This window comes from Amycolatopsis sp. PS_44_ISF1 (genome assembly GCF_032335455.1).
Taxonomy (GTDB): Bacteria; Actinomycetota; Actinomycetes; order Mycobacteriales; family Pseudonocardiaceae; genus Amycolatopsis.
Genome location: NZ_JANUXO010000005.1, coordinates 115,343 through 171,721, shown reverse-complemented (window position 1 = coordinate 171,721; position 56,379 = coordinate 115,343). Strand labels below are relative to the sequence as shown.

Here is a 56,379-nt window from a genome sequence, read left to right as displayed (position 1 = left end):
GGGCACCCACGCCCTGAAGGTCAACGCGACCGGCACCCAGACCGGTCAGGCCTCGCAGACCGTGACGCTGCAGCCGAACCACTCGTACACGCTGAAAGGCTGGCTGCAGGGCAACTTCGCGTACCTGTCGGTGAGCGGCGGGGCGAGCGCGAGCACGTGGACGTCCTCCAGCGGCTGGACCCAGCAGACGGTGCCCTTCACCACCGGCGCGTCCGGCACGGTGACCGTGTCGGTCCACGGCTGGTACTCCCAGGGCGCGGTGTACGCGGACGACCTGACCATCTCCTGACCTCGCGATCGACGCGGCCCCGCCGGCGGAGTTCGTCCGCCGGCGGGGCCGCGCCCGGGTCAGAGGTACCGGGCCGAGTTCTTCACCAGCTCGGTCAGCCCCGGGTTCTCCGGCTGCGGCTTGACGAACTGCGCCGTCCCGCCGATCCCGGAGTCGATCGCGGCCGTGATGATCCGGTTCCGCTCGTACGAGGAGAGGTCCCCGGCGTCGAGCAGTTCCCGGGTGACCGCGCTGACGTAGCTGACGAACTGGCTGTTCGACGCGTACTGCGACTCGTCGTCGATGGTGTCGTTGATCGTGCAGCCGTCACCGAGGTCGCGGTTCTCGACCTGGCTGTCGGCCGAGCCGAGCACCACCGTTTCGCGGACGTCGGAGTCCGGGCACAGGTCCGGGCCCGCCGGCGCCTCGGCGATGATGAACGAGCCGCCCTTCTCCGCGGCGACGTTGCCGGCCTTGTCCGAAGCCCGGTACCAGACCGAGTGCCGGCCGATGCCGGTCACCTTCACCGGCGCCGGGTACGTCGTCCACGCGCCACTGTCGAGTTTGTACTCGATCTTGTCCACTCCGGACCCGCCCTCGTTGTCCTCGGCGGTCAGGGTGACGGTCGCGTCCTCGATGTACTGCCAGTCGGCGTCGAGGTTCCCACTGACCACAATGGACGTGGACGGCGACACCGTGTCGCCGCCCGCGACGATCGTGAACGTCGAAGTGCCCTCGGCCGAGACGTTGCCCGCCTGGTCCGAGGCCCGGTAGGTCACCGTGTGCGCGCCGGCCGCGCTGACCGCGACGGGTGCGCTGTAGGCCAGCCAGGAACCTCCATCCACTTTGTACTCGACCTTGCCCACTCCGGACCCGGAATCGGTGGCGGCCAGGGTCACCGTCGCCTTGCCGACGTAGTTGCCGTCCGCGTCCTTGGTGCCCGCGACCGAAGCGGTCACGACCGGTGCGGTGGTGTCACTGCTGACCACCGTGAAGTGGGCCATGCCCTCGGCCGACTGGTTGCCCGCCTTGTCCGAGGCCCGGTAGTGGACCATCCGCATGCCCGGCGTGCTCACCGCGACCGGTGCGGTGTAGACGGTCCACGCGCCGTCGTCGAGCCGGTACTCGACCTTGTCCAGCCCGGAACCGCCCGCTTCGTCGGACGCGGTCAGCTTCACCGTGGCCGTGTCCAGGTAGTTGCCGGAGGCATCCTGGTTCCCGGTCACCTCCGCCGACACCGTCGGTGGCGTCTTGTCCCCCGGCTTCGGTTCGACCACGGTGAACGACGCCATGGCCTCGGGGGAGACGTTCCCGGCCGTGTCGGTCGCCTTGTAGTGCAGCATGTGCGAGCCGAGGGCGGTGACCACCACCGGCGCGGTGTACGCGGTCCAGGCGCCGCCGTCGAGCTGGTACTCGACCTCGGCCACCTCGGACTGGGTGTCGGTGGCGGTGAGGTTCACCGTCGCCGAGCCGACGTAGTTCCCGCCGGTGTCGCGATTTCCGGTGACGTTCGCGGTCACCGACGGCGGGGTCGTGTCCACCGGCGAGCCGCCGGTGACGACCAGCTCGCCCACCATCTTCTCGTGCCCCTGCACCACGCAGTGGAACCGGTACTTGCCCGGGGTGAGGGTGATGGTGGCCTGGTGCTCGCCGTTCTGGTCGTCGTAGGGGTTGGCGGTGATGTTCAGGTCGACGTCGTGGTTGTAGCCCGGCGTCGTCGTGTCGAAGGTCAGGGTGTGGGTCATGGTCGAGCCGAGCGCCTCGGTGTTCTTGAACAGCACCAGGGTCTCACCGGCCACGGCCGTGGCCGGGGCGCTGAGGTAGTGGTCGGTGCTGTTGCCCGCGGTCCAGGTCAGGGTCTGGACCGGGGCGGCGGCGACCGGGCGGGCCGTGGCCGGCCCGGTCAGCCCCAGCAGGGCGAGCGCCGTGGCCAGCACGGCCACCACGAGTTTTCTTGCCGACATCGCGGGAGAACCTTCCTCACAGGCAGGCGGTGCGGGCGCGCGGGATGCCGCGCGCCCGCACCGTCCGCGCTCTACAGCTGCCGCACCCGGATGTTGCGGAACTCCATCAGGTCGTTGTCGCTGTGGTTCTGCAGGCCGATGAACCCGCTGACGAACTGCCGGAAGTCGGTCGAGGGATCACCCGCCCGGGACGAGACCTGGCCGGGGGTGTTGTCGAACTCGTTGATCACCGCTCCGTCACGGATGATCGTGTAGTGCTGTCCGACGACCTTGACCTCGTACTCGCCCCAGGTGCCCTTCGGCTTCACTCCGGCCTGGTCGAGCGGGCGTGGGTCGAAGTTGTAGATCGACCCGGTCTTCTGCGGCTCACCGGTCGCCCCGTCGTAGAGCTGGACCTCGTGGCCGCAGAAGATCGCGACCCAGGCCGGCGAGGTCCGCGCCGCGCCGACGGTGCCGCAGCTTCCCGGCGGCCGTTGCTCCAGCGGCGTGCGCGGATCCGGGAACCGGACGAACACCCCGCTGTTGGCGCTGCCGGTCGGGGCCACGTCCTTGAACTGGAGCTTCACCGAGAAGTTCCCGTACTGCCGCGCCGAGTACCACAGCATGCCCAGACCGCCGGAGGGCTTCAGCGAGCCGTCCGGCTGCATCGTGAACTCCCCCGAAGGGGCCTGCGTCCAGTTGCGGAACGATTCGGCCGTGCCGTCGTAGATCGCGTCGTACCCGGTCACGCCCTTGTTCCCGATCGGTGACGCGGCGGCGGCGGCGTTGAGCTTCTCCGCCTCGGCCTCGTTCACCACGCCCCGGTCGGCCAGCCCGTCCACGGCCTGGCGGACGTGGTTGACGAAACCGGCGTGGCTGGTCCAGGTGCTCTCGTCGTCGATCAGGTCGTCGGCCGTGCAGCCCCCGCCCGCGTTGCGGTTGGGCACCGCGGTGTCGGTGTCCCCGATGGTCACCGTGGGGCTCGGGTCGGCCACGAAGCACCCGACGTCGACCGGGGTCTTCGTGGTCACCGTCTCACCGTCGGCGTAGGTGGTGGTCAGCTTGGCCGTGAACAGGCCGGTGCCCGGGTAGGTGTGCCGCGGGTCGGCCTGCGTCGACACCGCGCCGTCGCCGAACTCCCACTTGTAGGAGACCCCGCCCGACTTCGACCCGGTGAAGGCGGCCGTGAGCGGCTTGTTCTGCACCATGGTCGAGGACGCGGTCGCGGCCGGGGTCGGCCCGCCGCCGGTGTAGCTGACCTTCAGCAGCTTCTGGTTGCCGTCCAGGGTGAAGAAGCCGCTGCCGTAGTCGAGCAGGTACAGCGCCCCGTCCGGACCGAACTTGGCGTCCATCCAGGTCTGGAGCTTCTGGTCGCCGCCCCCCGAAGGCAGGATCTGGCGCAGGGTTTCGGCGAACAGCGGCGGGTCCTGCTGGGGCACCCCGGCCGGGTCGACGGTGACCGCGATCCGGTTCTGCCCGTTGCTCTCGTCGCCGATGAACCACTTGTCGTTCCAGTACGCCGGCCAGGCCGCACCGCTGGCCGGGTTGACCAGGTCGCGGTGGTAGGTCGGCCCGTCCATCACGGCCTGGCCGCCGCCCTTGAGGTAGGGCTCGGTGTAGGTCGCGTCGGCCGCGTTGTACGTCGGGACGGAGCTGTTCGGCCGGTTCGGGAACACCGGGCCGCCGCCGTCGGGCGAGTACCAGATCATGTTCTTGCTGATCGGCGGCAGGTTCACCAGGCCGGTGTTGCGGGGCGAGGTGTTGACCGGGTTGTCGCAGTCGTACCAGCCGGTCAGCTCCGCGGCGTTGGTGCTGCTGCGGTCGCGGTAGGGCTGCTTGTTGCCCATGCAGTACGGCCAGCCCTGGTTGCCGGCCCGGGAGATCACCGTGGCGGTCTCGTACTTGGCCGGGCCGAGCTCCGGGCTCGGCGAGGACGCGTCCGGGCCGACCCACGCCGCGTGCAGCAGGTTGGTCTTCCGGTCGATGTGCAGCCGGGAGATGTTCCGGACGCCCATCACGTAGATCTCCGGGCGGGTCTTGTCCGCCGGGTACTTGCCCACCGGGAACAGGTTGTCCGCCGGGATGGTGTAGGTGCCGTCGGCCTCCGGGTGGATCCGCAGGATCTTGCCGGCCAGGTTGTTGGTGTTGCCGGCGGTGCGGCGGGCGTCCTGGAACGAGATGCCCTGGTACTCCTCGGTCCAGTTGTTGCCCGAGTAGCCGTTCGAACCCTGCGACGAGTTGTTGTCACCGGAGCCGATGTAGAGGTTGCCGCCGGAGTCGAAGTCCATGCCCCCGCCGGCGTGGCAGCAGCTGTGGATCTGCACCTCCCAGGACAACAGGTCCTTGCGGGTGGACTGGTCCAGGGTCTGGTTCTTCAGGTCGTAGGTGAACCGGGAGACCGTGCGCTTGCCGACCTGCTTGACGCGGTCGATCGAGTCGTGCGGCATCCAGTACGCGTACATCCAGCCGTTCTCGCCGAACTTCGGGTCCAGCGTGAGCCCGAGCAGGCCCTCTTCGTTCTTGACCAGCTCGTCCCCGGCGCCGCGGTTGCCCATCACCTTCAACGTGGTCAGCAGCTTGGGCTTCTTGGACACCGGGTCCCACTGGTGGATCGTGCCGCAGCCGAGGCCGACGTTCGGGTCGTCCCAGCTGACCACCGGACCGGTCGGGCAGGCGGCGCGGCCGATGTAGAACACCTTGCCGTCGGGGGCGATGGTGAGCCCGTGCGGCTCGCCGATCTGGTCGAGCTGGCCGGGCTGGTTCTTCGCGGTCAGGCGCTCGACCTTGTAGTTCGCCGCGATGCCGGCCTTGCAGTCGCCGCGGACCATGCCGGTGGTCCACTTCAGCGCGCCGAGCAGGTGGCGGCGGAAGTCGGACTCGCCGTAACTGGCCTCGGTCCGGCCCATGCCGGTGTAGAAGGAGCGGCCGCCGTCGTAGTCACGGCACCAGGAGATCGGGTGGAACGCGCCGTTCGCGCCCGGGCCCGGGGTGTAGCCGGCCTCCTCGACCTGGGCCACCGTGTGCACGGTGCCCACCGGGTTGACCTCCCAGTTGGGCCAGCGGTCGGTGCGGCTCCACTTCTTCGGCAGCCCGGCGGTCGCCGGGTTCGCCTGGTCCAGCACGTCGACGGTGGCCTTGGCCGGAGCGGCCTCCGGGGGCGGCGGGGCGTTCGGGTCGGTGGCCAGGGTGAAGTCGGCGAGCTGGACCAGCGGCTCGCCGCCGTTCGCCGTGATGGTGAGCCGGTAGTGGGTGTAGGCCGTGGTGTTGGTGAAGCTGAAGGTCCGGCGCTGGCCCCGATCGGCGAACTTCTCGTTCGTCCGGGTGTCCAGGTCGGTCCAGGTGGTCCCGTCCTGGGAGCCCTGGAAGGTCCAGTTCTTCGGGTCGCGGCCCTCGTAGTCGTTGGCCGAGACCAGTTCGTAGCTGCTGATCGCGGCCGGGGCGGCCAGCCGGTAGGCCACCCAGCCGGTCGGGGTGAAGGCCAGCCACTTGGTGGACGGGTCGTTGTCGGCCAGCTTCTCCTTGGACTCCCCCGGCGGGTTCTCCGCGCTGGCGGTGATCGCCACCGGGGTCGGGCGCGCGCCCACCGGGCGGGCGCCGATCAGTCCGGAGAACCACTGCGAGCCGTCCTGCGCACGGGCCGCATCGGACAGGCCGAGGAAGCCGCCGCCGGCCTTCATGTAGTTCTGCAGCGAGGTCTCCTGGTCACGGCTGAGCGTGACCCCCTGCGCGGACAGGAAGACCACGCCGCGGTACTTGGCCAGCCCGGCCGGGCTGAACACCGCCGGGTCCGAAGCGGCGGTGACGGTGATCCCGTTGGCCTGCCCCAGGCTGGTGATCGCGTCGGTGGCGCGCAGCACCGGGTCCTTCTGGTCCGCGGCGGGGCCGTGGAAGACCAGGACGTCGATCGGGACGTTCGCCGCGGCCTGGGCCACGGGGGTGATCGCCAGCGGCAGACCGGCGGCGACCACCGCCCCGACCGCCAAGGCGGCCAACGGCCGTCGGCGCAACCAGCGTTGCGAGACGTTTCGTCTCATTCTCTCGCTCCTTTCGTGATGGTCGGGGAACTAGTGGTGGTGCCCGCTCATGTCCATCGCGCTCAGGTCCATTCCGGACAGGTCCATTCCGGACATGTCCATCCCCGGCGTCTCGGCCATGGGCTTCGCCGTCCGGGCCGAGGCGTCGGTGGCCACGGTGGGCGGCGCGGGGGTGGCCGGTTCGGCCTTCGCGGACCCGTGGTGGTGCTGCTTGAACCGGTCGAGCGCGTCCTGCGCCCCGGCGGGCATCCCGCCGTCGGCGTTCCGGACCAGGAACACCCCGGACATGCCGTCGTCGGAGTGCTGCTGGACGTGGCAGTGGTACATCCACGCGCCCGGCCCGACCACGTCGCCCGCGATCACCTGGAAGCCGAACGAGTTGCCCGGGTCCAGGGTCTTGTTGTCGATCACCGGCGCGTTGTCGGTGGCGCTGGTCAGCATGCCGGTGCGGGTGTCGGCCCAGCGGTGGGCGTGCAGGTGGAAGGTGTGCATCAGGTTGCCGTAGCCGACGCAGAGGAACTCCACCCGCTGCCCGAGGTTGGCCTCGAAGATCGGGGTGTCCGGCGCCATCTGGTGGTTGATCCACATCTCGTTGAACACCACGGTGAACGTCTTGGCCGGCAGCAGGTCGCCGCGCTTGCGCACGATCAGCCCGCCGTAGAGCCCCTTCAGCAGGCCCACCGTGCCGTGGTCGCCGCCGAAGGCGTGGTCGTGGTAGTGCCAGTAGCCGGCGCTGCCGGGCATCCACAGCCCGTTCGCCGCCTGGTAGGCCGCGCGGCTGCGCCAGACGTAGGTCTTGGTCTCCCCCGGGTCGTTGAACGAGGCGTTGAACGGCGAGCCGTCGGAACCGGTGTCGTAGAGCACGCCGTGCGGGTGGATGGACAGCCGCTGGTCGGTGTTGTTGACCAGCTCGATCTCGAAGGTGTCCCCCTCGTACATCTCCAGCAGCGGCCCGGGGATGGTCGGCTGGCCCGGCTTCACCCCGTAGCCGACCCGGGTGCTGCCGGGCAGGTAGTCGGCGTAGAGGGTGACCTGCCGGGTCAGCCCGGCCGCGGCGGCCAGTGAGGAGCCGGCCGCGCTGGCGACGGCGACCGGCGCCACCACCCCGGCCGCGGCCCCGGCCAGCACCGACCGGCGGGACAGCCCGCGCTTGATTCTTTCGTCCATGGTGGATTCCCCCGTCAGAAGCGGACGTGGTGGAGGTAGCTGAAGCCGTTCTGCGCGGTGGTCAGCGCGTCGGCCGGGTTGTCGTGCTCGACGATGTACTCGGCCAGGTTGGCCGTGGTGGCCCGGAAGATGCGCGGGAAGTCGATCACCCCCTGGCCGGGGTCGACCATCCGGCCGTCGGCCGTGCGGTCCTTCACGTGGTACTGCGTGGTCCGCGGGAAGTTCTTGCGGTACAGCGTGATCGGGTCGGCCCCGCCCTCGACCGCCCAGAACAGGTCGATCTCCAGGTGCACGAGCCACGGGTTGGTGTTCGCCCGCAGCACGTCGTAGGGCAGCACGCCCTCGATCGGGGCGAACTCGTGCGCGTGGTTGTGGTAGCCGAGCGCGATGCCCGACCGGCGGAACGCCCGTGCGGCCGCGTCCATCCGGCCGGCGAACTCCTTCCAGCCCGCGATGGTGTCGAAGGCCGCGAACGGCACGTTGGCCCGGGTGTTGCCGAGCACCCGGGCGTCGGCGATGGTCCGGTCGAGGTCGCCGTCGATGCCGACGTGGGTGGAGGAGGCCCGGAGGTGGTTGCGGTCCAGCAGCCCGCGGAACTCCTCGGCCGTGCGGCCGTAGGTGCCGGCCAGCTCGACCTTGCGGTAGCCGATGTCGGCCAGCGCGGACAGCGTGCCGGGCAGGTCGGCCTCCAGCGCGGTCCGCAGGGAGTAGAGCTGGATGCTGATCTTCTCCACCGGGACCCGGCCGCGCCGGTGGTTCAGCCCGTCGGGCTCCGCGCCGCCCGCCGCGCTCGCGATACCGGGCAACGCCACCGCCGCGCCGGCCGCGGCGACCGCCGCCGTGGCCGCGCCGCGCAGGACCGAACGCCGGGAGTGGAACTTCTCCGCTTCTTCACCGCACATGGGGACCGTCCTCTCACTTCTGGTTGCTGAAAGCCGCGTCGAAGGCCGCCGACGGCTGGTCGAACAAGAGATTCCGCAGGTGGGTCACGGCTTCCGCCGCGCCCCGCAGCCGGTCCATGCCGGCGTCCTCCCACTCCACCGAGACCGGTCCGGCGTAGCCGATCGAGTTCAGCGCGCGGAAGCAGTCCTCCCACGGCACGTCGCCGTGGCCGGTCGAGACGAAGTCCCAGCCCCGGCGCGGGTCGCCCCAGGGCAGGTGCGAACCGAGCCGCCCGTTGCGGCCGTCGAACCGCTTGCGGGTGTCCTTGCAGTCCACGTGGTAGATCCGGTCGGCGAAGTCGAGGATGAACCCGACCGGGTCGAGGTCCTGCCAGACGAAGTGCGAGGGGTCCCAGTTCAGCCCGAAGGCCGGCCGGTGCCCGACCGCCTCGAGCGCCCGCCGGGTGGTCCAGTAGTCGTAGGCGATCTCCGACGGGTGCACCTCGTGCGCGAACCGGACACCGACCTCGTCGAACACGTCGAGGACCGGGTTCCACCGGTCGGCGAAGTCCTGGTAGCCCTCGTCGATCACCGACTGCGCGACCGGCGGGAACATCGCCACGTACTTCCAGGTCTTCGAGCCGGTGAAGCCGATCACCGTGTCCACCCCGAGTTTCGCCGCCGCCCGCGCGGTGTCGGCCATCTCCGCGGCCGCCCGCCCGCGCACGCCTTCGGGCTCGCCGTCGCCCCACACCCGCGACGGGAGGATGGCCCGGTGGCGCTCGTCGATCGGGTCGTCGCAGACCGCCTGCCCGACCAGGTGGTTGGAGATGGCCCAGACCTTGAGCCCGTGCTCGGCCAGCAGGCGCAGCCGCCCCGGTACGTAGTCCGGTTCGGCCAGGGCCCGGTCGACCTCGAAGTGGTCGCCGGAGCAGGCGATCTCGAGGCCGTCGTAGCCCCACTCGCCGGCCAGCCGGCACACCTCGGTGAACGGCAGGTCCGCCCACTGGCCGGTGAACAGGGTGATCGGACGGCTCATGTGCGCTCCTCGAAGGTGATGGCGTCCAGGTCGAACAGCCCGCCGGGATCGGTCCCGCGGAAGACCAGGAACAGGGACCCGGTGCCGCCGGGGTCGGTGACCGCGCTCGGCGCCAGTTCGGCGTAGCTGTCCCAGCCGCCGGTGTTCGCCACCGGCGCGGTCTGCACCAGCAGGCCGTCCGGCGCGCCCGCGTGCACCTCGATCGTGCCGCCGGCCCCGCCGGAGCTGACGCGGTAGCCGATGCCGCCGAGGCCGGCCAGGTTCACCGGGTCGAACTCGATCCAGTCGCCGGACTCGATGTGCCCGACGCGCTTTCCGCCGCTGGCGCCCTCGTGCGCGACGACCTCGATCCCGCTGGACCGGGTGTAGAACTCCGCCTGCTTCAGCTTGGGCTGCAGCAGGGATTCCGCGTCACCGGTCAGCGCCGGGACGCCGTTGCCGCCCTCGTCGGTGTAGCTCGCGTTGATGACCCCGAACACGTTCGCGTCCAGGCCGTGGCCCTCGTCGGCCGGGGTGGCGATGGTCCCCCGGCACCCGGTGGCCCGGCTCAGCGGATGGCCGTGGCCCTCGTGGCCGAGGATGTACTCCACCGTCACCTTGGCGCAATCGATCGGGTGGTCCTCGGCGTCGGTCACCTCGACCTCGAAGGGCACCGTGTCGCCGAAGCTGAACACGCTGCCGTCGACCGGGGTCTTGAGCGTGACCACCGGCGCGGTGTTGCCGACGGTGACCACCAGGCTGGCCGCCCCGGTCAGCCCGGTGGCGTCGGTGACCGAGAGCTTCGCGGTGTACTGGCCGTTGGCGGGGTAGGTGTGCGAGAGCGGGTTCGGCTCGGTCGAATCGGTGGTCCCGTCCCCGTCGAAGTCCCAGGCGTAGGTCAGCGCGTCCTGGTCCGGGTCGTGGGTGCCGGCCGGGTCGAACCGCACGGTCAACGGGCCCTGGCCCGAGGTCCGGTCCGCGGCCACCTTGACCTCCGGGGTCCGGCGGCCCTTGGTGTAGTCGATGCGGTAGACCGCCGATTCCGCGGAACCGCCGAAATAGCCGGAGCCGTAGTCGAGCACGTAGAGCGCTCCGTCCGGGCCGAATTCGAGGTTCATCGGGCGGGTCAGGGTCATCGAGTCGAAGAACGGCTTGATCGCCCCGCGCTCCCCGTCGGCCCCGACCGCGATCTCCTTGATCCAGCCGCGCTCCCACTCGTAGGCGAAGGTCTTGGCGTCGTAGTACGCGGGGAACTTGGTCGGCGACGGGTTGGCCGCGTCGTAGTGGTAGACCGGGCCGCCCATCGGGGATTCCGAACCGGTGCCGAACTCCGGCACCGAGCCGCCGTCGTAGGGGATCCAGGCCCTCTCCACCGGCGGCAGGTCGGTCAGCCCGGTGTTGTGCGGGCTGGTGTTCTTCGGGGCGGCGCAGTCGAAGGCCGCGCTGGACTGCCCGGTGGCGAAGTCGTGGTCGACGAACGGCTGGTTGTCGCCGATGCAGTAGGGCCAGCCGAAGTTGCCCGGTTTCTTGATCAGGTTGTACTCGACCGTGCCGCCCGGGCCGCGGGCCGGGTCGGCCGCACCGGCGTCGGGACCGTAGTCGCCGAGGTGCAGCCAGCCGGTCTCGCGGTCGACGGCGAACCGGAACGGGTTGCGAAAGCCCATCGCGTAGATCTCGGGCCGGGTCTTGTCCGTGCCCTCGGCGAACAGGTTGCCCGCGGGCACGGTGTAACCGCCGTCCTCGCCGACCTTGATCCGCAGCACCTTGCCCCGCAGGTCGTTGGTGTTGCCGGCGCTGCGCTGGGCGTCGAACACCGGGTTGCGGCCGGGCCGCTCGTCGATCGGGGTGAAGCCGTCGGAGGCGAACGGGTTGGAGTCGTCCCCGGTGGACAGGTACAGGTTGCCCTGGGCGTCGAAGTCGATCTCGCCGCCGGCGTGGCAGCAGATCCCGCGCTCGGCCGGCACCTGCAGCACCTTCTGCTCGGTGGCCAGGTCCAGGGTGTGGTCCTCGGTCAGCTTGAACCGGGAGAGCTGGTTGTACCCCTGGAACGGGGCGAAGTCCGCCGCGGTGCCGGTCTCCGGCGCGTCCCCGGCCGGGGTGCTCAGCTGCGGGGCGTAGTACAGGTAGACCCAGTGGTTGTTCGCGAAGTCCGGGTCGATGGCGACGCCCTGCAGGCCGTCCTCGTCGTGGTTGTAGACCGGGATCCGCGCGGCCGGCTTGGTGGTCGCGCCGGAGGTGGTGTACCAGACCCGGCCGTCGCGCGAGGTGTGCAGCACGTCGCGGTTGGGCAGCACGGACAGCGCGATCGGCTCGCCGAGGCTTTCCGCGCCCTGGGCCAGGGTGATCTGGTCGAAGTCGGCGTCCACCGGGTCGGCCTCGGCCGGTGGGTCACAGCGGTCCGCACTGAGCCGGGCCGAGTAGCGGATGCCGCCCGCGAGGTGGGCGCGGAAGGCCGGATCGGCGTAGGACTCCTTGGTGTGGCCGCCCCCGGTGTACCAGGACCGGCCGCCGGAGCTCTCGTGGCACCAGGCGATCGGGTGGTCGCCCATCGCGCCGTCACCGGGCTGGTAGCTGTGTTCGTCCAGGGCGGCCAGCACGTGCACCCGGCTGCGCGGGTTGTCGCGGTAGTTGTACCACTCGTCGGTGCGCAGCCAGGTCTGCGGAAGATCCTTTGTGGACTCGTGCGTCCGGTCCTCGACCTCGACCTCGGCCGGCTGGACGCTCGGGTGGGACTTGAAGTACGCGCCGACCAGCTCGCCGTACCAGGGCCAGTCGTACTCGGTGTCGGAGGCGGCGTGCACGCCGACGTACCCGCCGCCGCCGGCGATGTACCGCTCGAACGCGGCCTGCTGGTCCGCGTCCAGCACGTCACCGGTGGTGGAGAGCCAGACCACCGCGCCGAACCGCTGGAGGTTGGCGTCGGTGAACGCGGCCGAATCCTCGGTCGCTTCCACCTCGAAGTGGTTCTGCGCGCCCAGTTCCCGGATGGCCTGGATCCCGTCGGGAATCGAATCGTGGCGGAATCCCGCGGTTTTGGAGAAGACGAGCACCTTCGCCTCTTCGTGGTCCGGCTCGGCCTCCACCGGTGACGCGAGGCCGGTCAGCGCCGTGACCATCGACGCGAGGAGCACGCCTAGTCGTCGTTTCAGAGACATAGCTGTAGCGATCCTTCCGATGAGCGGCAGCGATCAAAGAACCGGACGCGGTGGAGCTTCTTTCTCCTACTTCAGTCCTTGCAGGGACAACAACAGCGGGTGCACCCCGGTCGCGCCGATGCGGCCGGCGGGCTGGAAGGCGGGGTCGGAGCAGAGCAGCAGCGGGCCGTCCTCGGCCGAATCCGGGAGCCGCCCGTGGGAACCGCGGACCCAGCGCGGATCGGTCGGCACCACGTCCATCGCGTAGCGCAGGCCGGCGAACTTCTTGGCCAGGTTGAGCCCGGCCCGCGCCTTGGCGAACCGGTCCTCGGGGTCGAAGAACAGCTCGGCCGGGTCGTACCCGGGTTTGCGGTGGATCTCGACGCCGCGGGCGAAATCGGGTTTGCGGTCGTCTTCGAGCCAGTAGTGGTAGGTGAACCAGGAGTCCGGCTCGGCCACCGCGACCAGCTCTCCGGACCGTTCGTGGTCGATCCCGTAGCGGGCCTGCGCCGGCCGGTCGAGCACCTCGTCGACCCCGGCCAGCCCGCCGGCGACCGACCGCACCCGCTCCACATCGGACTCGTTGCGGACGTAGACGTGCGCCACCTGGTGGTCGGCCACGGCGAACGCCCGTGAGGCCCACGGGTCGAGGTATTCCATCCCGGCCTGGGTGTAGACCTCCAGCAGCCCCTCACGGCGCAGCGCGCGGTTGACCTCGACCGGCCGGCTCACGTTCGTGATGCCGTACTCGCTCAACGCGACCACGGTCGCCCCGGCGTCGCGGGCGTCGTCGAGCAGCGGGGCGAGCGCGCGGTCGGTGTCCCGCGCGGCCTGCGCCGCCTGCGGCCCGTCGGGGCCGAAGCGCTGGAGGTCGTAGTCCAGGTGCGGCACGTAGGCCAGGAGCAGGTCCGGCCGCCGCTCGCGCAGGATCTGCCGCGACGCGCCGATCACCCACTGGCTCGACTTGAGCGAAGCCGTCGGGCCCCAGTACTGGAACAGCGGGAATTCGCCCAGCTCGCCGGTGAGCCGGTCGTGCAGCTCGGGCGGGCGCACGTAGGCGTCCGGCGACTTGCGGCCGTCGGCGTGGTAGATCGGCCGCGGGGTCACCGTGACGTCGGTGGACATCCCCATGGCGTACCACCAGCAGACGTTCGCCGAGCGGTAGCCGGGGTGCGCGGACCGCGCGGTCTCCCAGAGCTTCTCGCCGCTCACCAGCCGGTTGTGCTGGCGCCACAGGAAGATCTCGCCGAGTTCGCGGAAGTACCAGCCGTTGCCGACGATCCCGTGCCGGGCCGGCATCAGCCCGGTGAGGAAGGTCGACTGCGCACTGCAGGTGACCGCCGGCAGCACCGTGCCCAGCTCGGCCTGCCAGCCTTCGCTCGCCACCGCGGACAGCTTCGGCATGTGCCGCAGCGCCTTCGGGGTCAGCCCGACGACGTCGATCACCACCAGCGGCTTCACGCGGAAACCCCTTCCGCGACGAGGTTCCGCCCGGCCCACTCCAGTTCGGCGGCGATCCCGCCGACCAGGTCGCCGGCGTCCGGCAGCACGCTCCAGGTGTAGGTCTCCACCTCGACGTGCGGCCCGGCCGGCAGCCCGGCGGCCACCGCGCGCAGCACCTCGGTGGTCGAGCCGAACGGCGCCACCGGCTCCTGGTGCAGCGGCAGGTGGAAGTGCACCCGCCACGGCCCCTCCCCCGGCAGCTCGGTCCCGGCCTCGTCCAGGTCGTCGGCCCGGTGCACGGTTCCGTCGCCGCCGAGTTCCCGGACCTGGTGCAGGTACCGCGGTTCGGCGAAGGCTGCCAGCGCGTCCTGCGCCTCGGCCGGCTTCTCCACGTGCAAGGCCGTCGAAGCCTGCACCTTGACGACGTCCAATCCGGATTTCGCGATCGTCGCCAGCGTCTCCGCCGGATCGGCGAACGAGACCGCGAGGTGGCAGGTGTCCAGGCACAGCCCGACGTACTCGGGGTCGACGCGGCCGGACAGCCAGGACAGCGCGTCGGCCACCGTGTCGAGCACACAGCCCGGCTCGGGCTCGACCGCCAGCCGGATCGGCCGGTCCCCGGTCCGGCGGATCGCCCGCACGACCTGGCCGAACGCCTCGGCCGCGGCGTGGTCGTCGCGGCTGGTCCACGGTTCCCGCCAGGCCAGCGGGAGGGTGGAGATGCTGCCGTACGCGGCGTCTTCGGCGAGCAGGTCCGCGAGCACCGTCACGCAGTCGACCGTGTAGGCCACCCGATCCGGCTCGGTCCAGGTTGGACGGTAGACGGCCCGCTTGACCACCTCGTCGTGGAACCCGCCGTACGGGAAGGCGTTGAGCGTGACCACGGCCAGCCCGCGGGCGTCCAGCTCGGCCCGGAAGCGCCTGCGCGCGCTCGGGTCACCGGCCAGTCCGCGCGCGACCGGCGCGGACAGCCAGAGCCCGACCCCGAGCCGGTCGGCCCCCAGCCGTTCACGCACCGGCAGCGCGTACCGGTCGAGCTGCGCCACGATGCCCTCGACGTCCTCGGCCGGGTGGACGTTGGTGCAGTAGGAGATCACGGGCGCCCACCTCGCAGCACCGAGTTGCCGGCGAACTCGCCCGCTTCGCCGGTGAAGCCGGGCAGCGGATCGAGGGTGAGCCGCCCGCTCTGGCCGTAGAAGGCGACCGGGTTGGCCCACAGGAGCTGGTCCACCTGCGCCTCGGTGAACCCGCCGTCGAGCATGGCCTGCCCGGTCTTGCGCGTCTTCAGCGGATCCGAGCGGCCCCAGTCGGCGGCGGAGTTGACGATCACCTGCTCCAGCCCGTACCGGCGCAGGATCTCCACCATCCGGTGCTCGTCCATCTTGGTGTCCGGGTAGATGGAGAACCCCATCCACGCGCCGGAGTCCTTGACCAGCTCGACCGTGACCTCGTTGAGGTGGTCGACCACCACCCGCTCCGGCGCCAGCCCGGACTCGCGGACCACGTCGAGCGTGCGCTTGGTCCCCTCCAGCTTGTCGCGGTGCGGGGTGTGCACGAGCACCGGCAGGTCGTGCTCGAGCGCGAGCCGCAACTGCCGTGTGAAGACCTCGTCCTCCTCTGGGGTCATCGAGTCGTAGCCGACCTCGCCGACCGCGACCACGCCGTCCTTGGCCAGGTAGCGCGGCAGCACGTCGAGCACTTCGACGCAGCGGGGGTCGTTGGCCTCCTTGGGGTTCAGCGCGATCGTGCAGTGGTGCCGGATGCCGAACTGCGCCGCGCGGAACCGCTCCCAGCCGATCAGCGCGTCGAAGTAGTCGGTGAAGGAGCCGACGCCGGTGCGTGGCTGGCCCAGCCAGAACGCCGGTTCGACCAGGGCTCGGACCCCGGCCGCGTACATCGCCTCGTAGTCGTCGGTGGTCCGGGAGCTCATGTGGATGTGGGGATCGAAGATGCGCACGGCTATCGGCCTTCCTTCAGCAGTTCGAGGGCGTCGGCGGTCACTTCACGACCGGCCGCCCGGCGCTCGTCGGCGAAGTCCGCGAGCATCCGGCGCAGCTCGTCGTCCGCGCGCGCTTTGAGGCTCGCGACGGCGGCGAGCGGCACTCCGACGAAAACGCACTTCAGCACCCCGTGCCGCCAGGCGTGCGGGTCCAGGTGACGCGCCGCGAAGGCACCCATGGCCGCGGCGACCAGCCGAATGTCGTTGGTGCGCAACGCATCCGCCACCAGCGCCAGCCCCGCCGACCGTAACCCCTCGACCTCCGCCAGCTCGTTCAGCCCCCGTAGCACGCCCCGCCGCTCGGCGTCGTCGCCGTACCGGTACAGCTCGCCCAGCTCGGTCGCCAGCTCCTCGGCGGTCAGCGGCCCGGCGAGCACGGTGATCAGCCGGGACCGGGCCTGGTCGTCGACGGTGCCCTCGACCAGCCCGCGCGGATCGGTGTCGGGGGCCAGCGGCGTGCGGCCGACCTCACGCCCGACGGCCGGGAACAGCGAGCCGATCACCGAAGGTCGCTCCCGGACCCGGCGCTCGGCCCGGCCCAGCCACCGTCCGGCCCGCAACGCCCCGATCGCCCGCCGGGCCACCTCCGGCGCGGCGTGGCTGTGCCGGGGCAGCTCGACCGCGGCCACCCCGGCGTACCCGCTTTCCTCCAGCGCGGCCAGGGTCGCGGGCAGGTCGAGCTGCCCCTGACCGAATTCCAGGTGCTCGTGGACCCGCGGCCGCATGTCGTCGAGCTGCACGTTCCACAGCAGCGGCCCGGCCCGCCGGACGCATTCGGCGGCGTCCACCGGTTCCACCGCCACGCAGTGCCCGACGTCGAGGGTGATCCCGAGCAGCTCCGGCTCGCCCAGTTCCTTCCGCAGGTCCAGCGCCTGGCCGAGGTGCTGCACCCGGTGCCCGGGCTCGGGCTCCAGGGCCAGCCGCACGTTCCGCCGCTCCGCGTGCTCCAGCACCGCCGCCACGCCCCCGCGCAGCCGCGCCCAGGCCGTATCGGCCTCCACTGTGGACACCCCGGACCAGAACGACACGCAGTCCGCGCCCAGGTCCGCCGCGATCCGCAGGGCCCGGACCAGGAAGTCGACGCGGGCCCCGGGCTCGTCGGACAGCAGCGTCGGCTCGTGCTTGTGCCACGGGTCGAGCAGGTACCGGGCCCCGGTCTCGATCACCACCCGGTGCAGGCCGAGCGCCGAGAGCCGGGCGGCCACCCGGCCGACCCGGCGGGGCAGGTCCTCGGCGAACGGGTCGAGGTGCTGGTGGTCCAGGGTCAGCGCCACCCCGGTGTAGCCGAGGTCGGCGATCACCGCGAGGGCGTCTTCGAGCCGGTGGTTGGCGAACCCGTTGGTGCCGTAACCGAGGTGGAAGGTCATGTCGGGCTCACCTTCCGCGAAAGCCGGCGCGCGATCGGCAGCGCGACCGCGACCAGCGCCGCCCCGGCCACCGAGCCCTTCGCCGCGACCGCGGCCTGCAGCGGCACCATGCCGTGGATGCCGGTCCTGGTCGCCGCGCGGACCACCTGGGCCGACGGGTCGCGCGCGGCGTCCGCCTGCGCACGGCCGACGAAACCGGCGTAGCCCGAACCCGCGGCCAACGACGCGAGCCGGTTCCAGCGGCCGAAGGCCGGGCCCGCAACCGCCAACGTCGTCGCGACGCTGCTGGTGGCGAGGGCGGCGCGGGCGGTGTTCGGGTTCGCGCCGTGCACCTCGCCGGTGGACAGCGCGGTCACGCCGAGCGTGTGCACGCCCACCGCCGCCGCGGCCGTCAGCGCCCGCCGCGGTTCCCCGCCCGCGCCGAGCAGCACGTCGAGGGCGCGGCAGAGCGCCATCGCCGGCGGTCCGGCCGGGGTCGGCTTGAACACGGTGTCGTAGGCCCACACCGAGGCCGCGAGCGGGACCGCCGCGCGCACCGCCGTCCGGCCGCCGCCGAGCGCGGCCAGACCCAGCCCGGCCGCGGTCAGCCCGGCCCCGGTGCCCAGCGCCGCCGACGGGCTCACCCGGCCGGACGGGATCGGCCGTTCGGGTCGTTCCACCGCGTCCAGCCTGCGGTCGGCCCAGTCGTTGAGCGCCATCCCGGCCCAGTAGAAGGCGACCGAGGCCAGCGGCAGCAGCAGCCTTCGCCCGGTCATCCGCAGCCCGGCGGCGGCCGAGCCGGCGACGGTGTCACCGAGCACGGTCAGCGCGGCCGGCGCGCGGACCAGCTCGGCCAGGTCCTTGACCGCGGGGGCCTTCACAGGGTCGCCGCCCACTCGGTCAACCGGCGCGACTGCTCGGCGAACCGGTGCTCATCGCTGCCCAGCGGGTCCTTGAAGAAGAACCCCAGCTCGGTCTGCGGACCGCTTCGCCCGGCCTCGTGCGCCGCGGCCACCAGCCGCGCCAGATCGAGGACCAACGGGGCCGCGAGGGCCGAGTCGTACCCGGTCCAGGTGAACTGCAGGCTCATCCGCGCACCGAGGAAGCCCTCGAAGGACACGTGGTCCCAAGCGGTCTTCACCTCGCCGAGGTCGGGCACGTGGTCGATGTGCAGCGGCGCCGTGACCTCGTCGCCGAGCAGCGCCGCCAGTCCGCGCGCCTTGGATTCGAGCTTGCTGCCGACGGTCACCGGATCGGCCAGCGTCTCCCCGTCGCCGCCGCCGAGCAGGTTGGTGCCGGACCACGAACGGACCTTCAGCGCACGGGCCGAAAACATCGGCGCGAGGACGGTGCGCAGCAGGGTTTCCCCGGTCTTGCCGTCGCAACCCGCGTACGGCAGGCCCTCGCGTCCGGCGAGCTGTTGCAGCGCAGGCAAGGTGATCCCGGCCGACGGGGTGAACCCGACGTACGGGCAGCCGGCCTTGAGCGCCGCGTAAGCCGAGAGCGAGCTGGGCGGGAGCACGGTCCGGGCCGGGTCGGCCAGCGCCGCTTCGAGCGCGGCCAGGTCGTCGTGCTCGGGCCGGTGCGGGCACGGGGGCTCGGTGGAGGAGACGTCGATCACCACCACCCGCGCGAGTTCGTGCCGTTCGGCGAAGGCCCGGAGGTCCGCGCCGAGCCGTTCGGCCGCGTCCGCCTGCGCGCCGGTGTGGGCGGCCGGGTGGTAGCCGTCGCGGATCTCGGCGTCCACTTCGGACAGTCCCGCCCGGACCGCGGCGAACACGGCGGGGCCGAGCACCCCGGCCCCGGCCAGTTGCTCGGCCCGCTTCTCCAGCGGCGTGGACACGATGTCGTGCCCGCCGAGCACCAGCTCGTCCCAGCCGGGCAGCGGCACGGAGGCGAACGCGGGCAGCTCGGTCACGCAGCCGGTCGGCCCGGCCACCCGCGCCCGCAGGGCCAGCAGCCCGGCCGCGGCGGTCGTGGCGACCGAACCCCTCGCTCCGACCAGCCACAGGCCGGTGCGCTCCTGAGCAGCCATAACCTCCACCTTTCCCTGCGCCACATCGATCTTGTGCGGGTTCAGGCCGGTGCGGAACCGGCCTGACCGGTCACGGGTTGCCGACTTCGGTCCACCGGGACTGCGCGGCCGTGCTCCGCTCGACCGCGTCCAGCACCCGCTGCACCCCCAGCCCGTCCGCGAAGGACGGCCGCGGGTCCCGGTCCTCGCCGATCGCGGTGAGCAGGTCCGCGACCTCGTTGGTGAACGTGTGCTCGTAGCCGAGCAGGTGCCCCGGCGGCCACCACGCCCCGACGTACGGGTGCTCGGGCTCGGTGACCAGGATCCGGCGGAACCCGGCCTCGGCCGACGGGCCGGTGCCGTCGTACCAGGACAGCTCGTTCATCGCTTCGAAGTCGAACGCCAGGCTCGCCTTCGACCCGTTGACCTCGATCCGCATGGAGTTCTTGCGCCCCAGCGCGTACCGGGTCACCTCGAACCCCGCCACCGCCCCGCCGGAGAGCCGGCCGAGGAACAGCGCGCAGTCGTCGACCGTGACCTGGCCCCGGCCGCCCTCACCGTCCGGGCGCTGCGGCACGAAGGTGTTCATCAGCGCCGAAACCCCGGTGATGCGCTCGCCGGTGACGAACTGCGCGGCGTCGACGATGTGCGCGCCGAGGTCGCCCAGCGCCCCCGAGCCGGCCTGCTCCTTGCGCAGCCGCCAGGTCATCGGTGACCGCGGATCGGACAGCCAGTCCTGCAGGTAGACCGAACGCACGTGCCGGATCTCGCCGAGCGCCCCGCTCTCGACCAGCCGCCGGGCGTGCGCGAGCGCGGGCACCCGGCGGTAGTTGAAGGCGACCATCGACCGGACCCCGCGTTCGCGCGCCTTCGCCGCCGCCGCGGCCATCGCCTCGGCTTCGGCCAGGGTGTTGGCCAGCGGTTTCTCGCACAGCACGTGCTTTCCCGCTTCGAGCGCGGCGATCGCGATCTCGGCGTGGCGGTCGCCCGGGGTGCAGATGTCGACCAGGTCGACGTCGTCCCGGGCGATCAGCGCCCGCCAGTCGGTCTCGACCTCGGCCCAGCCGAACCGCTGCGCCGCGGCCTTCGCCCGCCCTTCGTCGCGACCGCCGAGCACGGCGAGTCTCGGAACCAGCGGCACGTCGAAGAACCGGTGGACGTTGCGCCAGGCGTGCGAATGCACCGCACCCATGAACGCGTGGCCCACCACGCCGATGCCGATCGTTTCCCTGGCCGTGCTCATGCCCCTCCTCGATTTCCGCCTGCTGGTCTCGGGCTGGTTCAGGACTCGAAGCCGACGTCGAGGTACTGGGCCACGTTCTCCTTGGTGACCACCGCGGAGTAGGTGGTGATCTCGGCCGGGATCTCGTGCTCGGCGAAGTCGGCGGCGCCCTGGCCCTGCCCCAGCAGCCGCGCCAGCGCGATCGCCGACGAGGCCATCGACGGGCTGTAGAGCACGGTCGCCTTGAGCGGGCCGGAGTCGGCCTTGATCAGGTCCATCGCGTTCTTCGAACCGGCGCCGCCGACCATCAGGAACTCGCCGCGGCCGGCGTTGCTCAGCGCCGCGACCACCCCGACCCCCTGGTCGTCGTCGTGGTTCCACAGCGCGTCCAGCTTGGGCGCCGACTGCAGCAGGTTCGAGGTCTGCTGCTCCCCCGACTCCGGGGTGAACTGCGCCGAAACCCGCGGACCGACCTTGAACCCCTGGCGGGCCAGGGCGTCCTTGAAGCCCCGGCTCCGGTCCTGGGTCAACGGCAGCGAGTCGATGCCCGCGACCTCGCCGATGATCGGGTTGCCGATGTTCTTGGCCTTCATCTGCTGCGCCACGTAACTGCCGGCGTTGACGCCCATCCGGTAGTTGTCGCCGCCGATCCAGGTGCGGTACGCCAGCGGGGTGTCGAACACCCGGTCCAGGTTGATCACCGGGATGCCGGCGTCCATCGCCTGCTGGCCCGCGGCGGTCAGCGCCTTGCCGTCGAAGGGCAGGATCACCAGCACGTCGACCTTGGCGTTGATCAGGGTCTCGACCTGGGAGATCTGCTGGTTGACGTCGTTGGTGCCCTCGGTCGCGTTGAGCTTGACCTCGCTGAACTTCGCGGCCTGGGCCTTGGCGTTCTTGGTCATCGCGGCCATCCAGCCGTGGTCGGCGGCGGGCGCCGAGAACCCGATGGTGACCGGCTTCCCCGGCTTGGCGTGGTCGCCGGCCGGCGCCACGTCGGCGTCGTTCGCCCGCGCCGGGGCCTCGTTGGAGGTGCAGGCCGTGAGCAGCGCGCCGGCCCCGACGGCCGCGCCACCGAGCAGGAACCTCCGGCGCAGCATGGGATTTTCGGTCATGACGGTTCTCCATCCACGGTGGCTACGGACTCGTCCTGGTCTTGCGGGAGCGGAACTGCAGCAGAGCGGCCAGGACGATGATCACGCCCTTGGCGATGTTCTGGATGTCGGTGTCCAGGTTGTTCAGGGTGAAGATGTTGGACAGCACGGTGAAGATCAGCACGCCGATCAGGGTGCCGAGCAGCGAGCCGCGGCCGCCGGTGAGCAGGGTGCCGCCGATCACCACCGCGGCGATGGCGTCGAGTTCGTAGAGCATGCCGTTGGTCGAGGCGCCCGCGGTGGTCCGCGCGACCACCATCAGCGCGGCGATCCCGCAGCACAGCCCGGCCACGCCGTAGACCAGGGCGGTGTGCCGCTTGACGTTGATGCCGGCCAGCCGCGACGCCTCGGCGTTGCCGCCGACCGCGAAGGTGCGGCGGCCGAAGGTGGTGCGGTTCAGCAGCACCCAGCCCACGGCGAAGACCAGCGCGAACATCCAGATCAGCACCGGGACGCCGAGCAGGTCGCCGCGGAAGAAGGCGAGGAAGCCGGGGTCGGAGACCACCTGGGTGCGGCGTCCGCTGATCCGCTCGGCGAGCCCGCGGGCCGCCACGTACATGGCCAGCGTCGCGATGAACGGCACGACCTTGCCGTAGGCCACCAGCACCCCGTTGACCAGCCCGCAGCCGAGCCCGACCAGCGCCCCGCAGACCACCATCACCACCGGCCCGTAGGACTGCGTGGCCAGGGTGGTCAGCCAGACGCTGGCCAGCGCCACGATGGACCCGACCGACAGGTCGATGCCGCCGCTGATGATCACGAACGTCATGCCCACGCTGACCACGCCGATCGCCGCGGCGAGCCGGAGGATGGTCGAGATGTTGCCGTCGGTGAAGAACTGGTCGGGCCGGGTGAGCTGGCCGAGCAGGCACAGCACCACCAGCACCCCGGTCAGCCCGAGCAGCCGGGGGTCGGCCCGCCAGGGCGACCGCTTCGGCTGGGGCAGCCGGGTTTTGCCCGGGTCCGTGACCCGGACCGACTCGGCTTGATCGGTCATGCCGCACTCCCCTCGAGAATCACGTCGAGCACCTCCGCCTCGGTCAGGTCCGCGGACGGCCTGGTCGCCAGGACCCGTCCCTCCCGCAGCACCAGCACCCGGTCGGACAGCCCGAGCACCTCCGGGATCTCGCTGGAGACCAGCACGATCGCCACCCCGGTCGCGGCCAGCTCGCTGATCAGCCGGTACAGCTCGGCCCGCGCGCCGACGTCGACGCCGCGGGTCGGCTCGTCCAGCAGCAGCACCCGGCAGCCGCGCACCAGCCAGCGCGCGAGCACCGCCTTCTGCTGGTTGCCGCCCGAGAGCGTGCGGATGATCCGCTTCGGGTCGGCGGGCCGCAGGTCCAGGCGCCGCAGGCTTTCCCCGGCGTCGTCGAGCTCACGGGACCGGTCGGTGAAGCCGAACTTGGCGTACCGGCCGAGGCTCGCGAGCGTGACGTTGTGCACCACGGGCAGGTCGAGCAGCAGGCCCTGGCTCTTGCGCTCCTCGGGGGCCAGGCCGATCCCGGCCTTCACCGCGGCCGAGACGCTGCCCGCCCGGATCGTCTTCCCGTCCACGGCCACCGATCCCGCGCTGGGCCGGCGGGCGCCGAAGATCGTTTCGAGCAGTTCGCTGCGCCCGGAGCCGACCAGGCCCGCCAGTCCGACGACCTCGCCCGCGTGGACGGTGAAGCTGATGTCCTCGAACTCGCCCGCCACACCGAGCCCGTCGACCTCGAGCACTTCGGTCCGGTGGTCGATGTGCTCCTCGTGGCGCGGGCCGAACACGGTCTCGACCTTGCGCCCGGCCATCAGCCGGACCAGCTCCGAGGTCGGCGTCCGCTTCGCGTCGAGGTCGGTGGCCACGGTGCGGCCGTCCTTGAGCACGGTGACCCGGTGCCCGATCCGCCGCAGCTCTTCGAGCCGGTGGGAGATGTAGACGATCGCGACGCCCTCGGCGGTCAGCTCGCCGACGATCCGGAACAGGTTGTCGACCTCTTCCCCGGCCAGCGCCGCGGTCGGCTCGTCCATCACCAGCAGCTTGGCGTCGTGCGCGAGCGCCCGGGCCATCGAAACCAGTTGCTGGCCCGCGGCGGACAGGGTGCCCACCTCGGTCGAAGGGGTGATCTCCGGGTGCCCGAGCCGGGCGAGCAGTTTCGCGGCCAGGCCCCGGGACTCGCCGATCCGGGTGAAGCCGAGGCTCGCGCGCTCGCGGCCGAGGAAGATGTTGTCGGCCACGGAAAGCCCGGGCACCAGGTCGAGTTCCTGGTACATCGTGGCGATGCCGATCTTCAGCGCGGCCACCGGCGAGGGCAGCGCCACCGGCTCGCCCTGCCAGGTGATCTCGCCCTCGTCCGGCCGGTGCGCCCCGGCCAGCACCTTGATCAGCGTCGACTTGCCCGCGCCGTTCTGGCCCAGGAGGCAGTGCACCTCACCGGGTTCGACGTCGAAGTCGACCCCGTCGAGCGCGCGCACGCCCGGGAAGGTCTTCACGATCCCGCGGACCGAAAGCAGGCTCATACCGGTGCCTCCGCTGTGGTTTCGGATGGTTTCGGCCGGAACGGGACCAGCGTCGGATCGGCGAAGAGCCGTTCGGTGGCCAGGTGCGCGGCGCCCCGCAGCGCGGCGCTGGTGCCGAGCGGGGACGGCTCGACCCGGCACGAGGGCTCGTGCGCGAGCGGGCGCGCGGACAGCTCCCGGCGCACCGGTTCGACCAGCCACCGGCCCAGCGCGGCGAAATAACCGCCCAGCACCACCACGTCCGGGTCGAGCACGTCGGCCACGGTGACCACCGCGACCCCGAGCGCGAACCCGAGCTCCGAGACCGCGGCGGCCGCGCGGCGGTCCCCGCGGGACACGCGGTGCTTGAGCAGCCCGACCCGGCCGTCGACGCCCAGCGCCGGATCGTGCAGCGGATCCCCGGGGGCGGCCGCGGCCCGCAGCACGGCGTTCAGCCCGGCCTTGGTCTCGAGGCAGCCGACCCGGCCGCACGGGCACCGCTCACCGGACGGGTCGACCGGGAGGTGCCCGACCTCGCCGGCGAACCCCCGGGCCCCGCGCAGGATCGCGCCGCCGGAGACGAGTCCGCCGCCGACGCCCGTGCCGCCGCTGAGGTAGAACAGCTCGCGCACGCCCGCACCGGCCCCGGCCACCGATTCGCCGACCGCGCCGAGGTTCGCCTCGTTGTCCACCACCACGGCGTCGGCGGCCAGGCCGAGCCGGGCGGCGACCAGGTCGGCGATCTCGGCGTCCCGCCAGCGCAGGGTCGGCGCGAACCGCAGCACGGCCGCGGCCGAATCCACCAGCCCGGGCACGGACACGGTGACCCCGACCGGCCGCTCTCCGTCGAGCACCCGCCCGGCCAGGAAGCCGAGCTCGTCCATGCTCCGGTGCAGGCCGAGGGCGGCGACGTCGGCGGTCTCGGTGCGCTCGGCGAGCACCCGGCCTTCGAGGTCGGTGACCACCGCGGAGAACCGGCCGGCCTCCACGCCCAGCGCCAGCCCGCACGCGCTCCCGGCGTTCAGCTCGACCAGCCGGCTCGGCCGCCCGTGGCCGGCGAGCAGGCCCGCCGGCCGGACCAGCCCGCGGCCGGACAGCTCCGTGACCAGACCGGAGACCGCGGCCTTGGTGATGCCGCAGCGGGTGGCGAGCTGGGTGCGTGAGAGCGGGCCCGCCCGCAGCGCCCGCAGGAGCGCCGCCAGGTTCGCCGTGCGGGGGCTGACCGGCACGTGCGGCCCGGGATCAGTCGCGATCACTCAACCCTCACTTACGCTTCAGCCGTAACAAACTTTGTTACTTAGCAAGCGAAAGTAGGGTGACTGGTGTCACCCGTCAAGGTGACAACAGGACAGAAACCACTCCATTCACCCGAACAGTCGTCCGATTTGCCGCAAACTTTCGTATCTGTAGTACGAAAGTCTGTACGGATTTTACGTAACTTAACGGATGCATTCGACCGCATAACGTGCCCGCCGAGGGCCTCGGCCAGGGCTTGTCCGGTGCTTGTCCGGCCCTTCAGCCGCTGAGGCTGAACGCCCGGTCGGTGGCGGACCAGGCCGCGCCGATCACGCCGGCGGTCTCGCCGAGTTCGGACAGCACGATCGGCAGGTTGCCGGTCGCCAGCGGCAGCGAGCGCCGGTAGACCGAGCTGCGGATCTCGGCCAGCAGCTGGTGCCCGAGCTGCGCCACCCCGCCGCCGATCACCACCATGCCCGGGTTCACGAAGCTGACCAGCGAGGCCACCACCTGGCCGAGCCGCCGCCCGCCGTCCCGGACCAGGTTGACCGCGCCGAAGTCCCCCGCCGCGGCGGCGCGGCCGACGTCGCGTGCGGTGACCACGCCCCGGTCCGCGACCACGTCGGCGAGGTAGGCCGAACGGCCGCTGCGCGCGAGCGTCAGCCCGTCGCGGGCCAGCGCGGCCCCGCCGAAGAACGCCTCCAGGCAGCCGACCTCGCCGCACGCGCAGGTCGGCCCGTAGTCGTCGAGCCGGATGTGCCCGATGTCGCCCGCGGTCCCCGCGACCCCGCGGTAGACCTTGCCCTCGAGCACGATCCCGCAGCCGATGCCGGTGCCGATCTTGACGAACACCAGATCGTCGATCGACCGCGCGACCCCGGCGTGCCGCTCCCCGAGCGCCATCGAGTTGACGTCGTTGTCCACCGCGACCGGGCAGCCCAGCAGGCCGCCGAGGTGGTCGCGCACGGAGAACCGGTCCCAGCCCGGCATTATCGGCGGGGCGACGGGCATGCCTTCGGCGAAGCTCACCGGCCCCGGCAGGCCGATCCCCGCGGCGATCAGCCGGCCCGGTGCCTGCTCGCGGATCTTCTCCGCCAGCCCGGCCACGCGGTTGAGCACCACGTGCGGCCCCTGCCGGACGTCGCAGTCCTCGATGGAGTGCGCCAGCACCTCGCACGAAGCGTCGGTCAGCGCGACCCCGACCGAGGTGGCGCCGACGTCCACCGAGAGCACCCGCAGGTCACCGGCGAGCCGCACCAGGGTCGAGCGGCGGCCACCCCGGCTGGCCGACGGCCCGGCCGTCTCGACCAGCCCGGCCTCACCCAGCCGCGTCACCTCGGCCCCCACCCGGGCGCGCGGCAGCTCCAGCCGCTCCCCCAGCTCGACCCGGGACATCGGCCCCTCGTCCCGCAGCAGGGTGAGCAGCTGGGTCTGGTGCCGGGTTTCGACCATCGGGTGCCCCGTGGTGGATGCCGTGCTCATTCAGCCGAGCCTACGGCGTTCGCCCCGGTTCGTTCCGGCCGAGTTGCGCAGCGGGCACCCGAACCGGGCCGCAGCCGGCCGCGACGGCTACCGCAGCACCGGCCCGGGCTTGGCCGGAGGCCGGGGCACCACCGCGGCGCACCCGGCGAGAGATCCGAATGTCCTCTATGGACTATGCCGGACCGGGCGGGGGTCCGGGTGGCCGAACCGCCGTACCCCCGGGCCGATCACGGGTCGCAGCGGGGCGTGGGCCCCTCGTACCCCTTCTTCGACGACTTGTCGATGCCGACCTCGCACTCGATCGACGGGTCGAGCGCGTTGTCCCCGACGTGCGCGTCGGTCGAATGGTTCTGCAGGCCGACGGCGTGGTCCGGGCCCGCCGCCCAGGTGTTGCCGGTGACGGTGAGGTGCTGGACGTCGTCGACCATCAGCGTCTGGGAGGCTTCCCGGGTCTGGCAGTAGTTGTTGCTGAACGTCCAGTCCTCGGAGACGCCCTCGCCGCTGCCGTCGCCGGCTTCGGAGTCGGGGCCCTCGGCCATCAGGCACATGTTGTCGACCTGCTCGCACCGGTTGCCGTCGACCACCAGGTGACTGCTGGCCACGTCGTCCTCATCGGTGGCGAAGGTCTGCATGCAGTCGGCGTGGGCCCCGGTGCTGTTGTCGGTCCTGCTGATCGTGTTGTGGCTGATGGTGATGTCGTCACCGAAGAACCGCAGCCCGTCCCCGTCGCCGCCCTTCGGCGCCGTCACGGTGTTGTTCCGCACGGTCACCCCGTTCCCGTGCACCTCGATACCGGGCGCGGACGGTTCGTCCATGGTGTACCCGTCGACGATCACGTGATCGGCGTCGACGTCGATCCCGCCGACCCGCTGCCCGGCCCCGGAGTAGGTGACCGGCGCCTGCGCCGTGCCGCCCTTGGTGATCTTCAGCCGTTTGGTCTTGGCCGTGGCGCCGAAGCAGACGACGTCACCGGGCCGCACGGAACCGGCGTCCGCGGGGTCGGCGAGGTGACGCGTGCAGGCCGGCCCGGTCCCGGCGTGGGCACCGGCCGCGCTGCCCGCGGGCGCGGCCGCGGCGGCACCCGCGAACGGCAGCAGCAAGACCAGCCCGGCGCACGCGGACAGGATTTCGTTCTTGGACAAGGCTTTCTCCCTCAGTGGCTGGTCAGTGGTCCTGGTGGGCGACGGTCAGTCCGTACACCACCGTCTCGCCGTAGTTCTGCGCGCTGCACGGCGACGACTTGTCGCAGTTCGCCTGGGTGTACACCCCGGCCTTGAAGTAGTCGCCCGAGGATTTCTTCGCGAAGCCGGCGACCTCGGTTCCGTTGTAGTAGGCCGAAATCCGTCCGCCCCCGGCGACGAACTCGACGGTGAACCGGGTCCCGAGCCGGTAGCCGCCGTCGGCGAGCCGGTAGTGCGGGTCATCGCCCCGGGTGAGGTAGAGCTTGCTGCCCTCCAGCCGGAAGACGGTCACGTCGTCGTCCGCGTCGTGGATCTGCGCGACGACCACTTCGGGCTTGTCCGCGGGCAGGTGCGTGACGGAGGTGTCGACGGTCAGGGTGCTGGTGCCCCGGGTGGTGGACCAGTCCGCTTCGTCGCCGCCGGCCATTTCCCGCAGTTCGGACCGCGGGTAACCGCTGCCGCTGGTGGTCACCCCGTCGACCGCCGCCCGGAACCGAACCCCGGTGCACCCCGCGGCGGTGGTGAACCAGGGTTCGGCGGAAAAGGTGTTCAACGCGGGCTGCTCGATCTCGGTGGGCTTGCCCTTCGAACCGGTGGGCAGCGTCTCCTTCCAGTTCGCCAGGTCCAGCACGTCCGCCGGATGGCGGCAGTCCTTCGAGGGGGCCGCCGTGGCCGGGGCACCGGGCAGGAGCGCGCCGGCCACCACCGCCACGAGGGGAATCCACTGGGTCCGTTCCATGATCGGCAAGCTAGCCCGGCCGCCCGGGACCGGTCCCCGGCCGGATTCCGCCGGTCGCCCTCAGCCACCACCGCGGGAACCGGTCCCGACGACGGCGACGCCGCCTTCGGGACCGGGTTTCCCGACTGCGGCATGAGGTGGCTCGGCACTGCGCCCCAGCAGGTCGATCACCGCCCCCCAGCCGATCTCGTTGCCGACGGTCGGGCGGCTGCCCCCGCCGCCTCGGCCAGCCGGACCATCGTCCCCGCCGCCCAGCGGAAACGCGCGGCCGGCTCGACCGCCGCCTCGACGATCGGCTGCCCTCGCCCGACGCAGCCGGGGGTACCCGCCCATGATCGTCATCCCAGGCTTGCCCGGTCCGGAGCCCCGTGGCCACTCGGTCCCGGCAGCTTCACCGCGTGCACCGGGCAGGCGCTGACCGCGATCCGCTTCGATCCGCACCACGCACCCACCCGTCCCGGCCGCGGGCTCCCGGGAGCCGGGATTCCCGTACCGCGCGAGCATCTTGTCCCGCTGGCCCGGTGGCCGGTTGGCCCGGCCGCGCGCAACGCCCGGGCTCCGGCCGCCAAGCCGATTTCGGAAAGCCGGACATCGTCCGCAGCCGGAACCGGTGGAAGCCCGGCACCGGCGCGATCTTCGGCAAGCAGCGCTCGCGGCCGGAAGACGACGGTGATACCCCTCGATCACCTCGTCCGGCGGGTTGCCGCGGTCCGGCCCGGCGGGCAGGTCGACCAGCCGCCCGATCCGGAACCACCCGTTCGCCGCGGGCGAGCCGGTCGCGAGGAGGCCGGCGATCGTTCAGGGGCCGGTCAGCGCTCCACCGTCCGGGCCAGGATGCCCAGCGTGGCCCGCAGCGCGGTCTCCGGGATGATCGGGAAGGACACCTTGTCCCGGTAGCGTTGCTCGATCTGGCTCCAGTCGTAGTACGAGGTGACCAGGGTGCCGGTCTCGCTCGGCGCCAGGCGGTAGCCGTAGAGGTGGCGGATCGGCGGCTGGATCGTGCCGGAGATGGTCCACTCCAGCCGCGTGTCCGGCTCGAACCGGGTGATGATCACGGTCACGTCGTACTTGCCCATCGGCACGTCACCCAGGGCCTCGCGGTCCATGTGCACCACGAACTCGTCACCCACCGCGCGGACCGGCGCGCCGTCCGCGGACTGGAGCATGCCGGAGCTGTCGATCGCCACGTGCCCCTGCGGATCGCACAGCAGGGCGAACACCTTCGCCGGGGGCGCGGCGACTTCGCGCCGGACCTCGAATCGCTCGGTCGTCATACGGCCCAGCCAACCACGGCGGCCGTAGGCTGCGCACAACGACGACGGAAGGACTGGGATGGGATCGGTCACCAAGGTGCTCGACACCGTGCTCGACCGCACGGTGCTCGGCGGGTACTCCCGGTGGGGCTACCGGCTGCGGCGTCGTCAGTGGCCGGACGGCGATCCGGCCGCGGGCGCGCTGGACGGCCGTGTCGCCGTGGTGACCGGCGCGAACTCGGGCCTGGGCGAAGCCATCGCCGCCGGCCTGTCCGGGCTCGGCGCCACCGTCGTGCTGGCCGTGCGGAACCGGGAGCGCGGGGAACAGGCGCTCGCCCGCATCCGCGCGGAAGCGCCGGACGCGGACCTCGTGCTCGCCGAGTGCGACCTGTCCGAACCGGACTCGATCCGCGCCTTCGCGGCCACCCTCGAACGCGTCGACGTGCTGGTGCACAACGCCGGAGTGCTCCCGGCCGAGCGCACCGAGACCGCCGGAGGGCACGAGCTCACCCTCGCCACGCACGTCCTCGGCCCGCTGCTGCTGACCGAGCTGCTGCGCCCCGCGCTGCGGGTGACCGGCGACGCACGCGTGATCCTGATGTCATCCGGCGGGATGTACGCCCAGCGGCTGGCCGCCGACGATCCCGAATACCGCTCCAGCACCTACCGCGGTGCCGCGGCGTACGCGCGTACGAAGCGCATGCAGGTCGAGCTGACCCCGCTGCTGGCCGAGCGCTGGGCGGCCGACGGCGTGTCCGTGCACAGCATGCACCCGGGCTGGGCCGACACGCCCGGCGTGGCCGGCTCGCTGCCGACGTTCCACCGCCTCACCGGCCCGCTGCTGCGCACCTCGGCCGAGGGCGCGGACACCGCGGTGTGGCTGGCCGCGACCGCCCCCGCCCCGCCGTCCGGCCGGTTCTGGCACGACCGCCGTTCGCGACCGCGGCACGTGCTCCCGGGCACGCGGCCCGCCCGGGCGGACGTCCACCGGTTGCTCGGCTACTGCCTCGACGCGATCGGCACCCGGTAGGCGGCTACAGCCAGCCCCGCTCGTCGGCGGTGCGCAGGGCCGCCATCCGGTTGCGGGTCCCGGTCTTCGTGATCGCCGCCGACAGGTAGTTGCGGACCGTGCCTTCGGACAGGTAGAGGTTCGCCGCGATCTCGGCGACCGAGACGCCGGAGCGGGCGGCGATGAGCACGTCGCGCTCGCGGGCGGTCAGCGGGGACTCCCCGGCGGCCAGGGTGGCGACGGCCAGCGCGGGATCGACCACGCGCTCACCCCGCATCACCCGGCGGATGGCGTCGGCCAGCACCTCGGCCGGGGCGTCCTTCACCACGAAGCCCACGGCGCCCGCGTCCATAGCCCGCCGCAGGTAGCCCGCGCGGCCGAACGTGGTGAGCATGACCACGCGGCAGTCCGGCACCTGCGCGGCGAGCACCGCGGCGGCCGCCAGTCCGTCGAGCCCGGGCATTTCGATGTCCAGGAGGGCGACGTCGGGCCGTCCGGTGAGCGCGGCGTCGGCCACCAGGTCGCCCCGGCCGACGGAGCCGACGACCTCGAAGTCCTCCTCCAGCTCCAGCAGCGCGCACAGGGCCTGGCGGACCAGCTCCTGGTCGTCGGCGAGCAGCAGCCGGATCGTCATGCGGGTGCTCCCATCGCCACGGCCAGCCGCCAGCCCCGGGGGTCCAGCGGTCCGGCCTCCAGCCGCCCGCCGGCCTCGGCGACCCGTTCGCGCAGCCCGTTCAGTCCACTGCCCGCGCTCGCCGGTGCGCCCACCCCGTCGTCGAGGACTTCCAGCTCCGAAGCGGTGAGCACCACGGTGCACCGGGTCGCGCAGGCGTGCCGGACCACGTTGGTGAGCCCCTCGCGTACCACCCAGCCGAACAGTTCCTGGTGCGCGCCATCGACGACGTCCACGGCCGTGGGCAGGTCGGCGAGGATCCCCGCTGCGCGGAGCAACTCCCGGCCCCGGGCCAGCTCTCCGGCGAGGGTGACGTCGCGGTATCCGGAGACCGCGGCCCGCACGTCGGCGAGCGCCTGCCGGGAGAGCGTTTCGACCGCGGTGATCTCGTCCACGGACCGCTCGACCCCCTTCACCGCGAGCCGGCGCGCGAGGTTGCTCTTGACCGTGATGGCGGTGAGCGAGTGGCCGAGCAGATCGTGCAGGTCCCTCGCGATCCGCGAGCGCTCGGCCTCCGAGGCGAGCCGCACGACCTCGGCGTGCGCCTCCACCAGGGCGCGGTTGGCGCGGATGGCCTCGGCGAACGCGTAGACCATCAGCGCGGTGAAGACCAGCGCCACCGCCTGCGCCCAGCCCGGCTCGTGCTGCCCGATCCACGGGACCACCAGCGCGGCGGCCCCACCGGCGGCCACCAGCGCGATCCCGTACCGCGGCAGTCGCGGCGCGGTGAGCGAGACGATCACCGTCGCCAGGAAGAACGCGTTGGCGTGCGCGATCGGCAGCGCGGCCAGGAACAGCAGGGTGAGGACCACGATCGACGCCCGGAACCAGCCGGCCGACTGCCGCGCCGCGGCCCACGCGGCCAGCCCGTACCCGGCGCAGAAGGCCGCCACGATCCCCCACCCGAGGGCCAGCTCCGCGCCGGTGGCGTCCTGCGCGATCCCGGCCCCGGTGACGAGGGGGTAGACCAGCAGCCCGGCGTCCAGCACGAACCGCCGCCAGCCCAGCAGCCACCGATCCGGCCGGTCGGTCCTCCCGCGGTGCCCATCCACCCCGGGCACGCTACCGGCCACCCCGGCTCACTTCCCGGCGAACAGCGCCCGCAGGTGCCGCCCGTTGACGACCAGGACGACCCCCAGCAGCGCGAGACCGCAGACGCCCTGCTCGATCCGCAACCACACCGGAAACGCCCCCGGCAGCGCCACGACGACCACGATCGCCACCAGCATCACGGCCGACACGATCCGCAGCCGCAGGAACGCCCGCCGGGACCCCCGCGCCGCCCGGAGGACGAAGGACAGCGTCAGCACCGCACTGACCGCCACGATGATCGCCCGCACCCAGACCGCCCCGGTGACCACGGACTGGTCGCCGCGCGCGAGGAAGATGCCCACCAGCGTGAGCACACTGAGCCCGAGATACCCCCCGACCAACCCCCGCACGAGCCGAAACGCCGACCGGCTGCGCGGATGTTCGAGGCCCTGAGCGGAAATCGTGGTCATGACTGTCCTTTCGGGACTCGGTGGGTCTTGGTCACCTCTTCATGGTGGTGGGCGGGGCGGGAAGCGGGTAGTGAGCTGGCGCTGGGTTGGGGGATGACATTTGTCAGTGCTTCGGGGATGACACGGCTTCGGCCTCGAGAGTCGGGCCCCCCGTTCAGTACTACACCGACAGGCCAAGCGGCCCACCCGAGCCGTCCTTGGCTTCATCAGATTGCCGCCCAAACGGACGGGCAAGGTCCCTCCAGCGTCAAGCCACGTAAAGCCGACGATCCGATTCGTCCGCCTCAACAGCGATCTCACTCTACGGCGGACCCGGCCACCTTGACCGGACCGTCAACACCGCAATCCGAAATTCACTCCGAGTAAGAAATTTTCAGATTCTCATTAACAACGTCATAAAGCTTGACAGCCCACCCTTCGGGACCGAAATTAAAAGACTCTTTTCCATTCTTGAAGATACGAAATTCTTGCGGAATTTTATTCGAAGAAAATATGAACAGCCTTGAATCGGAGGATGATGGTAATTCAATCTCCGAAAACTGGATCCGGATCTGGTTCACGCCGTCCGACTGGCAGAATATCTTGAGCACTCGAAACTCCACCCCTTCTCGCAGAGATCCCGCGCCCCGGCCTACGCGCCTGTCGAACCCATCGCTTCCCGCAAAATTTACGAGCATCTCCAGCCACTTCCGGTTCATCACCACCTTGTAGTCGAAATGATAAATCACACCGCCTGAAGTCGAGTTGTAGCAGTGCACCTGAGAGGCGCCTCCTCTCTGCACAAACTGCTCCCGCACTGATTTGTTACCGATATTTTCTCCGGCTGCCTCCAATGGGTCCCTGGACACCGGCGGACTGCTGTTCGACATGCGGTCTCGCGAGTTCCTACGCTCACCAACGCTGACCACGGCGTCACTGACCGAAGCGGCCACTGGGCGTGACGAGCCGCTGGCCGAAGTCGTGCGCGCAGCACCTCCGCCGCTCACGAGGACGCCGCGTCGACCGATGGTGGTGCTTCGTTCGGCGCCACTTCCCCCGATAAAAGTGCACTGACTCAACTTTGCTAGCACAACAACCGAAGGGCTAAGCTGGTCTGGTGAGTGAGACGACGCAGCCACCCGGCCGCCGTGAGCGCAAGAAGGCTGCCACCCGGCGGTCGCTGGCCGATGCGGCCTTGGCGCTGTTCCTGCAGCACGGTTACGACCAGGTCAGCATCAAGGACGTCGCCGACGCCGCCGACGTGTCGACCACCACCGTGTTCAAGCACTTCCCCGGCAAGGAGGCGCTGGTCTTCGACGAGGACGCCGACGAGGAGGCCCGGCTGGTCGCGGTGGTGCGTGAGCGACCGGCGGGCCAGAGCCTGATCACGGCGCTGCGTGAGCACGTGCTGCACACGTACCTGAAGACGTCGGCCGACGCGTCCTTCGCGGCCTTCCGCAAGCTCACCCGGGAGACCCCGGCCCTGCGCCAGTACGGCCACCGCATGTGGATGCGGCACGAAACCGCGCTGGCCCAGGCCATCGCCGAGGACGCCGGGCGGCCGGCGGACGATCCGGCGGCCGCCGCGCTCGCCCACTTCGCCTTGGATTCGACCGCGCTCACCGGCGATCGGGAGGAGTCGCAGGCCGTCATCGAGGCCGCCTTCGACCTGCTGGAACACGGCTGGACCGGCTCGTGAGCGGTCAGGTCCGCCCGGCGAAGGCGCCCGGCGCGTAACCGGTGGGCAGCCAGTCGTCGGTGTCCGCGAGTTCCGCCTCGGCGGCCTGCTCGTTGCGGCAGCCGGGCAGGCCGAACACGTGCGGGGTGCGGCGCTCGCCCCCGTACTCCTCGCAACTGCAGGACCCCCGCAGCGCACCGGCGGGCGGGTCGTAGGGGCTGGGCAACTTCTGCCTCCTGACGGGATCGGACCAGCGAACCCGTTCCACGGTGCCGGGAGCCGCACCGCCGGTCGAGGCCCCGGCCCGCACCGGCGGTCAACGGTCACCGCCGGGAGCCGAACGCACACCGGACTTCGGCCGCGGGGAAGTGCGGATCCCCTCCTGACGCCGGGTCAGCGGGGTATCGGGCCTGGCGCCGGGTTGTCCGGCACCAGGAGCCCCCGTTACGGCAACGGCTGGTCCAGTACCGCCTTGAGGTTGCTGAACGTGTCGATGGAGTACTTCCCGTGGTACCGCCCCATCCCGCTCTCCCCGACCCCGCCGAACGGGAGGTCGGACGCGGTGAGGTGGGCCACCGGCAGGCCGAATCCCACCGCGCCCGAGGAGGTTTCGTTCAGGATCCGCTGTTTCGCCTCCTCCGAACCGACGAACGCGTAGAGCGCCAGTGGTTTGGGCCGCTCGGTGACGAAGCCGATCGCCTCGTCCAGCGAGGCCACGGGCAGCACCGGGAGGATCGGGCCGAAGATCTCCTCGCCCATCACCGGGGAGTCCGGCGCGACGTCGGCGAGCACGGTCGGCGCGATGAACCTGGTGTCCCGGTCGGTCTGGCCGCCGGTGACCACGCGGCCGCTGCCGAGCAGCTCGGAGAGCCGGTCGAAGTGCCGGGTGTTGACGATCCGGCCGTAGTCGGGTCCGGCCGCCGGGTCTTCGCCGAACTTGGCCCGCAGCACGTCGGCCAGCAGCGGCTCCAGCTTCTCCGCGGTGTCGCCGACGGCCAGCACGTAGTCCGGCGCCACGCAGGTCTGGCCCGCGTTCATGAACTTCCCGTAGACGATCCGCTCGGCGACCGGCCGCAGGTCGACGTCGGTGTCCACGATCACCGGGCTCTTGCCGCCCAGCTCCAGCACCACCGGGGTGAGGTGCCGGGCCGCGGCGGTCATGACGATCCGCCCGACCGTGCCGTTGCCGGTGTAGAAGATGTGGTCGAACGGCTGCTCCAGCAGCTCGGTGGTCTCCGGGACGGCCCCCTCGACCACGGCGACGGCCTCCGGGTCGAGGTAGGCCGGCAGGTGCCGGGCGATCGCGGCGGACACCGTCGGTGAGAGCTCGCTCGGCTTCACCACCGCGGCGTTGCCCGCGGCCAGCACGCCGACCAGCGGTGCCAGCACCAGGTGCAGCGGGTAGTTCCACGGTCCGATGACCAGCCCGACGCCCAGCGGCTCGCGCACGACCGTGCCGCTGCCGGGCCGCAGCCGGTCCGGCAGCGGCGCGGATTCCGGCGCCACCCACTCGTCGAGGTGCGCCAGGGTGTGGTCGACCTCGTTGACCACGAAGGTGATTTCCGCGCTGCGGGCCTCGGCCGCCGGCTTGCCGAGGTCGGCGTGCAGGGCGGCGAGGAAGTCGTCGACCTGCTCCAGCAGCATGGCCTTCAGCGCGGTGAGCTGGGCCCGCCGCCACTCCAGCGGTTTGGTCCGCCCGGACCGGAACGTGGTGCGCAGACGGGAAACGACTTCGGGGATCTCGCTCATGATCACGACCCTAACGCGGTAGCCACTCGGCGCGACCCGAGCCGCGGGGCACCAGGATGGTGGAGAACTCGCCCGGCGTCTCGGACATCCGGACCTGATCGGTGACGCCCTGGTAGCGGCCCAGCGGCGTCTCGGCGGTGAAGGTCTCCGGGTCGAGGTAGGCGTGCCGCTCGCCGGTGCCCGCGATCGCGTGCGCGTAGCCCTGGTCGAACACGCCGAGGCTGATGATCCACAGCGCGATGCGGGTCAGTGAGATGTGCACGCGGTAGCTGCCGCCCTCGGTGGCGCGGCGCATCAGCGCGGCGCAGATGCCGGTGGTGGCCAGCCACGGCACCAGGTAGTCGTTGACCACGGTGACGTGCGGCAGTTTCGGCTGGTCCGGCGTGCCTTCGAGGGTCATCATCCCGGTGACGCAGCCCGCGGTCTGGTCGAAGCCGACCCGGCCGGCCCACGGGCCGCGCTCACCGTGCAGCGAGACGGTGGTGTGGATGATGCCCGGCCGGATCTGCGCGGCGCGCTCGGCCGAGAGCCCGAGGCCGGAGACGAACCCGGGCCGGCGGTTGGCGTAGAACACGTCGGCGCCACGGAGCAGTTCGCGCACCCGCGCCAGGGCCGCCGGGTCCCGGACGAAGTCCACAGTGGACGACCGGACGCCGACGTTCGCGGTCAGGTAGACCACGTCGTTCTCCCACTCGGTGGGCCGCCACAGGTTCAGCGCGTCGGCCCCGTGCTGCGCCAGCGCGCGCCCGATGCCCGCGCCCGCGATCACGTGGCCCAGGCCGAGCGCGCGGACGCCGTCGAGCGGCTGGCGCGCGCCCTCGGGCAACGGCTCCGGGTCCGAGTCGCCGATCTTCTCGATCTCGATCAACGGCAGGCCGGCGAGCACTTCCCGGTACTGGCGGGTGGCCAGGAACTCTTCGGTGCTGCGGACCATCGGCATCACCAGGCCCGCGTCGGCGCCGGCTTCCTCCAGCTCGGCGGCGCTCCAGCGGGCCACGGCGTTCGCGATGGCCGTGGCGTCGTCGTAGGTGCGCAACAGCTTGAGGGTCTTGGACTTCAGCTTCGGGTAGATGTTGAGCGGCATCACCCAGCGGCCGTCGCCGGCCCGGTAGAAGCTGAGCGAAAGCGGGCTGGCCGGGTCTGCGGTGTTGGCCGGGGGCAGGCCGTTGAGCAGTTCCCACTTCCGGTCGTAGAACGGGCACAGCCGGTGCGGGGCCTGCCGCAGGTCCATGCTGATGTCCTGGCCGGGACCACCGCGGTGGCGCCACAGCGCGGCCAGCGCGACCGACTTCGCGACCAGCCCGATCGCCGGCGCCGCACCGAGCCGGACCGCGCTCGGCACCACCGGGTCGGCCCCGGTGAACTCGACCCGGCCGCCGCTGTCCTTTTCGGACAACCCGGCCGAGGCCAGCACCTCCCCGAGCGCTTCGTGGATGTCGAAGGGGTCCTCGTCCCCGGCGCGGATCGGGTGCGCCAGCGCTGCCTCGATCTTCTCGGTGACCGGCATCAGGACTCCTGTCCGGGGGTGGTGCCCAGCGCCCTCATCACGGCGATCTGCGCGGTGTCTCGGGCCTTCGCCAGCTCGTCGACGGTCCCGCCGAACCCGGCGGCCTGCTCGCTCAGCAGCGCCACGGTGGGCCGGTCGAGGTCCGGGGTGCCCAGCTGGCCCCAGCGCCGGCGCAGCCCGGGTCCGAGGTGGTCGAGGAAGTGCGGCAGCCCGCCCGCCCCGCCGCCGAGGTGGAAGCTCAGGAACGGCCCGCTCACCGCCCACCGCTGGCCGAGCGAGGAGGTGACCACCTCGTCCAGTTGCTGCTCGGTGACCACCCCTTCGGCGACCAGGTGCACGCACTCGCGGAAGAGGGCCGCCTGCAACCGGTTGGCGACGAACCCGGGCACCTCCTTGCCCAGCACGATCGGCCTCTTGCCCAGGCTCCGGTAGAACGCGACGGCCCGCTCGACCGTCTCGGCCGCGGTTCGCTCCCCCGGCACCACCTCGACCAGCGGGATCAGGTGCGGCGGGTTGAACGGGTGGCCGACGACCAGCCGTTCCGGCTGTCGCAGCGCCGTGGCGATCTCGGTCGCCGGAAGGCCCGAGGTCGAAGTCAGCAGCAGCGCGTCGGCCGGCGCGGCGGCCTCGATCACCGACCAGATCCGGTGCTTGAGCTCCAGCCGCTCGGGCCCGTTCTCCTGCACCACCCCGGCGCCCGCCACGGCGGTGGCGAGGTCGGCCTCGAAGCTCAGCCGGTCCTCGAGGCGGTCGGCGGGCAGGCCCAGCTCACGCAGCGCCGGGACCAGTTCGGCGAGCCCGGCGCGCACCTGCGCTTCAATGCCGGGCGCCGGGTCGCTGACCGTCACCTCCAGCCCCCGCGAAAGCATCAGCCCGGCCCACGAGACGCCGATGACCCCGGCTCCGACGATGGTGGCCTTCATCGGGTCTGCCCCCTAGGCGAGGTAGTCGTGCACCGCGGCCGCGCGGCCCAGTGTCAGATCGGTGAGCAGGTGGCTGGCGGAGACGACCTCCAGCACGGGCAGGTCGGCCAGCGGCGCGAGCGCGTGCGCGACGAGGTGCAGCCGGGCGGGCCCGGTCCAGGCACCCCGGATCGTGACGTCGCTGATCCGGCTGCGCGCCAGCTCGCAGATCCGCGGCTGGCCGTCGTAACCGGGCACGATCTTGAGCATGTACGTCGGCGCGGTCAGTTCGTGGCGGGCCGTGCTCTCGTCCAGCTCCCGGTGCTTGTAGCCCATGGTGGCGAGCGCGACGCGGATCGAGCCGTAGTCGAGCGTGCCGACGAGCGTGTCGGAGTCGGTGAAGAGCTTCGGCGACCCGAGTTTCTTCGGGTACGCGGCGACTTCGCGCCCACTCGCGATGGCGGGCAGGCTGTCCACGTACATGCCGAGGGTGAAGTCGCCGGGTTCCCCCTCGTAGGTGACCATCGCGACCTGACCGGACTCCGTGTAGTCGCCCAGCCCGGTCACGTCGGGCATCCGCATCACCTCGAACCGCACCAGCGGCTCGCCGATCCGCAACGGCTCGGGCACCAGCGCCCGCAGGGCGTCCGGATCGGTCCGGTAGGTGATGTTCAGGTACTCCCGCCCGGTGAACCGGTACGGACCGCGCGGGAACGCCGGCGCCGCCAGCGGGGTGGCGAGCTGCGCGCGGACCTCGGCCTCACGCACGAAGGGCCCCGGTCAAGATCACCAGCGGGAATCTACCGGCGGTGGCGCCGGGCCGCATCTCACGATCCGGCCGCCGGACCGCCGCACCAGGCCCGGGGCGCCGCGGGATCACCTGATCCAGGGTGCCGCTCGTCACCTGCCCGGGGGACGGGGTCCGGCGTACCGTTTCAGGCATGGAAACGCCCTTGACCACCGACCGTCTCGTGATCCGGGACTGGTCGGCCGCCGACGCCGAAGCCGCGTTCCTGGTCTACGGCACGGCGCAGGTCACCCATTGGCTGACCCCGGCGATGGACCGGGTCGCCGACGTGGCCGCGATGCGGTCGGTCCTGCAGGCGTGGCTGGAAGCGCAGCCGAACATGATCCCGCCGCGGGGGCGGTGGGCCATCGAGCGGAAGTCCGACGGCGCGGTGGTCGGCGGGCTCGGGATCCGGCTGTTGCCGCCGTTTCGCGAGGACCTGGAGCTGAGCTGGCAGCTGCACCCGGACGCCTGGGGCCAGGGTTACGCGACCGAGGCCTCGCGCGCGCTGATCGAGTGGGCGTTCACCCAGGACACCGACGAGCTGTTCGCGGTCGCGCGGCCGAACAACACCCGCGCGGTCGCCACGGCGAAACGCCTCGGTATGGAATGGGTCGGCGAGACGACCAAGTACTACGACCTCACTCTGCAGGTCTACCGGCTGCGGCACAGCGACATCGCCGAACCGCGATGACCACCGCCTGAACCGGCCTCCGGGCAGCCGCACCGGCGGGCTCTTCGCGGCCGCCCGGGGGTCACCGTCCGGGCCCCTGGCCCATCACCGTCCACTGTAGACACTCCGGGGCGGGGAACGGCCAGGGGCGGCCGGTGTTCAGGCGTGGGCCGGCGCCCAGAGCGCGTCGATCTCGCGCTCCGAAGCGGCCCGGTTCTCCGCGGCGAGGCCACGCAGTCCGGCCATGGCCGGGGTGGATTCGGCGAGGGTCAGCTCCGTGACGATGAACCGCGGTTCCAGGCCGATCTGCGAGAACGCGTGGGGCAGCCAGGCCTCGGCGTGGTCCCAGCCGGCCCGGGGCGTGCCCTCGCCGTAGCCGCCGCCGCGGGTGGCCAGCACCAGGAACTCGCGACCGCCGAGCAGGCCGGCGCGGGTGGCCGGGTCGACCGACAGCCCGGGCGCGATCAGGTGGTCCAGCCAGGACTTGACCACGCTCGGGGCACCGAAGTTGTACAGCGGCAGGCCCAGCAGGACCGTCGTCGCCTCGCGGACCTCTCCGACCAGCTCCTCGGTCAGCCGCCAGGACGCCTCCTGCGCGGGCGTGTGCTGCTCGGCCGGCACGGCCCGCGCCAGCCCGCTTTCCGCGTCCAGGTGCGGCAGCGGGTCCCGGGCCAGGTCGCGGTGGACGACGGTGCCCCCGGGGTGCGCGGCGCGCCAGGCGTCGGCGGCCCGGGCGGTCAGCTTGCGGCTGACCGAGCGGTCGCCGGTGATGCTGGAGTCGAGGTGCAGAAGGTGAGCCATATCGTTAGCCATCCATATATCGTTTAGGTATGTCAAACTATTTATAGCACGCCGACCATCTCCGCGGACTCGTATGCTGGACCCATGAGCTCCCTGCCGGTCGTGAACCAGCCGCCGCACCGGTGCGGCGCGCTGCTCGACCACCTCTCGCGCCGGATGCGGCTGCGGGCGGAGTCCGTGCTGGCCCCGCTCGGCCTGCGGCCCCGGCACCTGGTCGCGCTCACCGTGCTGCGCGACCAGGGCGGGAGCACCCAGCGGGCGCTGGCGAGCACCCTGGAGATGGACGGCACCACCATCGTCGGGCTGCTGAACGAGCTGGAGGCCGAGAACCTGGCCGAGCGCCGCCGCTCCCCCGAAGACCGCCGCCGGCACGTGGTCGAGCTGACCGACGTCGGCGCGAAACGGCTGGCCAAGGCCGAGTTCGCCCTGGCCGGGGTCGAGGACGAAGTGCTCGGCGGGCTCGGCCGCGAAGAGCGCGAGCAGCTCTACGGACTGCTCCAGCAGGCGAGCACGAACACCGGCGTCGCCGCCTGCCTGGGCGCCGGCGACGAGCCCCCGGCCACCTGCTGAACGGGACCCGGCCGGAACCGTCCCGCTGTCCTACGCTGTGACGGTCCACCGCTGGGGCGAGGAGGGCGGCGACCATGGACGAGGCGGCCGGACGGCTCGCGAAGTACCGCGAAATGCGGAACTTCGAGCGCACCGCCGAGCCCGCGGGCGGAAAAGCCGCGCCCGGCAACCGGTTCGTCGTGCAGCGCCATCGCGCACGCCGCCGCCACTACGACCTGCGGCTGGAGCTGAGCGGTGTGCTCGTCAGCTGGGCCGTGCCCAAGGGCCCGACGCTCGACCCCAAGGCCCGCCGCATGGCCGTGCACGTCGAGGACCACCCGCTGGAGTACGCCGATTTCGAGGGGGTCATCCCGCCCGGCGAATACGGCGGCGGCGACGTCATCGTGTGGGACCGCGGCACCTGGGAGCCCGTCGACACCGACGATCCCGAACAGGCGCTCGCCGACGGGAACCTGCACTTCGACCTGTTCGGCGACAAGCTGGCCGGCCGCTTCGTGCTCGTCCACCCCGGCCGCGACGGCGACGGCAAGCAGTGGCTGCTGCTGCACAAGCAGGACGGCCACGCCCGGTCCGGCTGGGACGCCGAGGACCACCCGAAGTCGGTGAAGAGCGGGCTGACCAACGACGAGGTCGCGGCGGCCCCCGCAGCCCGCTGGCACGGTGACCGCCCGGCGGCCGAGGCCGAGGAGCCCGTGCTCCCGGTGTTCGAGGGTCCCACCGAGGAGGAGCTGTCCGCGCTGGACGCGCTCGGCGCCCGCGGCGGCTGGACCGTCGGCGGCCGGAAGCTGAGCCTGACCAACCTGGACAAGGTGCTGGTCCCCGGCCGCGAGGACGAGGAGCCGATCACCAAGCGCGAGCTGATCCGGTACTACGCCTCGATCGCGCCGGTGATGCTGCCCTACCTGGCCGGCCGCCCGCTCAACACCCAGCGGTTCCCCGGCGGCACCGGCAAGCCCGGGTTCTGGCACAAGGAGGTGCCCGAGCACGCGCCGTCCTGGCTGCCCCGCTGGCACAACGAAGCCGCCGCGGCCGAGGAGGTGCAGCAGTACCTCGTGCCCGGCGCGGCGGCCGACCTGGCCTGGCTGGCCAACTTCGGCTCGCTGGAGCTGCACGCGTGGACTTCGCGGATCCCCGACGTCGACCGTCCCACCTGGACGCTGTTCGACATCGACCCGGGCCCGGAGACCTCCTTCGACGACGTGCTGGTGCTCGCCCGGCTGCACCGCACCGCCCTGGAGCACCTCGGCCTGGCCGGGCGGCCGAAGGTGACCGGTCAGCGCGGCATCCAGGTGTGGGTGCCGGTCGAGCCGCGCTACACCTTCGCCGAGACGCGGGCGTGGGCCGAGACCGTGTCGAAGACGATCGGGAAGACCGTGCCGGAACTGGTGAGCTGGGCCTGGCGCAAGGACCGGCGCGGGGGGCTCGCCCGGCTGGACTACACGCAGAACGTGCACAACAAGACCCTGGTGGCGCCCTACAGCGTGCGGCCCCGGCCCGGTGCCCCGGTTTCGGTCCCGCTGGAGTGGGACGAGCTGGACGATCCGGACCTGCGCCCCGATCGCTGGACGATCCGGACCGTGGCGGACCGCGTCACCACGGTGGGCGACCCGTTCTCCGCCCTGCTCGGGCTGGCCCAGCGGCTGCCGGAACTGTGAGCTGACCGGATTCGCGCCGCGGGTGGAGCGGCTCCGGGCTTAGGGTCGGGGCCATGCGATTCGGACTCTTCGTGCCACAGGGCTGGCGCCACGACCTCGTCGGCATCGACCCCGCCGACCACTGGACCACCATGCTCGACCTCGCCCGCTACGCCGACTCCGGGCCCTACGAGTCGATCTGGGTCTACGACCACTTCCACACCGTTCCCGTCCCCAGCGACGAAGCCACGCACGAGGCGTGGAGCCTGATGGCGGCCTACGGGGCCGCGACGAGCCGCGTGCGCCTCGGCCAGATGTGCACCTGCATGGGTTACCGCAACCCGGCGTACCTGGCCAAGGTCGCCGCCACCATCGACGTGATCTCCGGCGGCCGCGTGGAGATGGGCATCGGCGGCGGCTGGTACGAGCACGAGTGGCGCGCCTACGGTTACGGATTCCCGAGCGCGGGCGAGCGGCTGGGCCGGCTCGACGAGGGCGTGCAGATCATGCGCCAGCTCTGGACCGAGGGCAAGGCCACCCTCGACGGCAAGCACTACCAGGTGGACGGCGCGATCTCCCGTCCGCTCCCGCTGCAGGAAGGCGGTATCCCGCTGTGGATCGCCGGGGGCGGCGAGAAGAAAACCCTGCGCACGGCGGCGAAGTACGCGTCGTACACGAACTTCGCCGGCGACGCCGAGGGCTTCGGGCACAAGTCTTCCGTGCTGGAAGCGCACTGCAAGGACCTCGGCACGGACTACGGCAGGATCGTCCGCTCGGCCAACTACAACGTGGTCATCGGCGAAACCGAGAAGGACGTGCAGGACCGGCTGGCCTGGATCCGCTCGCACTACGAGCCGTACCTGCCGGCCGACACGCTGGAGAGCGCGTACCAGAGCTTCGCCACCGGCCCGCTGGTCGGCACGCCGGAGCAGATCATCCCGAAGCTGAAGGAGCTCGAAGCCCTCGGCATGACCTACGCGATCACGTACTTCGTCGAGGCGGCCTACGACCGCTCGGGCGTCGAACTGTTCACCTCGAAGGTCGTCCCGGAGCTTTCCTGACCGAGGCGCGGTGAGCCGGCCGGGGACCCGTTTCCCCGGCCGGTTCAGCGTTTCGTCAGCACCACCAGGTAGCGGCAGGGCTCGTCCGCCGGGTTCGCGTAGGCGCACGGCTGTGGCCGGCCGAGTTGCAGGCAGTCGCCCGGGTCGAGTTCGTGCACGGCCGCGCCCTCGTGGAAGCGCAGGTGCCCGTCGAGCACCCAGATCTGGTGATCGGCGAAAGCGTAGGAGCCGGCCGGGAACGCGACTTCGGCCCCCGCCGGCAGGGTGACCTCGACCAGCTCCGTCGCCCCGCGGCCCGGGGGCGAGACCGAGCGGCGCCGGTAGCCGGTCACCGGGTCCGTCCACTCGGGCTGGTCCGCGGCCCGCGCCACGCGGCGGTCGTCGTTCTCCGCCCGGGCCACCAGCTCCGACAGGGTCAGCCCGAGGGCGGACGCGAGCCGGCTCAGCAGCACCGCCGTCGGCTGGGCCTCGCCGCGCTCGATCTTGCCGACCATGGCCCGGGAAACACCCGCGCGCTCGGCCAGCGCACCGGCCGAGATGTCCTGGGCCTGACGCGCCGCGCGCAGGGTCGCCGCGATCGACTCGGAGAGGGAATCCGTCACAGCGGTCGACTATAGCAGCGAATTCTGTCTACTATAATCGCCATGTTGATTCGAGACGCTTCGGCGAGCGACGCCGAAGTCTGCGCGGCGATCTACGCGCCGTACGTCACGGACACCACGATCACCTTCGAAACCGAGCCGCCCACGGCCGACGAGATGGCGGAGCGCATCACCAACGCCGTGAAGACCCACGCGTGGCTGGTGATCGAGAACGAAGGCCGCGTCGTCGGCTACGCGTACGCCGGCCCGTACAAGGCGCGCGCCGCTTATCGGTGGTCGTGCGAGGTGAGTGTCTACTTGGAGCTGGGCCGGCGTCGCACGGGCAGTGGGCGCGCGCTCTACGAAGCACTCTTCGCGCGTCTCGTCGAGCGCGGCTTCCGTACCGCCGTCGCGGGCATGACCCTGCCGAACGACGCGAGCGTGGGCCTGCACCGCTCGCTCGGCTTCGAGCTCATCGGCACCTACCGCCGCATCGGCTGGAAGCACGGCGCCTGGCGCGACGTCTCGTGGGCGCAGCGCGACCTCGTGCCGCCGACCGGCGCGGAGCCGGCCGAGCCGCACTAGCCGGCGTTGTCGTCCAGTTCTTCGATGTCCTGCTCCAGCCGGGCGCGCCACGACCACTGCGGCCGGGTCCAGTCCGGGTCGGGCGCCGGGGGCTCGCCCAGCGGCAGGGCCTGATCGGTGATGCCGTGGGTGACGCGGTAGGCCAGCACCGACGAGGACGCGCGGATCCACCGGTCGCCCGCCGCACCCGAAGGCGGGGCGACGCCGAAGGCGTGGGTGAACCAGACCGGCAACAGCGCACTCGAACCGATCGCGCCGGTGATGCGCTCGCGCAGCCGTGAATGCAGCTCCTCCCAGTCCCGCTCGGCCTTCTCGATCTGTGGCAGCACACGCGTGCGGGTCACGTCGTCCGCGTCGAGGGCCTGCCGGGCCGCCTCCGCGTCCTTCACCGCGGCGGGGAGCCGGCGGTCCAGCACCCCGCGACGGCGGGCGGCCACTTCGGACAACCGCGCCTCGGCGCCCGCGCGACGCTCGTCCGTGCGCGGGGTCGTGGCCAGCACGCCGAGCACCGCGATCAACGCCTCGTCGGCGTCCGCCAGCGCTTCCCGAGCCTTCGGCAGCAGCGCGATGTCTTCTTCGTAGGGCCGCCGCTGGTTCGCCGTCATCAGCTGGGCGGTGAGCGTGTGCCGGCGTTCCGCGTCGGCCGCCAGCTCGCGCAGCCGCGGGCCGACGTCGTCGAGGTCGACCACCGGCACCTTCTCCGACACCCGCACGGCGCGTTCGAGCACCAGCAGCCGCTGCTTGAGCCGTTCCAGTTGCCGGGTCGCGAGGTCCAGGCGGGACTCGTGGCGTTCCTGGGCGTCGCGGGAGGAGTCGGCGGACTCGCGCAGTTCGGCCAGCTCCCGGCCGGTGCGCGACTCGAAGTCGTCGAAGGTCTCCTGCATCCCGTCGACGGTGTCGGACAGGACGGCGAACTCGTCCTCGCGCCCGCCGTCCTGGTCGCCGTACGGCTCGGCTTCCGGGTAGTACTCGGTGCCGGCGTAGTACTCGGAGTGGGTCATCGGACCTCCTGCACGAGGAACAGCACCGTGGCCACGATGGCGAGCGCGGCCAGTACCACCGCCATCGTGGCGATGAGCGGGGAGAACACGATCAGCGCAACCACCGTCAGCGCCCCGGCCGCCGCGCCCGCGTACGCCGCGCGAAGCCGCCGGTCGACCATCAGCGGCGTCGGCCCCACCGGCCCGAGCGCGACGCGCAGCCCGGCGCCGAGCAACGGCAGGATCAGCAGCACCCACGCCGCGCTGAGCACGCCGAACAGCATCAGCGCGCCGGCCACCAGCCCGGCCCCGACCGGCAGGGTGGCCAGGTACAGCGCCATGCGCTGGATGCCCACGCGCCGGGCCGCAAGCTGGGACCGGCGCACCTGCTCGTCGGCGGATTCGAGTTCGCGCTCGGTGCGCAGCAGCTCCTCGGCTTCGTCGACCAACTGGTCCAAGGCCGCGGTGCGCTCGGTGCCGTCCGCGAGCCCGGGCAGCCCGGCCAGCCCGGCGCGAATGCGGTCCTGGAGCCGATCGACGCGCGCGGTCGCCTGGTCACGCTGGTGATGTGCGGGCGTGGTCACCTGGCCACTGTAGGTACGAAGCGCGCCGAAGGACGGGAACGACGCGACTCGGTGCCCGCATCTCTTGCCAGGCAGGCGGGTGGCCCGGGCCACGACGGAGATCCGGGCGGCCTACTCGCGCCACTTGCGTCCGTGCAATCCTCCCGGCCATGTCAGCCGGGGGGGGGAACGGTGGGGGGACAACTTCATCTGGGGGCGACCTCAACCAGTGGTCGACGGGCCACTGAGATGAGGTGGTTAGTGGGAGCATGTCCGGATGACGACGGAGGACTCGCACCTCGACGAGTTGCTCACCGACTTCGATTCCTGGACCGCGCGGCTGGCACTGGAGCTGCTCGTGGAGGAGGGCCTGGCCACCAGCGAGATCAGCTCGGCCCTGCACCGGGAGTCCGTCCGCCGCGAAGACGCGCGAGCCCACCTGCTGCAGGACGAGTCGCTGCTGGCCGGGATCCACCTTTTCCAGGCCCGGTACGACCGGCGGCCGAACACCCCACGGCCGGAACGGAAGCTGACCGTGGGCGAGATCGGCTGGCTGGGCCTGGCCGCGTTGCCGGGCGTCGGCTACGTGAGCCTGCTCCGAGGGGCCTGGACCGCTTTGCCGCCGTACTTGCAGATCTTCGCGGTCATCGGCCTCGGCTGTGTGCTGATCCTGACCGCGCGGCTGGCGGTCGGTCGTGTCCCCTGGTTCGGCGCATGGCTCGGCTTGGACGATTTCGGCCTCGTCGTGACCGACGAGCGGCAGCTGCGACTCGGAGACCATCGCGGTCAGTTCCTCACCGAACTGGTCCTCCCGCGCCTGCGCACCTACATCACCGCCCACCGCCGATGCCACTACGGAACCAAGCTCGTCCTCGGCGATCAGCAGAGCCTGTACGACGAGGAAGCCCTGCTGATCGTGCCCACTCCGGCGGCGAAACGGCTACGGCGGATCCTGGAGCGGGCCGACACCGGGGCGGTGGCACTCGGTGGGCCGCGCGGGGTCGGCAAGACGACCGCGATCCAATCCATGCAGAACGGCCTCATCCACAGCAGTGCGGCGTCCGCGCCATTGGTCGTGGTGGCGTCCGCGCCGGCCGACTACGATGCGCGGGACTTCGTGCTTCACCTGCACGCGCTGCTGTGCAAGGCGGTGCTCGACCTCGTCCGTGCCCGGGTCGGCGAACCGGCGCGAGGGTGGCGGTCGGTGGTTCGCGGGCTGGTCGACGTCGTTGTCGCGACCGCAGTCGGCTGGGGCGCCGGGAGTTGGCTGTGGGGCGGCTCGTTGCTCGCTTTCCCGGCCGAGCTGGGGCAGGTGCTCGAGCAGAATCGGACGACGCCGTCGCGGCTGTGGACGGACCAGCCGGTCAGCCACCGGGTCGCGCTGGTCCTGGTGGCGGCGTTCGCGTTGTGGCTGGTGGCCGTCGCGCTCACCGGGGTGGGGCGGCGGATTTCGGCCGGGCGGCGCGGGCGGCTTCGGCGGCTGCTCGCCGACGCGCGGGAGCAACTCGACCGGATCCGGTTCCTGCAGACCCACACCAGCGGCTGGTCGGGAAAGCTCACCCTGCCCGCGGGCGCCGACCTCGGCCGCACCCGCGCCACGCAACGAGCCGAACAGCAGCTGACCCACCCCGAGGTGGTGGCGGGCTTCCGGGAGTTCGCCCGGCGTAGCGCCGGAACGCTGCGGAAGGAGAACGTCACCGATCGGGTGGTGGTGGCCATCGACGAGCTGGACAAGATCGGCGAGCCGGAAAAAGCGCACCGGCTGGTGAACGACGTCAAGGGCATCTTCGGCGTGCCCGGCTGCCTGTTCTTCGTGGCCGTCTCCGACGACGCGGTGCTCAGCTTCGAACGGCGCGGGCTGGCCGTACGCGACGCGTTCGACAGCGCGTTCTCCGAGCTGGTCCGCCTCGAACCGTTCACCTTGGACGAAAGCCGGTTGTGGATCTCGGACCGGCTGCCGGGAATCAGCGAGCAGTTCTCCTTCCTGTGCCACTGCCTGTCCGGCGGCCTCCCCCGCGATCTGAGGCGCACCACCATCGATCTGGTGGACGTGACCACCGAGTGCTACCAGCCGACGCTTTCGATCGTGGCGGGCCTCCTCGTCCGCGCCGAGCTGACGACGAAGGCGGGCGCGTTCCTCAGCCAGGCCCGCGGTTTGGAGCACAGCGAGGCGCTGACCGACTTGTGGTCGAAACTGTTGCGCATCCCGGAAACCGGCAACGCCGTCGAGCTGGCGGCTCTCGCCGCGGAGCTGAACGCGGGGGCCGATCAGGACCTCTCGGACGAGGTCAACCGGCTTCGCTGGCACAGCAGCGCTTTCGTGCTCTTCTGCGCGACCCTGCTGGACATCTTCACCGACGCCCTCACCGAGGAGCGCCTCACCGCAGACCTTCACCGGCTGGCCGTCGCCCGGCAGCACCTCGCGCTCGACCCGCACTGGGCGTGGCCGGCCCTGGTCGACATCCGCAAGTCCGGCGATCTGACCCTGCCGGGCTGAAGTTCTTCGGGCCCGGGTGCCCTCCGCGACGACCAACCTCGACCAGTACGGGGACGTGCCGCTGCCCCGAAGCCGCACGCGACCTCCTGGCCAGCGACTTCCCCGGCCCCGGCGGACGGCCGCACTCGGCGGGCACAGGAGCTGTCTGGATGGATAACGCGCTGTAGCTCGAAAGCGCACCCTTCACCGCTCTCAGCGCGGAGCCGCCCCCTAGCCCCTCCAACCGCCTCGCGATGCAGACCAAGTTCGGCGTCGACATCACGGAGCCGCGAGGCGCGGCCTGTAGAGGACTTCAGGCGCTGAACTCGCGTGGCCACCCTCGCCGCCGGGGGGTGGCCACGCGAACCGTCAAGCGGCGTCGAGGGTGGCGACCTCGTCCGCGGTCAGGCTCAGGGCGGCCGCCTGCGCCGAGGCGCGGGTGGTTTCCGGGCGGGAAGAACCCGGGATCGGGATCACGATGGGCGCCTTGGCCAGCATCCAGGCCAGCGTCACCTGCTGCGGGCTGACCCCGTGCGCCTTCGCCACTTCGGCGAAGGGCGCGAAGCGCGAGCCCAGCTCGCTCGCCTTGGTGATGCCGCCGAGCGGGCTCCACGGCAGGAACGCGATGCCGAGTTCCGCGCACAGCTCCAGCTCCGGCTCGCTGGAGCGGAAGGCCGGCGAGAACTGGTTCTGCACGCTCACCAGCCGGCCGCCGAGGATGTCGTTGGCCTGCTTGATCTGCTCCGGGTTGGCGTTGGAAATGCCGGCGAAGCGGATCTTGCCCGCGTCGAGCAGGTCCCGGATCGCGCCGACCGACTCGCCGTAGGGCACGTTCGGATCGGGGCGGTGGAACTGGTACAGCCCGATCGCTTCGACGCCGAGGCGCTTGAGCGAGGCGTCGGCCGCCTGCTTGAGGTACTCGGGCGAGCCGTTGAGCGTCCACGAGCCGTCTCCCGGGCGTAGGTGGCCGCCCTTGGTGGCGACGAGCACGTTCGAGGTGTCGCCGCCGTGGCTCGCGATCGCGCGGGCGATCAGGGATTCGTTGTGGCCGACCTCACCGGCATCGCGGTGGTAGGCGTCCGCGGTGTCGAAGAGGGTGATGCCCGCGTCCAGCGCGGCGTGGATGGTGGCCACCGAACGCTCCTCGTCCGGCCGGCCTTCGATGGACATCGGCATGCCGCCGAGACCGATGGAGCTGACATCGACATCGCCGATGCGGCGGGTCTGCATGGACTTCCTCCTGGTGATTGGCTACTGCTCTTTGCTCTCGGCCGGGGTCGATCCCGGCGTCATCCCAGCGGCGGCACGCGCTCCCCCGGCGGCGGCGGACCGGGCGGGGTGCCGTCGCCGAAGGGACGCCCGCCCAGCTCCTCGCGGCCGTGCGCGGTGAGCCACCCGGACGGGTCCGGGCCGAGCGGCACGATTCCCGTCGGGTTCACCGTGCGGTGCACCACGTAGTAGTGCTCCTTGATCTGCTCGAAGTCGATGGTGTCGCCGAAACCCGGGGTCTGGAACAGGTCACGGGTGTAGGCCCAGAGCACCGGCATCTCGCTCAGCTTCTGCCGGTTGCACTTGAAGTGCCCGTGGTAGACCGCGTCGAACCGCACCAGTGTGGGGAACAAGCGGACGTCGGCCTCGGTGATCGTGTCGCCGACCAGGTAGCGCTGCCCGGCGAGCCGGTCGGACAGCCAGTCGAGGCGATCGAACAGCGCGCGGTAGGCCTGCTCGTACGCCTCCTGCGTGGTGGCGAAGCCCGCTTGGTAGACGCCGTTGTTGACATCGCGGAACACCTTCTCCGAGACGTCGTCGATCTCGTCGCGCAGCGGCTCGGGGTACAGCTCGGGCGCGCCCTCGCGCTGGTGCTCCCGCCACTCGCCGGAGAGGTCGAGGGTCATCTGCTTGAAGTCGTTGGTCACCACCTGGCCGCTGGGCCGGTCCACGATCGCGGGCACGGTGATGCCGCGCGGGTAATCGGGGTCACGCCGGAAGAACGCCTCCTGCAGCCGCTCGATGCCCAGCACCGGATCGCGGCCGCCGGGGTCGAGGTCGAAGGTCCAGCTCCGCTCGTCGTGCGTCGGCCCGCAGAGCCCGAGCGAGAGGGCGTCTTCCAGGCCCAGCAGCCGCCGGACGATGGCCGCGCGGTTGGCCCACGGGCAGGCGCGGGCGATCACCAGCCGGTAGCGGCCCGCCTCCACCGGCCAGCCGTCGCGGCCGTCGGCGGTAATGCGGTCGGGCAGGTAGTTCTGGTCACGCTTGAACTCACCGGTCATGACTCTGCTTTCGTCGCGTTCGGGACGGGCCCCTGAGCCTCCAGCGCCGCCGCGAGCCGCGCCAGGATCGGGCCGGCGGCCAGCACCTCGGCCGGGGTGAGGTGGTCGAACAGGTACGCCCGCACCCGCGCCAGGTGGCCCGGGTAGGCCTCGGCCAGCTTCGCCCGGCCGAGCTCGGTGAGGGTGGCGTTGGCGGCGCGCCCGTCGCTCGCGCAGCGGGACTTGGCCACCAGCCCCCGGCGGACCAGGCTGTCGATCACCCGGCTGATCCGGCTCAGCGACAGCGCCGCGGCGTGGGCCAGGCCGGTCAGGCGCAGCCGGCCGTCCGGGGCCTCCGACAGCGAGACGAGCACGGTGTAGTCGGTCATCGACACACCGGTGTCGTTCACGAACTGGTCTTCCAGCGCCCGGGGCAGCACGGTGACGATCCGGGTCAGCGGCCGCCACATCGCCTGTTCCTCGCTGGTCAGCGGGCTCACGTCCACCATGCGGACGAGGTTACCCGAAACTTGCTCGCGCAATCAGTTGAACTCCGCTACAGTCTTTGTTGAGCCCTCAACAACCTGGGGGTGGACCCCCGGAGGAAGAAGAAGTTCATGACCAGCGCGACCACCTTCACCCAGCACACCGGCGAGTACACGATCGACGGCGCCCACTCCCGCATCGGCTTCGTCGCGCGCCACGCGATGGTGACGAAGGTGCGTGGCTCGTTCAACGAGTTCGCCGGTTCCTTCACCATCGACGGCGACGAGCCGTCGAAGTCGACCGCGCAGATCACCATCGAGACCAAGAGCATCGACACCCGCAACGCCGACCGCGACGGTCACCTGCGCACCAACGACTTCCTGGCGATCGAGCAGTACCCGCAGATCACCTTCACCTCGACCGAGATCACCCACACCGGCGACTCCGGCTTCGACGTGACCGGCGACCTGACCATCAAGGACGTCACCAAGTCCGTCACCATCCCGTTCGAGTTCGAGGGCTCCGCCAAGGACCCGTACGGCAACGAGCGCGCCGGCTTCGAGGGCTCGACCGCGATCCAGCGCAGCGACTACGGCATCAGCTTCAACGCCGCGCTCGAGACCGGCGGCGTGCTGGTTTCCGACAAGATCACGCTCGAGTTCGAGATCTCGGCGATCAAGAACGCCTGACCCTCCTCCCCGGTCCCGGCTGACCGGGTCGCGCCGGGCCGGTCCGCCGACTTCGGTCGGCCGACCGGCCCGTTCGGCGTTCCCAGCCGGGAGCTGGACGAGCACGCGGTGACCTCGACAGGGCGCTGCCGTTCTCGGCGTCCTTCCGGGTGCCGGTCATCGGGACCTCCGGCTGGCTGGGGTCAGTAGGCCGGTCCACCGTCCGACCAGTCGGTGTCGCCGAAGTCCTCGTCGTCCACGGTCTCCCGGCGCGGGCGCGGTTTCGCGACCGGCGCCGGCTCCACCGGCGGCGGCGGGGGTGAAGGCGCGGGCGGCTCCCCGTCCGGCCAGACGCAGGGCGAGGTCGCCCCGAGGTAGAGCCGGCCGGGTTCGCCGGCCTGCACCGACAGGTCGAAGCCGTCGGTTTCGTGCCGCGCGAACACGTACTGGTCCGCGGGCCGGTGGTCGGCGAGCACGGTGAAGCCGTACTCCAGCCCCCAGGCGACCAGGGCGTCGATGTGCTCGCCGAAGTCCGCCGGATCGAGGCCGGTCACCTCGTAGGTCGCCGAGATCTCGTACCGGCCGGCCGGTCCGCCGTCGGTCGGGTCGGCGCATTCGGACCGGCTGCGTGAGAACAGCACCCGCCCGGCGAAGTCCGGCAGGGCCCCGAAGGCCGCGCGGACGTGGGCCTCGACGAGGTCGTAGGCCTGCTGTTCGGTGAGTGCGGGCTTCACGGCTTCACCTCCGGGGAGTCGTGACGGCGGTTTCACGCCGCATTCCTTCGCTGATCCAGCCCCGCGATGATCCGGCCGAAGCTGCGCAGGGCGGGATTGTTGTCCTCCCAGTATTGGCTGTGCGCGGCGCCGCTCAACCCGCCCTCGTACCACGGGCCCTCGGTGCCGGGCGCCGAGGCGAAGACCCGCCCCCCGAAGTCGGCGTCCGCCGGGGACGGGCCCAGCGCCACGTCGTGCCCCCGGAGGCCGAGGTTGGACAGCCGGATCAGGTCGTGCTCGGCGACGGTGGAGTGCACGTGCCGGCCGACGTCCTGCGGGCTGACGCCGTCGAGGTGCAGCTCGTTCGCGTGGTCGACGCCGACGCCGGGGCTGGCGACGAAGATGACGTCGTCGGCGTTCAGCCCGCCGTCGCGCGCGGCGTGGCCGACCACCGTGGTGCCGTAACTGTGGCCCACCACGGTGTTGTGCGAAGGCGGCCCGTCGTGCGAGGCGCGCAGGCCGTCTTCGAAACCGGACAACGCCGCTTTGCCGTTGTCCGCGTACTTTTCGCTGGCCGCGTCCCACAATTGGTCGGGTGCGTCGTAGCCGAGCCAGGTGATCACGGACGTCGACGGTGAGCCCGCCATCGTCGCCGATCGCCACATCTTGTCGGAGCGGTCGAGGTCACCGCCGATCTTGGACAGCTCGCTCCCGGTGCCGGGCACCGAGGTGGCGACGTTCACCGAGGTGTCCGGGTTGCCGGCCGCGACGATCGCCCGGCCCTGGCCGCCGGTGTCGAGGCCGACCAGGTACGCCCGCGGCTGACCGGGCCCGGCCGCGTCGAGCCGGGTCCGGATGGCTTCGAGGCCACGCCGCTTCGCCTTCGCGGCCTCACTCGGGTCGCCCTGCCACCGGCTGGTTTCCCGTTGCAGGACAACGCGATTGGCCGCGTCACGGTCGACGACCGGGATGCCGTCGAGGTTGCGCACGAGGTCCGGGGCGTCCCGCAGGACCGCGGCCTGCACGGTGTCCGGGAGGCCGTCCCACCACGCCCGGTTGTCCCCCGGCGTGCCTCCCGGCGGCGGGGCCGGCATTGTCGGGCCGCCCAGCGCCGCGCTCGCGTCGACGGCCTGCGCCGACGTGGCCGGGCCCTGGTCGGTGATCTGGCCGTTCGCGGCGCGGGTGAGGACGGCCGCGAAGTCGGCGTCGGCCTCCGCGGCCTGGCGCAGGATCTGCTCGACCCGGTCGGCCAGCTCCTGCTGTGCGCGCCGCCGGACGGCGGGCGGTGCCAGGCTGGGCAACGCGGTGGGGCGCCCGCCGTCGTCGATGCGAAAACCGTTGCGCAAGGCCAGTTCCTCGGTCTCCCGGACGTGCGCGGACAGCCGTTCGACCACCACCTGCGCCTCGTGCGCGGCCCGCCGCACGGCCGAAGCCTCGGCGACCCACTGCTCCAGCGCGGCGGTCAACGCGGTACCGCGAGCGGCGGCCGACCCGGCGGCGTCACCGGTCCAGCCGTCGAACTCCGCCAGACCGTCACCGGCCGCGACGAGGCGGGCGCACCGGTCGTTGAGCGCGTCGGCCACCCCGCCGAGTGCGGTGCCGTCCCAGCGCCGGACCGCGGCCCAGGTGATCATCGGGCGGACTGGATGTCGGCGCCGGCCCGCTCATCGGCGCCGCGGTAGCCGCGGGCGGCCCGGTCGAGCCGGCCACCGTAGACCTCGACGTCCGAAATCCACCTCGTCCGGGCGTGGCCCCACACCTCGGCCAGCCGCGCCGCCGCTTCGGCGCTCGCACCGCCGGGCAGTCCCGCCGGCACCCCGGACAACGCCCCCGCCAGGTCCACCGGCCGCACCGCCGCGGCCGCCCGATGCGCCCGCTCGGCCGACTCGCCCACCGACGCGGGAACCACCTCGAAACCGGCGCCCATGACACCCCTTCCCCAGCCCGACCGCAGAACGCCCGTACGACGGAGGCGGGGATTTCCCGGTTCCCGAAAAGGTGAATCGCCCCGTAACCCCGCTGACCTGGGCAATTCCTCCGCAGTTCTATCCACATATGTGAACAATGGTCACGTGACTGAATAGTTATCAGCCGGTGTATTGCCCGCCGATGGACCCCGTGTGACTGTGTACGGCGAAGTTCGTCGGATCGCGCCGACCCTGAGCGGCTGCACCATCGGCAACGAGGAAAGGCGTTGGCGGCAGGGAGAGACAGCCGTCTCACAGCCCTGCCCGGTGGGCGCTGCGGCGCGCGCTGAAGCCCGGAACACCGGCCATCGGAACCCACCGGCCCGATCCCGCTCCTTCGCGGAGCCGGCACCGGCCGGTCCCAGAAGAGAGACGGCTCGGTCATGACCCAGACAGCCGCAGCGCGGCGGCCCATCAGCAGGACCACGTTGTACTTCTTCGGTGCCCTCGGCGGCATCCTGTTCGGCTACGACCTCGGGGTGATCTCGGGAGTGCTGCCGTTCATCGGCAAGGCCTGGAGCCTGACCGGCTGGGACAAGGGCGTGATCACCGCCAGCCTGTCGGCCGGGGCGATCGCCGGCGCGATCTTCTCCCCCCGCC

At 71.7% G+C, this 56,379-nt stretch carries 51 protein-coding genes (2 of these 51 only partly in view); 11 read left to right on the top strand and 40 right to left on the bottom strand.

The genetic code is table 11. The annotated features are described in order from the left end of the window. Positions 1–289, top strand: partial view of a glycosyl hydrolase family 18 protein gene (locus NYF13_RS34365; protein ID WP_315662198.1) — the end only. It extends 1,454 nt beyond the left edge of the window; the window shows 289 of its 1,743 coding nt (coding positions 1,455–1,743); the start codon falls outside the window, past its left edge; its stop codon occupies positions 287–289. 59 nt (positions 290–348) lie between these two features. Here NYF13_RS34365 and NYF13_RS34360 read toward each other — a convergent pair whose 3' ends face one another. The 21 genes from NYF13_RS34360 to NYF13_RS34260 form a co-directional block, all read right to left on the bottom strand. Continuing rightward, on the bottom strand, positions 349–2,232 hold the full coding sequence (locus NYF13_RS34360) for an OmpL47-type beta-barrel domain-containing protein (RefSeq protein WP_315662197.1): 1,884 nt from the start codon (positions 2,230–2,232) through the stop codon (positions 349–351). Positions 2,233–2,303: 71 nt separating this feature from the next. Further along, on the bottom strand, positions 2,304–6,245 hold the full coding sequence (locus tag NYF13_RS34355) for a ThuA domain-containing protein (protein WP_315662195.1): 3,942 nt from the start codon (positions 6,243–6,245) through the stop codon (positions 2,304–2,306). Between the two features lie 30 nt (positions 6,246–6,275). Next, entirely contained in the window at positions 6,276–7,412 is a 1,137-nt protein-coding gene (locus NYF13_RS34350) for a multicopper oxidase domain-containing protein (RefSeq protein WP_315662193.1), read from the bottom strand. A 14-nt stretch (positions 7,413–7,426) separates the two neighbouring features. Next, positions 7,427–8,314: a sugar phosphate isomerase/epimerase gene (locus NYF13_RS34345; RefSeq protein WP_315662192.1), complete on the bottom strand. Its 888-nt coding sequence runs from the start codon at positions 8,312–8,314 to the stop codon at positions 7,427–7,429. A gap of 13 nt (positions 8,315–8,327) precedes the next feature. Then, positions 8,328–9,332: a sugar phosphate isomerase/epimerase family protein gene (locus NYF13_RS34340; RefSeq protein ID WP_315662191.1), complete on the bottom strand. Its 1,005-nt coding sequence runs from the start codon at positions 9,330–9,332 to the stop codon at positions 8,328–8,330. Further along, a complete protein-coding gene (locus NYF13_RS34335; RefSeq protein WP_315662501.1) occupies positions 9,329–12,427 on the bottom strand; it encodes a ThuA domain-containing protein in 3,099 nt (1,032 codons plus the stop codon). Before NYF13_RS34335 ends, NYF13_RS34340 begins: the two co-directional genes overlap by 4 nt. A gap of 105 nt (positions 12,428–12,532) precedes the next feature. Next, positions 12,533–13,906 carry an alkaline phosphatase family protein gene (locus NYF13_RS34330; RefSeq protein ID WP_315662190.1) on the bottom strand — a complete coding sequence of 458 codons (1,374 nt, stop codon included), beginning with the start codon at positions 13,904–13,906 and terminating at the stop codon, positions 12,533–12,535. Continuing rightward, positions 13,903–14,985 (bottom strand): metabolite traffic protein EboE, encoded by a 1,083-nt coding sequence (gene eboE, locus NYF13_RS34325; RefSeq protein ID WP_315662189.1) that lies wholly within the window; start codon positions 14,983–14,985, stop codon positions 13,903–13,905. The genes NYF13_RS34330 and eboE overlap by 4 nt, the downstream gene beginning before the upstream one ends. Continuing rightward, the gene (locus NYF13_RS34320) at positions 14,982–15,845 is read right to left on the bottom strand and encodes a TatD family hydrolase (RefSeq protein WP_315662187.1); all 864 of its coding nucleotides are present in this window, start codon (positions 15,843–15,845) and stop codon (positions 14,982–14,984) included. The genes eboE and NYF13_RS34320 overlap by 4 nt, the downstream gene beginning before the upstream one ends. Before the next feature lie 2 nt (positions 15,846–15,847). Continuing rightward, the gene (locus NYF13_RS34315; protein WP_315662186.1) at positions 15,848–17,254 is read right to left on the bottom strand and encodes an EboA domain-containing protein; all 1,407 of its coding nucleotides are present in this window, start codon (positions 17,252–17,254) and stop codon (positions 15,848–15,850) included. Beyond that, positions 17,251–18,129 (bottom strand): SCO3242 family prenyltransferase, encoded by an 879-nt coding sequence (locus NYF13_RS34310; protein WP_315662184.1) that lies wholly within the window; start codon positions 18,127–18,129, stop codon positions 17,251–17,253. Before NYF13_RS34310 ends, NYF13_RS34315 begins: the two co-directional genes overlap by 4 nt. Further along, the gene (locus tag NYF13_RS34305) at positions 18,111–19,268 is read right to left on the bottom strand and encodes an inositol-3-phosphate synthase (RefSeq protein ID WP_315662182.1); all 1,158 of its coding nucleotides are present in this window, start codon (positions 19,266–19,268) and stop codon (positions 18,111–18,113) included. Before NYF13_RS34305 ends, NYF13_RS34310 begins: the two co-directional genes overlap by 19 nt. Positions 19,269–19,338: 70 nt before the next feature. Then, positions 19,339–20,490 (bottom strand): Gfo/Idh/MocA family oxidoreductase, encoded by a 1,152-nt coding sequence (locus NYF13_RS34300; RefSeq protein ID WP_315662180.1) that lies wholly within the window; start codon positions 20,488–20,490, stop codon positions 19,339–19,341. Between the two features lie 38 nt (positions 20,491–20,528). After that, entirely contained in the window at positions 20,529–21,581 is a 1,053-nt protein-coding gene (locus NYF13_RS34295) for a substrate-binding domain-containing protein (RefSeq protein WP_315662178.1), read from the bottom strand. A gap of 22 nt (positions 21,582–21,603) precedes the next feature. Further along, positions 21,604–22,617, bottom strand: coding sequence for an ABC transporter permease (locus NYF13_RS34290; protein ID WP_315662176.1), 1,014 nt, complete (start codon positions 22,615–22,617; stop codon positions 21,604–21,606). Next, entirely contained in the window at positions 22,614–24,116 is a 1,503-nt protein-coding gene (locus NYF13_RS34285) for a sugar ABC transporter ATP-binding protein (protein ID WP_315662174.1), read from the bottom strand. The genes NYF13_RS34290 and NYF13_RS34285 overlap by 4 nt, the downstream gene beginning before the upstream one ends. Further along, entirely contained in the window at positions 24,113–25,351 is a 1,239-nt protein-coding gene (locus NYF13_RS34280) for an ROK family transcriptional regulator (RefSeq protein WP_315662172.1), read from the bottom strand. The genes NYF13_RS34285 and NYF13_RS34280 overlap by 4 nt, the downstream gene beginning before the upstream one ends. Positions 25,352–25,610: 259 nt before the next feature. Then, on the bottom strand, positions 25,611–26,813 hold the full coding sequence (locus tag NYF13_RS34275) for an ROK family transcriptional regulator (RefSeq protein WP_315662171.1): 1,203 nt from the start codon (positions 26,811–26,813) through the stop codon (positions 25,611–25,613). Positions 26,814–27,040: 227 nt separating this feature from the next. After that, positions 27,041–27,955, bottom strand: a complete 915-nt coding sequence (locus NYF13_RS34270) for a right-handed parallel beta-helix repeat-containing protein (RefSeq protein WP_315662170.1) — start codon at positions 27,953–27,955, stop codon at positions 27,041–27,043. Positions 27,956–27,977: 22 nt separating this feature from the next. Beyond that, entirely contained in the window at positions 27,978–28,733 is a 756-nt protein-coding gene (locus NYF13_RS34265; RefSeq protein ID WP_315662168.1) for a polysaccharide lyase family 7 protein, read from the bottom strand. Positions 28,734–29,542: 809 nt separating this feature from the next. Further along, a complete protein-coding gene (locus NYF13_RS34260) occupies positions 29,543–30,007 on the bottom strand; it encodes an SRPBCC family protein (RefSeq protein ID WP_315662166.1) in 465 nt (154 codons plus the stop codon). Between the two features lie 58 nt (positions 30,008–30,065). Between NYF13_RS34260 and NYF13_RS34255 the strand changes: the two genes are divergently transcribed. Further along, the gene (locus NYF13_RS34255; protein ID WP_315662164.1) at positions 30,066–31,016 is read left to right on the top strand and encodes an SDR family NAD(P)-dependent oxidoreductase; all 951 of its coding nucleotides are present in this window, start codon (positions 30,066–30,068) and stop codon (positions 31,014–31,016) included. 4 nt (positions 31,017–31,020) lie between these two features. On the opposite strand, the gene NYF13_RS34250 is transcribed toward NYF13_RS34255, so the two are convergent. The 4 genes from NYF13_RS34250 to NYF13_RS34235 form a co-directional block, all read right to left on the bottom strand. After that, complete coding sequence (locus NYF13_RS34250) at positions 31,021–31,629, bottom strand: response regulator transcription factor (RefSeq protein ID WP_315662162.1); 609 nt, start codon at positions 31,627–31,629, stop codon at positions 31,021–31,023. After that, positions 31,626–32,720, bottom strand: coding sequence for a histidine kinase (locus tag NYF13_RS34245; protein WP_315662159.1), 1,095 nt, complete (start codon positions 32,718–32,720; stop codon positions 31,626–31,628). Before NYF13_RS34245 ends, NYF13_RS34250 begins: the two co-directional genes overlap by 4 nt. A gap of 27 nt (positions 32,721–32,747) precedes the next feature. After that, positions 32,748–33,170, bottom strand: a complete 423-nt coding sequence (locus tag NYF13_RS34240; protein ID WP_315662157.1) for a hypothetical protein — start codon at positions 33,168–33,170, stop codon at positions 32,748–32,750. Between the two features lie 353 nt (positions 33,171–33,523). After that, entirely contained in the window at positions 33,524–34,039 is a 516-nt protein-coding gene (locus NYF13_RS34235; protein ID WP_315662156.1) for a hypothetical protein, read from the bottom strand. Between the two features lie 227 nt (positions 34,040–34,266). On the opposite strand from NYF13_RS34235, the gene NYF13_RS34230 reads away from it, so the two are divergent. Next, positions 34,267–34,848: a helix-turn-helix domain-containing protein gene (locus NYF13_RS34230; protein WP_315662154.1), complete on the top strand. Its 582-nt coding sequence runs from the start codon at positions 34,267–34,269 to the stop codon at positions 34,846–34,848. Positions 34,849–34,852: 4 nt separating this feature from the next. On the opposite strand, the gene NYF13_RS34225 is transcribed toward NYF13_RS34230, so the two are convergent. From NYF13_RS34225 to NYF13_RS34205, 5 genes are all read right to left on the bottom strand, one after another. Then, on the bottom strand, positions 34,853–35,053 hold the full coding sequence (locus tag NYF13_RS34225) for a hypothetical protein (protein ID WP_315662153.1): 201 nt from the start codon (positions 35,051–35,053) through the stop codon (positions 34,853–34,855). Positions 35,054–35,271: 218 nt separating this feature from the next. Then, positions 35,272–36,576, bottom strand: a complete 1,305-nt coding sequence (locus NYF13_RS34220) for an aldehyde dehydrogenase family protein (protein WP_315662151.1) — start codon at positions 36,574–36,576, stop codon at positions 35,272–35,274. Positions 36,577–36,586: 10 nt separating this feature from the next. After that, positions 36,587–38,083: a CoA transferase gene (locus tag NYF13_RS34215; protein WP_315662150.1), complete on the bottom strand. Its 1,497-nt coding sequence runs from the start codon at positions 38,081–38,083 to the stop codon at positions 36,587–36,589. Beyond that, positions 38,083–39,006 (bottom strand): 3-hydroxyacyl-CoA dehydrogenase NAD-binding domain-containing protein, encoded by a 924-nt coding sequence (locus tag NYF13_RS34210; RefSeq protein WP_315662148.1) that lies wholly within the window; start codon positions 39,004–39,006, stop codon positions 38,083–38,085. The genes NYF13_RS34215 and NYF13_RS34210 overlap by 1 nt, the downstream gene beginning before the upstream one ends. A 12-nt stretch (positions 39,007–39,018) precedes the next feature. Beyond that, entirely contained in the window at positions 39,019–39,753 is a 735-nt protein-coding gene (locus NYF13_RS34205) for an acetoacetate decarboxylase (protein ID WP_315662147.1), read from the bottom strand. 173 nt (positions 39,754–39,926) lie between these two features. Here NYF13_RS34205 and NYF13_RS34200 point away from each other — a divergent pair, with 173 nt between their 5' ends. Beyond that, a complete protein-coding gene (locus NYF13_RS34200; RefSeq protein ID WP_315662145.1) occupies positions 39,927–40,466 on the top strand; it encodes a GNAT family N-acetyltransferase in 540 nt (179 codons plus the stop codon). Between the two features lie 138 nt (positions 40,467–40,604). Here NYF13_RS34200 and NYF13_RS34195 read toward each other — a convergent pair whose 3' ends face one another. Continuing rightward, positions 40,605–41,246 (bottom strand): NAD(P)H-dependent oxidoreductase, encoded by a 642-nt coding sequence (locus NYF13_RS34195; RefSeq protein ID WP_315662143.1) that lies wholly within the window; start codon positions 41,244–41,246, stop codon positions 40,605–40,607. Between the two features lie 84 nt (positions 41,247–41,330). Between NYF13_RS34195 and NYF13_RS34190 the strand changes: the two genes are divergently transcribed. From NYF13_RS34190 to NYF13_RS34180, 3 genes are all read left to right on the top strand, one after another. Continuing rightward, positions 41,331–41,816, top strand: a complete 486-nt coding sequence (locus NYF13_RS34190; protein ID WP_315662142.1) for a MarR family winged helix-turn-helix transcriptional regulator — start codon at positions 41,331–41,333, stop codon at positions 41,814–41,816. A 74-nt stretch (positions 41,817–41,890) separates the two neighbouring features. Beyond that, a complete protein-coding gene (locus NYF13_RS34185) occupies positions 41,891–43,471 on the top strand; it encodes a DNA polymerase ligase N-terminal domain-containing protein (protein ID WP_315662141.1) in 1,581 nt (526 codons plus the stop codon). 53 nt (positions 43,472–43,524) lie between these two features. Next, positions 43,525–44,511, top strand: coding sequence for an LLM class F420-dependent oxidoreductase (locus NYF13_RS34180; RefSeq protein WP_315662139.1), 987 nt, complete (start codon positions 43,525–43,527; stop codon positions 44,509–44,511). A gap of 44 nt (positions 44,512–44,555) precedes the next feature. On the opposite strand, the gene NYF13_RS34175 is transcribed toward NYF13_RS34180, so the two are convergent. Continuing rightward, entirely contained in the window at positions 44,556–45,113 is a 558-nt protein-coding gene (locus NYF13_RS34175) for an XRE family transcriptional regulator (RefSeq protein WP_315662137.1), read from the bottom strand. Between the two features lie 42 nt (positions 45,114–45,155). Between NYF13_RS34175 and NYF13_RS34170 the strand changes: the two genes are divergently transcribed. Beyond that, positions 45,156–45,677 carry an arsinothricin resistance N-acetyltransferase ArsN1 family B gene (locus NYF13_RS34170; protein WP_315662135.1) on the top strand — a complete coding sequence of 174 codons (522 nt, stop codon included), beginning with the start codon at positions 45,156–45,158 and terminating at the stop codon, positions 45,675–45,677. On the opposite strand, the gene NYF13_RS34165 is transcribed toward NYF13_RS34170, so the two are convergent. Then, on the bottom strand, positions 45,674–46,678 hold the full coding sequence (locus tag NYF13_RS34165) for a hypothetical protein (RefSeq protein ID WP_315662133.1): 1,005 nt from the start codon (positions 46,676–46,678) through the stop codon (positions 45,674–45,676). The two genes, NYF13_RS34170 and NYF13_RS34165, sit on opposite strands and share 4 nt — an antisense overlap. Then, positions 46,675–47,241 (bottom strand): hypothetical protein, encoded by a 567-nt coding sequence (locus NYF13_RS34160; RefSeq protein WP_315662131.1) that lies wholly within the window; start codon positions 47,239–47,241, stop codon positions 46,675–46,677. The genes NYF13_RS34165 and NYF13_RS34160 overlap by 4 nt, the downstream gene beginning before the upstream one ends. A gap of 256 nt (positions 47,242–47,497) precedes the next feature. Between NYF13_RS34160 and NYF13_RS34155 the strand changes: the two genes are divergently transcribed. After that, positions 47,498–49,717, top strand: a complete 2,220-nt coding sequence (locus NYF13_RS34155; RefSeq protein WP_315662130.1) for a hypothetical protein — start codon at positions 47,498–47,500, stop codon at positions 49,715–49,717. Positions 49,718–50,065: 348 nt separating this feature from the next. Here NYF13_RS34155 and NYF13_RS34150 read toward each other — a convergent pair whose 3' ends face one another. From NYF13_RS34150 to NYF13_RS34140, 3 genes are read right to left on the bottom strand one after another with little or no spacing between them, the layout of a single operon-like run. Then, positions 50,066–50,926, bottom strand: a complete 861-nt coding sequence (locus tag NYF13_RS34150) for an aldo/keto reductase (RefSeq protein ID WP_315662129.1) — start codon at positions 50,924–50,926, stop codon at positions 50,066–50,068. A 59-nt stretch (positions 50,927–50,985) separates the two neighbouring features. Continuing rightward, a complete protein-coding gene (locus tag NYF13_RS34145; protein ID WP_315662128.1) occupies positions 50,986–51,966 on the bottom strand; it encodes a glutathione S-transferase C-terminal domain-containing protein in 981 nt (326 codons plus the stop codon). Then, positions 51,963–52,454, bottom strand: coding sequence for a MarR family transcriptional regulator (locus NYF13_RS34140; protein WP_315662127.1), 492 nt, complete (start codon positions 52,452–52,454; stop codon positions 51,963–51,965). The genes NYF13_RS34145 and NYF13_RS34140 overlap by 4 nt, the downstream gene beginning before the upstream one ends. 108 nt (positions 52,455–52,562) lie before the next feature. Here NYF13_RS34140 and NYF13_RS34135 point away from each other — a divergent pair, with 108 nt between their 5' ends. Beyond that, on the top strand, positions 52,563–53,120 hold the full coding sequence (locus NYF13_RS34135) for a YceI family protein (protein WP_315662126.1): 558 nt from the start codon (positions 52,563–52,565) through the stop codon (positions 53,118–53,120). Positions 53,121–53,302: 182 nt separating this feature from the next. Here NYF13_RS34135 and NYF13_RS34130 read toward each other — a convergent pair whose 3' ends face one another. Genes NYF13_RS34130 through NYF13_RS34120 form a run of 3 tightly spaced genes read right to left on the bottom strand, consistent with a single transcriptional unit; the run spans position 53,303 to position 55,739 of the window. Further along, complete coding sequence (locus NYF13_RS34130) at positions 53,303–53,833, bottom strand: hypothetical protein (RefSeq protein WP_315662124.1); 531 nt, start codon at positions 53,831–53,833, stop codon at positions 53,303–53,305. Positions 53,834–53,865: 32 nt separating this feature from the next. Then, positions 53,866–55,446, bottom strand: coding sequence for an alpha/beta hydrolase (locus NYF13_RS34125; protein WP_315662122.1), 1,581 nt, complete (start codon positions 55,444–55,446; stop codon positions 53,866–53,868). After that, positions 55,443–55,739 (bottom strand): hypothetical protein, encoded by a 297-nt coding sequence (locus tag NYF13_RS34120; RefSeq protein WP_315662120.1) that lies wholly within the window; start codon positions 55,737–55,739, stop codon positions 55,443–55,445. Before NYF13_RS34120 ends, NYF13_RS34125 begins: the two co-directional genes overlap by 4 nt. A 423-nt stretch (positions 55,740–56,162) precedes the next feature. Between NYF13_RS34120 and NYF13_RS34115 the strand changes: the two genes are divergently transcribed. Further along, positions 56,163–56,379, top strand: the start of a protein-coding gene (locus NYF13_RS34115; protein WP_315662118.1) for a sugar porter family MFS transporter. The gene runs 1,178 nt beyond the window's last position; 217 of the gene's 1,395 nt are visible here — the first part of the coding sequence; its start codon is at positions 56,163–56,165; its stop codon lies beyond the right edge, outside the window.

What these genes read in the sequence shown, in the direction of transcription:
- NYF13_RS34360 (WP_315662197.1), bottom strand. Translation starts at nt 2,232, where the DNA reads ATGTCGGCAAGAAAACTCGTGGTGGCCGTGCTGGCCACGGCGCTCGCC.
- NYF13_RS34220 (WP_315662151.1), bottom strand. Translation starts at nt 36,576, where the DNA reads ATGAGCGAGATCCCCGAAGTCGTTTCCCGTCTGCGCACCACGTTCCGG.
- NYF13_RS34350 (WP_315662193.1), bottom strand. Translation starts at nt 7,412, where the DNA reads ATGGACGAAAGAATCAAGCGCGGGCTGTCCCGCCGGTCGGTGCTGGCC.
- NYF13_RS34190 (WP_315662142.1), top strand. Translation starts at nt 41,331, where the DNA reads ATGAGCTCCCTGCCGGTCGTGAACCAGCCGCCGCACCGGTGCGGCGCG.
- NYF13_RS34290 (WP_315662176.1), bottom strand. Translation starts at nt 22,617, where the DNA reads ATGACCGATCAAGCCGAGTCGGTCCGGGTCACGGACCCGGGCAAAACC.
- NYF13_RS34185 (WP_315662141.1), top strand. Translation starts at nt 41,891, where the DNA reads ATGGACGAGGCGGCCGGACGGCTCGCGAAGTACCGCGAAATGCGGAAC.
- NYF13_RS34150 (WP_315662129.1), bottom strand. Translation starts at nt 50,926, where the DNA reads ATGCAGACCCGCCGCATCGGCGATGTCGATGTCAGCTCCATCGGTCTC.
- NYF13_RS34305 (WP_315662182.1), bottom strand. Translation starts at nt 19,268, where the DNA reads ATGGCTGCTCAGGAGCGCACCGGCCTGTGGCTGGTCGGAGCGAGGGGT.
- NYF13_RS34285 (WP_315662174.1), bottom strand. Translation starts at nt 24,116, where the DNA reads ATGAGCCTGCTTTCGGTCCGCGGGATCGTGAAGACCTTCCCGGGCGTG.
- NYF13_RS34135 (WP_315662126.1), top strand. Translation starts at nt 52,563, where the DNA reads ATGACCAGCGCGACCACCTTCACCCAGCACACCGGCGAGTACACGATC.
- NYF13_RS34240 (WP_315662157.1), bottom strand. Translation starts at nt 33,170, where the DNA reads ATGACCACGATTTCCGCTCAGGGCCTCGAACATCCGCGCAGCCGGTCG.
- NYF13_RS34125 (WP_315662122.1), bottom strand. Translation starts at nt 55,446, where the DNA reads ATGATCACCTGGGCCGCGGTCCGGCGCTGGGACGGCACCGCACTCGGC.
- NYF13_RS34295 (WP_315662178.1), bottom strand. Translation starts at nt 21,581, where the DNA reads ATGACCGAAAATCCCATGCTGCGCCGGAGGTTCCTGCTCGGTGGCGCG.
- NYF13_RS34315 (WP_315662186.1), bottom strand. Translation starts at nt 17,254, where the DNA reads ATGACCTTCCACCTCGGTTACGGCACCAACGGGTTCGCCAACCACCGG.
- NYF13_RS34120 (WP_315662120.1), bottom strand. Translation starts at nt 55,739, where the DNA reads ATGGGCGCCGGTTTCGAGGTGGTTCCCGCGTCGGTGGGCGAGTCGGCC.
- NYF13_RS34250 (WP_315662162.1), bottom strand. Translation starts at nt 31,629, where the DNA reads ATGACGATCCGGCTGCTGCTCGCCGACGACCAGGAGCTGGTCCGCCAG.
- NYF13_RS34300 (WP_315662180.1), bottom strand. Translation starts at nt 20,490, where the DNA reads ATGAGCACGGCCAGGGAAACGATCGGCATCGGCGTGGTGGGCCACGCG.
- NYF13_RS34195 (WP_315662143.1), bottom strand. Translation starts at nt 41,246, where the DNA reads ATGGCTCACCTTCTGCACCTCGACTCCAGCATCACCGGCGACCGCTCG.
- NYF13_RS34215 (WP_315662150.1), bottom strand. Translation starts at nt 38,083, where the DNA reads ATGCCGGTCACCGAGAAGATCGAGGCAGCGCTGGCGCACCCGATCCGC.
- NYF13_RS34180 (WP_315662139.1), top strand. Translation starts at nt 43,525, where the DNA reads ATGCGATTCGGACTCTTCGTGCCACAGGGCTGGCGCCACGACCTCGTC.
- NYF13_RS34165 (WP_315662133.1), bottom strand. Translation starts at nt 46,678, where the DNA reads ATGACCCACTCCGAGTACTACGCCGGCACCGAGTACTACCCGGAAGCC.
- NYF13_RS34275 (WP_315662171.1), bottom strand. Translation starts at nt 26,813, where the DNA reads ATGAGCACGGCATCCACCACGGGGCACCCGATGGTCGAAACCCGGCAC.
- NYF13_RS34345 (WP_315662192.1), bottom strand. Translation starts at nt 8,314, where the DNA reads ATGTGCGGTGAAGAAGCGGAGAAGTTCCACTCCCGGCGTTCGGTCCTG.
- NYF13_RS34340 (WP_315662191.1), bottom strand. Translation starts at nt 9,332, where the DNA reads ATGAGCCGTCCGATCACCCTGTTCACCGGCCAGTGGGCGGACCTGCCG.
- NYF13_RS34235 (WP_315662156.1), bottom strand. Translation starts at nt 34,039, where the DNA reads ATGTCGAACAGCAGTCCGCCGGTGTCCAGGGACCCATTGGAGGCAGCC.
- NYF13_RS34355 (WP_315662195.1), bottom strand. Translation starts at nt 6,245, where the DNA reads ATGAGACGAAACGTCTCGCAACGCTGGTTGCGCCGACGGCCGTTGGCC.
- NYF13_RS34145 (WP_315662128.1), bottom strand. Translation starts at nt 51,966, where the DNA reads ATGACCGGTGAGTTCAAGCGTGACCAGAACTACCTGCCCGACCGCATT.
- NYF13_RS34140 (WP_315662127.1), bottom strand. Translation starts at nt 52,454, where the DNA reads ATGGTGGACGTGAGCCCGCTGACCAGCGAGGAACAGGCGATGTGGCGG.
- NYF13_RS34155 (WP_315662130.1), top strand. Translation starts at nt 47,498, where the DNA reads ATGACGACGGAGGACTCGCACCTCGACGAGTTGCTCACCGACTTCGAT.
- NYF13_RS34335 (WP_315662501.1), bottom strand. Translation starts at nt 12,427, where the DNA reads ATGGTCACGGCGCTGACCGGCCTCGCGTCACCGGTGGAGGCCGAGCCG.
- NYF13_RS34265 (WP_315662168.1), bottom strand. Translation starts at nt 28,733, where the DNA reads ATGGAACGGACCCAGTGGATTCCCCTCGTGGCGGTGGTGGCCGGCGCG.
- NYF13_RS34200 (WP_315662145.1), top strand. Translation starts at nt 39,927, where the DNA reads ATGGAAACGCCCTTGACCACCGACCGTCTCGTGATCCGGGACTGGTCG.
- NYF13_RS34255 (WP_315662164.1), top strand. Translation starts at nt 30,066, where the DNA reads ATGGGATCGGTCACCAAGGTGCTCGACACCGTGCTCGACCGCACGGTG.
- NYF13_RS34260 (WP_315662166.1), bottom strand. Translation starts at nt 30,007, where the DNA reads ATGACGACCGAGCGATTCGAGGTCCGGCGCGAAGTCGCCGCGCCCCCG.
- NYF13_RS34170 (WP_315662135.1), top strand. Translation starts at nt 45,156, where the DNA reads ATGTTGATTCGAGACGCTTCGGCGAGCGACGCCGAAGTCTGCGCGGCG.
- NYF13_RS34210 (WP_315662148.1), bottom strand. Translation starts at nt 39,006, where the DNA reads ATGAAGGCCACCATCGTCGGAGCCGGGGTCATCGGCGTCTCGTGGGCC.